Annotated in this window: 49 protein-coding genes and 2 pseudogenes (2 of these 51 running past the window's edge); 12 read left to right on the forward strand and 39 right to left on the reverse strand. The window is 41.3% G+C overall.

What is annotated here, in order from left to right:
* The 6 genes from INP51_RS10535 to INP51_RS10560 all read right to left on the reverse strand — a co-directional run.
* Window positions 1-2,520, reverse strand: partial view of a family 78 glycoside hydrolase catalytic domain gene (locus tag INP51_RS10535; RefSeq protein ID WP_193734812.1) — the 5' portion only. 111 nt of this gene lie to the left of the window's left edge; the window shows 2,520 of its 2,631 coding nt (coding positions 1-2,520); the start codon lies at window positions 2,518-2,520; the stop codon falls past the left edge of the window.
* Window positions 2,521-2,568: 48 nt separating this feature from the next.
* A complete protein-coding gene (locus INP51_RS10540) occupies window positions 2,569-3,480 on the reverse strand; it encodes a carbohydrate ABC transporter permease (protein ID WP_193734813.1) in 912 nt (303 codons plus the stop codon).
* A gap of 16 nt (window positions 3,481-3,496) precedes the next feature.
* Window positions 3,497-4,423: an ABC transporter permease gene (locus INP51_RS10545; RefSeq protein ID WP_230406768.1), complete on the reverse strand. Its 927-nt coding sequence runs from the start codon at window positions 4,421-4,423 to the stop codon at window positions 3,497-3,499.
* Window positions 4,424-4,494: 71 nt separating this feature from the next.
* A complete protein-coding gene (locus tag INP51_RS10550; protein ID WP_193734815.1) occupies window positions 4,495-6,081 on the reverse strand; it encodes a type 2 periplasmic-binding domain-containing protein in 1,587 nt (528 codons plus the stop codon).
* A gap of 286 nt (window positions 6,082-6,367) precedes the next feature.
* Window positions 6,368-8,620 carry a helix-turn-helix domain-containing protein gene (locus INP51_RS10555; RefSeq protein ID WP_193734816.1) on the reverse strand — a complete coding sequence of 751 codons (2,253 nt, stop codon included), beginning with the start codon at window positions 8,618-8,620 and terminating at the stop codon, window positions 6,368-6,370.
* A gap of 5 nt (window positions 8,621-8,625) precedes the next feature.
* Entirely contained in the window at window positions 8,626-9,747 is a 1,122-nt protein-coding gene (locus tag INP51_RS10560; protein WP_193734817.1) for a glycoside hydrolase family 88 protein, read from the reverse strand.
* A 310-nt stretch (window positions 9,748-10,057) separates the two neighbouring features.
* On the opposite strand from INP51_RS10560, the gene INP51_RS10565 reads away from it, so the two are divergent.
* Window positions 10,058-10,780, forward strand: coding sequence for a GntR family transcriptional regulator (locus INP51_RS10565; protein ID WP_193734818.1), 723 nt, complete (start codon window positions 10,058-10,060; stop codon window positions 10,778-10,780).
* Between the two features lie 81 nt (window positions 10,781-10,861).
* On the opposite strand, the gene INP51_RS10570 is transcribed toward INP51_RS10565, so the two are convergent.
* The 3 genes from INP51_RS10570 to INP51_RS10580 form a co-directional block, all read right to left on the reverse strand.
* On the reverse strand, window positions 10,862-11,083 hold the full coding sequence (locus INP51_RS10570; RefSeq protein ID WP_193734819.1) for an acyl-ACP--UDP-N- acetylglucosamine O-acyltransferase: 222 nt from the start codon (window positions 11,081-11,083) through the stop codon (window positions 10,862-10,864).
* Window positions 11,084-11,218: 135 nt separating this feature from the next.
* Window positions 11,219-12,034 (reverse strand): polysaccharide deacetylase family protein, encoded by an 816-nt coding sequence (locus INP51_RS10575; protein ID WP_193734820.1) that lies wholly within the window; start codon window positions 12,032-12,034, stop codon window positions 11,219-11,221.
* Window positions 12,031-12,894, reverse strand: a complete 864-nt coding sequence (locus INP51_RS10580; RefSeq protein ID WP_193734821.1) for a polysaccharide deacetylase family protein — start codon at window positions 12,892-12,894, stop codon at window positions 12,031-12,033. The genes INP51_RS10575 and INP51_RS10580 overlap by 4 nt, the downstream gene beginning before the upstream one ends.
* Window positions 12,895-13,217: 323 nt before the next feature.
* On the opposite strand from INP51_RS10580, the gene INP51_RS10585 reads away from it, so the two are divergent.
* The 3 genes from INP51_RS10585 to INP51_RS10595 are packed head-to-tail and all read left to right on the forward strand — an operon-like array spanning window position 13,218 to window position 15,473.
* Window positions 13,218-14,075, forward strand: a complete 858-nt coding sequence (locus tag INP51_RS10585; protein WP_193734822.1) for a transporter substrate-binding domain-containing protein — start codon at window positions 13,218-13,220, stop codon at window positions 14,073-14,075.
* Between the two features lie 23 nt (window positions 14,076-14,098).
* On the forward strand, window positions 14,099-14,767 hold the full coding sequence (locus INP51_RS10590) for an amino acid ABC transporter permease (RefSeq protein ID WP_193734823.1): 669 nt from the start codon (window positions 14,099-14,101) through the stop codon (window positions 14,765-14,767).
* Complete coding sequence (locus tag INP51_RS10595; RefSeq protein ID WP_193734824.1) at window positions 14,751-15,473, forward strand: amino acid ABC transporter ATP-binding protein; 723 nt, start codon at window positions 14,751-14,753, stop codon at window positions 15,471-15,473. Before INP51_RS10590 ends, INP51_RS10595 begins: the two co-directional genes overlap by 17 nt.
* 82 nt (window positions 15,474-15,555) lie before the next feature.
* Here the strand turns inward: INP51_RS10595 and INP51_RS10600 are convergent, their stop codons facing one another.
* The 14 genes and pseudogenes from INP51_RS10600 to INP51_RS10660 form a co-directional block, all read right to left on the reverse strand.
* Entirely contained in the window at window positions 15,556-16,725 is a 1,170-nt protein-coding gene (locus INP51_RS10600) for a M20 metallopeptidase family protein (RefSeq protein WP_193734825.1), read from the reverse strand.
* 64 nt (window positions 16,726-16,789) lie between these two features.
* Entirely contained in the window at window positions 16,790-18,205 is a 1,416-nt protein-coding gene (locus INP51_RS10605; protein WP_193734826.1) for a YfcC family protein, read from the reverse strand.
* A gap of 367 nt (window positions 18,206-18,572) precedes the next feature.
* Window positions 18,573-19,106 (reverse strand): annotated as a pseudogene (gene rbr / locus INP51_RS10610) (rubrerythrin); the annotation flags it as partial.
* A gap of 60 nt (window positions 19,107-19,166) precedes the next feature.
* A pseudogene (locus tag INP51_RS16515) lies at window positions 19,167-19,250 on the reverse strand (rubredoxin-like domain-containing protein); the annotation flags it as partial.
* A gap of 131 nt (window positions 19,251-19,381) precedes the next feature.
* Window positions 19,382-19,780, reverse strand: coding sequence for a Fur family transcriptional regulator (locus INP51_RS10615; RefSeq protein WP_193734828.1), 399 nt, complete (start codon window positions 19,778-19,780; stop codon window positions 19,382-19,384).
* Window positions 19,781-19,862: 82 nt separating this feature from the next.
* Complete coding sequence (locus INP51_RS10620) at window positions 19,863-21,428, reverse strand: extracellular solute-binding protein (RefSeq protein ID WP_193734829.1); 1,566 nt, start codon at window positions 21,426-21,428, stop codon at window positions 19,863-19,865.
* Between the two features lie 31 nt (window positions 21,429-21,459).
* A complete protein-coding gene (locus tag INP51_RS10625) occupies window positions 21,460-22,860 on the reverse strand; it encodes an alpha-glucosidase/alpha-galactosidase (protein WP_193734830.1) in 1,401 nt (466 codons plus the stop codon).
* 66 nt (window positions 22,861-22,926) lie between these two features.
* Window positions 22,927-24,993, reverse strand: coding sequence for a glycoside hydrolase family 65 protein (locus INP51_RS10630; RefSeq protein ID WP_193734831.1), 2,067 nt, complete (start codon window positions 24,991-24,993; stop codon window positions 22,927-22,929).
* Between the two features lie 161 nt (window positions 24,994-25,154).
* Window positions 25,155-25,856 (reverse strand): helix-turn-helix domain-containing protein, encoded by a 702-nt coding sequence (locus INP51_RS10635; protein ID WP_230406769.1) that lies wholly within the window; start codon window positions 25,854-25,856, stop codon window positions 25,155-25,157.
* A gap of 161 nt (window positions 25,857-26,017) precedes the next feature.
* A complete protein-coding gene (locus INP51_RS10640) occupies window positions 26,018-26,890 on the reverse strand; it encodes a glycoside hydrolase family 43 protein (RefSeq protein ID WP_193734832.1) in 873 nt (290 codons plus the stop codon).
* Window positions 26,887-27,702 carry a nickel pincer cofactor biosynthesis protein LarC gene (gene larC / locus INP51_RS10645; RefSeq protein ID WP_207736876.1) on the reverse strand — a complete coding sequence of 272 codons (816 nt, stop codon included), beginning with the start codon at window positions 27,700-27,702 and terminating at the stop codon, window positions 26,887-26,889. The genes INP51_RS10640 and larC overlap by 4 nt, the downstream gene beginning before the upstream one ends.
* Entirely contained in the window at window positions 27,699-28,457 is a 759-nt protein-coding gene (gene larB, locus INP51_RS10650) for a nickel pincer cofactor biosynthesis protein LarB (protein ID WP_193734833.1), read from the reverse strand. Before larB ends, larC begins: the two co-directional genes overlap by 4 nt.
* 180 nt (window positions 28,458-28,637) lie before the next feature.
* The gene (locus tag INP51_RS10655) at window positions 28,638-29,981 is read right to left on the reverse strand and encodes an MATE family efflux transporter (protein ID WP_193734834.1); all 1,344 of its coding nucleotides are present in this window, start codon (window positions 29,979-29,981) and stop codon (window positions 28,638-28,640) included.
* Window positions 29,971-30,336: an ArsR/SmtB family transcription factor gene (locus tag INP51_RS10660; RefSeq protein ID WP_193734835.1), complete on the reverse strand. Its 366-nt coding sequence runs from the start codon at window positions 30,334-30,336 to the stop codon at window positions 29,971-29,973. The genes INP51_RS10655 and INP51_RS10660 overlap by 11 nt, the downstream gene beginning before the upstream one ends.
* Before the next feature lie 240 nt (window positions 30,337-30,576).
* Here INP51_RS10660 and INP51_RS10665 point away from each other — a divergent pair, with 240 nt between their 5' ends.
* A complete protein-coding gene (locus INP51_RS10665; protein ID WP_193734836.1) occupies window positions 30,577-31,944 on the forward strand; it encodes an LVIVD repeat-containing protein in 1,368 nt (455 codons plus the stop codon).
* A 287-nt stretch (window positions 31,945-32,231) separates the two neighbouring features.
* Here INP51_RS10665 and INP51_RS10670 read toward each other — a convergent pair whose 3' ends face one another.
* Window positions 32,232-32,789, reverse strand: a complete 558-nt coding sequence (locus INP51_RS10670; RefSeq protein ID WP_193734837.1) for a Uma2 family endonuclease — start codon at window positions 32,787-32,789, stop codon at window positions 32,232-32,234.
* 199 nt (window positions 32,790-32,988) lie between these two features.
* Here INP51_RS10670 and INP51_RS10675 point away from each other — a divergent pair, with 199 nt between their 5' ends.
* Genes INP51_RS10675 through INP51_RS10685 form a run of 3 tightly spaced genes read left to right on the forward strand, consistent with a single transcriptional unit; the run spans window position 32,989 to window position 35,822 of the window.
* Window positions 32,989-34,368 (forward strand): amidohydrolase, encoded by a 1,380-nt coding sequence (locus tag INP51_RS10675; RefSeq protein ID WP_193734838.1) that lies wholly within the window; start codon window positions 32,989-32,991, stop codon window positions 34,366-34,368.
* 30 nt (window positions 34,369-34,398) lie between these two features.
* On the forward strand, window positions 34,399-35,034 hold the full coding sequence (locus INP51_RS10680) for a YczE/YyaS/YitT family protein (RefSeq protein WP_193734839.1): 636 nt from the start codon (window positions 34,399-34,401) through the stop codon (window positions 35,032-35,034).
* 32 nt (window positions 35,035-35,066) lie between these two features.
* Window positions 35,067-35,822, forward strand: coding sequence for a MerR family transcriptional regulator (locus INP51_RS10685; RefSeq protein ID WP_193734840.1), 756 nt, complete (start codon window positions 35,067-35,069; stop codon window positions 35,820-35,822).
* A 48-nt stretch (window positions 35,823-35,870) separates the two neighbouring features.
* On the opposite strand, the gene INP51_RS10690 is transcribed toward INP51_RS10685, so the two are convergent.
* The 7 genes from INP51_RS10690 to INP51_RS10720 all read right to left on the reverse strand — a co-directional run bounded on the left by INP51_RS10690 (window position 35,871) and on the right by INP51_RS10720 (window position 43,531).
* Complete coding sequence (locus tag INP51_RS10690; RefSeq protein WP_193734841.1) at window positions 35,871-36,926, reverse strand: LCP family protein; 1,056 nt, start codon at window positions 36,924-36,926, stop codon at window positions 35,871-35,873.
* A 237-nt stretch (window positions 36,927-37,163) separates the two neighbouring features.
* The gene (locus tag INP51_RS10695) at window positions 37,164-38,078 is read right to left on the reverse strand and encodes an aldo/keto reductase (RefSeq protein ID WP_193734842.1); all 915 of its coding nucleotides are present in this window, start codon (window positions 38,076-38,078) and stop codon (window positions 37,164-37,166) included.
* Window positions 38,065-39,462, reverse strand: a complete 1,398-nt coding sequence (locus INP51_RS10700) for a Sapep family Mn(2+)-dependent dipeptidase (protein ID WP_230406770.1) — start codon at window positions 39,460-39,462, stop codon at window positions 38,065-38,067. The genes INP51_RS10695 and INP51_RS10700 overlap by 14 nt, the downstream gene beginning before the upstream one ends.
* Window positions 39,463-39,523: 61 nt before the next feature.
* Complete coding sequence (locus tag INP51_RS10705; protein ID WP_193734843.1) at window positions 39,524-40,363, reverse strand: carbohydrate ABC transporter permease; 840 nt, start codon at window positions 40,361-40,363, stop codon at window positions 39,524-39,526.
* On the reverse strand, window positions 40,363-41,262 hold the full coding sequence (locus INP51_RS10710; RefSeq protein ID WP_193734844.1) for a carbohydrate ABC transporter permease: 900 nt from the start codon (window positions 41,260-41,262) through the stop codon (window positions 40,363-40,365). Before INP51_RS10710 ends, INP51_RS10705 begins: the two co-directional genes overlap by 1 nt.
* A gap of 15 nt (window positions 41,263-41,277) precedes the next feature.
* Window positions 41,278-42,546 (reverse strand): ABC transporter substrate-binding protein, encoded by a 1,269-nt coding sequence (locus INP51_RS10715; RefSeq protein WP_230406771.1) that lies wholly within the window; start codon window positions 42,544-42,546, stop codon window positions 41,278-41,280.
* A gap of 37 nt (window positions 42,547-42,583) precedes the next feature.
* Window positions 42,584-43,531 (reverse strand): uroporphyrinogen decarboxylase family protein, encoded by a 948-nt coding sequence (locus INP51_RS10720; protein ID WP_193734845.1) that lies wholly within the window; start codon window positions 43,529-43,531, stop codon window positions 42,584-42,586.
* Window positions 43,532-43,796: 265 nt separating this feature from the next.
* On the opposite strand from INP51_RS10720, the gene INP51_RS10725 reads away from it, so the two are divergent.
* Window positions 43,797-44,720 carry a ketopantoate reductase family protein gene (locus INP51_RS10725; RefSeq protein WP_193734846.1) on the forward strand — a complete coding sequence of 308 codons (924 nt, stop codon included), beginning with the start codon at window positions 43,797-43,799 and terminating at the stop codon, window positions 44,718-44,720.
* 161 nt (window positions 44,721-44,881) lie between these two features.
* Here INP51_RS10725 and INP51_RS10730 read toward each other — a convergent pair whose 3' ends face one another.
* The 8 genes from INP51_RS10730 to INP51_RS10765 all read right to left on the reverse strand — a co-directional run bounded on the left by INP51_RS10730 (window position 44,882) and on the right by INP51_RS10765 (window position 54,437).
* Entirely contained in the window at window positions 44,882-45,658 is a 777-nt protein-coding gene (locus INP51_RS10730; RefSeq protein WP_193734847.1) for an SDR family NAD(P)-dependent oxidoreductase, read from the reverse strand.
* Window positions 45,659-45,755: 97 nt separating this feature from the next.
* Window positions 45,756-46,019 carry a hypothetical protein gene (locus INP51_RS10735; RefSeq protein ID WP_193734848.1) on the reverse strand — a complete coding sequence of 88 codons (264 nt, stop codon included), beginning with the start codon at window positions 46,017-46,019 and terminating at the stop codon, window positions 45,756-45,758.
* 68 nt (window positions 46,020-46,087) lie between these two features.
* Entirely contained in the window at window positions 46,088-47,158 is a 1,071-nt protein-coding gene (locus tag INP51_RS10740) for a galactose/methyl galactoside ABC transporter permease MglC (protein ID WP_193734849.1), read from the reverse strand.
* Between the two features lie 22 nt (window positions 47,159-47,180).
* Window positions 47,181-48,680, reverse strand: coding sequence for a sugar ABC transporter ATP-binding protein (locus INP51_RS10745; protein WP_193734850.1), 1,500 nt, complete (start codon window positions 48,678-48,680; stop codon window positions 47,181-47,183).
* Between the two features lie 97 nt (window positions 48,681-48,777).
* Window positions 48,778-49,968 (reverse strand): galactose ABC transporter substrate-binding protein, encoded by a 1,191-nt coding sequence (locus tag INP51_RS10750; protein WP_331463447.1) that lies wholly within the window; start codon window positions 49,966-49,968, stop codon window positions 48,778-48,780.
* 156 nt (window positions 49,969-50,124) lie between these two features.
* Window positions 50,125-51,135, reverse strand: a complete 1,011-nt coding sequence (locus INP51_RS10755; RefSeq protein ID WP_193734851.1) for a substrate-binding domain-containing protein — start codon at window positions 51,133-51,135, stop codon at window positions 50,125-50,127.
* Window positions 51,122-52,834, reverse strand: a complete 1,713-nt coding sequence (locus INP51_RS10760; RefSeq protein WP_193734852.1) for a sensor histidine kinase — start codon at window positions 52,832-52,834, stop codon at window positions 51,122-51,124. Before INP51_RS10760 ends, INP51_RS10755 begins: the two co-directional genes overlap by 14 nt.
* Window positions 52,821-54,437, reverse strand: a complete 1,617-nt coding sequence (locus INP51_RS10765; protein ID WP_230406772.1) for a response regulator — start codon at window positions 54,435-54,437, stop codon at window positions 52,821-52,823. Before INP51_RS10765 ends, INP51_RS10760 begins: the two co-directional genes overlap by 14 nt.
* A 145-nt stretch (window positions 54,438-54,582) precedes the next feature.
* On the opposite strand from INP51_RS10765, the gene INP51_RS10770 reads away from it, so the two are divergent.
* The 3 genes from INP51_RS10770 to INP51_RS10780 form a co-directional block, all read left to right on the forward strand.
* Complete coding sequence (locus INP51_RS10770; protein WP_193734853.1) at window positions 54,583-55,509, forward strand: NTP transferase domain-containing protein; 927 nt, start codon at window positions 54,583-54,585, stop codon at window positions 55,507-55,509.
* A gap of 125 nt (window positions 55,510-55,634) precedes the next feature.
* Window positions 55,635-56,258 (forward strand): nucleotidyltransferase family protein, encoded by a 624-nt coding sequence (locus INP51_RS10775; protein WP_193734854.1) that lies wholly within the window; start codon window positions 55,635-55,637, stop codon window positions 56,256-56,258.
* 15 nt (window positions 56,259-56,273) lie between these two features.
* Window positions 56,274-57,671, forward strand: partial view of a xanthine dehydrogenase family protein molybdopterin-binding subunit gene (locus INP51_RS10780; RefSeq protein WP_193734855.1) — the 5' portion only. The gene runs 729 nt beyond the window's last position; 1,398 of the gene's 2,127 nt are visible here — the first part of the coding sequence; the start codon lies at window positions 56,274-56,276; its stop codon lies beyond the right edge, outside the window.

Below are 57,671 nucleotides of genomic sequence, written 5' to 3' on the forward strand. Positions count from 1 at the left end.
AAGAACAAATTTTGCCTGTGAATCAAAAGGGACTGACACATGATAGGTAGTTTTCCCCTGTTCTATCTTCCAGCTGATTTTATAAAGTCCTGCTGCCGACAGATATTCACATTCCACCCAGCCAAGACGATCATCAGTCTGAGGTTTTATTACAACTTCCTTAAATCCAGGATGAGATTCCACAGGATTCAGCCCGCACATGTAACGATACATCCATTCCACAATCGAGCCATAAGAATAGTGATTCATACTGTTCATACCGGTATCACTGACATAACCATTCGGCAGAACGGAATTCCAGCGTTCCCAGATCGTGGTTGCTCCCATGTTCACCTCATACAGCCAGCTTGGGAAGTCTTCATTCAATAACAGTGTGTAAGCGTAGTCATTCAGCCCGTTCTTCGACAGAGTCGGACACAGATAGGGTGTCCCAACAAAACCAGTGTCCAGATGACACTTCTTATCATCCAGCTTTTTCTTCAGTCTTTCTATCACTTGAGTTTTCTGATTTTCGGGCACAAAACCCATGTAAAGAGACATCACCAGAGCAGTCTGTGTGTCTTCGATGATGTTTCCATCCGAAAAATATTTCTGTTGGATAGCTGTTTTAACCTCTTCAGTCAGCCTTTCATAATACTTCTGTTCCCCTGCAAATCCCAGAACCTCTGCCGCTTTTGCGGTAAGTGAAGCAGAATAATAATAATATCCGGATGCTACATAATACGGATTTGTTCCGCCAAAACTGCTTTTCTTATCCGGATTATCGAGTGCCAGCCAGTCAGCAAAGTGAAATCCATGTTCCCAGAGTCTTTTTCCTCCACAGTATGTTTCATCCTGAGTCTTGATATAATCCACCCAGGCTTTCATATTTTTAAACTGTTCCGCCAACAGTTCCTTATCTCCATAGAAAAGATACTCTGTCCACGGAATTACACAGGCTGCATCACCCCAGGCACAAGATCCATGAGCATCATTTTCCTGTCCTTGAATTTTTGCAATCTGTCCCAAAACATCCGGAACCACATGTGGAACAGAACCATTCTGATTTTTTTGCTCCAGATACATTTCATACAGAAACTTTTTATAAAATGCAGGTGTATACATGTTAAAACTTGCTGTAGCACAGAATACCTGAGCATCACCCGTCCAACCCATTCTCTCATCTCTCTGGGGACAATCAGTGGGTACATCCAGAAAATTACCGCGCTGGCTCCACATAGCATTTTCAAATAAACGATTGATTTTCTGATTTGATGTCCTGATATTTCCCGTCTGCTCAAGATCTGAGTGGATGACACAGGCAGTAAAGTCATCCAGCTTGATATCTTCGACTCCCTCTACTTTCACAAACCGAAATCCATAAAAAGTAAAATGCGGTCGAACATGAGCTAATTCTCCATTCGAGCGGTAGGTATACTCTGCTTTTGCTGTTCTTAAGTTTTCATTATAAAAATTATCGTCCTGGAGAAGTTCTGCGTAACTTAATTTAACTTTTGCACCTTTGCGCAGATGACAATCAAACTCAACCCACCCGGTAACCTCCTGTCCAAAGTCAAGGACTTTTTCACCCGCCAAAGTGTCCAGAAGCTGTATGGGATTTATGCGCTTAGTTATCACAAGCGGAGGACTTAACCGTTCTTTTAAAGCCCCGCATTGCGGTGTTAACACACAAGCGTTTTCAAAACCTTCGGTATCAGCCTGTACCGCAGACCAGTCTTTCACTTCCTGCAGAGCATCATATATTTCTCCATCGTAGATGCTGCTGCTCACAATTGGCGACGGATGGCACTGCCATGTTTCATCAGACCCAATACTTATATGCTCCCCGGTTTCCAGAACGATATCCAGTTCACAGATAAAAGCGAACGAGTTCCCATAAAGCTGATCCATCTTATCTACAAATCCAAACCTGCCTTTATACCATCCATTTCCCAAAAGAGCTCCGACAACATTCTTACCCTCCCACAGGCATTCAGTCACATCCAATGTCTGGTATTGAACCCATTCATTATAATCATTATAAAAGGGGGCCAGATACTCATCGCCGCATTTCTCTCCATTAATTTCCAATTCATAGAGACCAAGGCCTGAGACATATGCTCTGGCGGATTTGATCTTTCCCGGAATATGAAACTCATTTCTGATATAAGGATGAAGATGTCCATCATAGGGAGTACCGATCCATTTTGCGTTCCATTCTTCTTCCATCTTTCCCGTTTCAAACCAGGCAGTATCGCTGATTCCATGATCATCCGCATCATCCCATACCTGAACTCTCCAATAATATCTAGTATGTGGTTTCAGCCGAATATCTGCCTTGTAGCCCAGCGAACTAATCTCTTCTGAATTCGAACTGTCAAAGACAATGTTTTCAAAACTGTTATCCAATGCAATTTGTATCTGCGCTGACTTTTGAAAACTTCCCTTTGCATTAGATGTCACCCATGTAAACAACGGCTGATCCATCTGATATCCCATCGGATTTGTGAGATGATTAACTCTAAGATTTGTAACCTTCATAAGCATTTTCCTCCATAAGAATAAATTTGCATTTTCATGCTGCACCGTTTACCCTTTCACTGATCCTATCATAACACCTTTTACAAAGTATTTCTGTATAAACGGATATATACAAAGTACTGGAACGGTAGAAACTATGATTGCGCTGTATTTCAACGTCTGAGCCAGCTGCATCTTTGCTTCCGCCTGGGCTGCATCCATGCCCTGCATATTACCCATTCCCATCTGATTCGTCATCAAAAGATCTCTTAAGAAAGACTGAAGCGGCATCAGGTTCTTATCATTGATATATAGCAGTGCTGAGAAGAAATCATTCCAGTGTCCTACCGCATAATATAGCCCAATCACAGCCAGAATGGGTTTGGACAACGGCAATACAACTTTTATCAGATACTGAAATGTGTTTGCCCCGTCAAGTTCGGCTGCTTCCTGAAGCGTGGAAGGAATACTGTTCATAAAATAAGTTCTCATTACAATAACATTATAAATAGCAATTGCACTTGGAATTATCATCGCCCAGGGTGTATTTATCATATTCAGTTTATTCACAACAAGATAGGTTGGAATCATTCCTCCACTAAAAAACATCGTAAACATAAAGAAAAACATCAGTACATTTCTGGGCATAAAATCTTTTCTTGACAAAGGATAGGCCGTACAAATCGTCAGTACAAGATTGATTGCTGTACCAACTACCGTATAGAAAATCGTGTTTCGGTATCCGATCCATATTGCTTTATATTTGATTGTCTCCTTGTACGCCATTAATGTAAAACCTTTTGGTAATAAAAACACATTTCCCAGCCAGACTTCTTTTGGATCAGAGAATGACGCGATAACGGTAAACCACAGCGGCCATGCAAAAATAAAGAAGAGAATGACCATTGCAATCACGTTGACAACATCAAACACCTGATCTGAGCTCGATTTTCTGATCGTCTTTGTCTTCGTTCCTAACATTAATAAGCCCCTCCTTCTAAAACAGACTCTCATCCGCTACTTTTTTGCATATCTGATTTGCTGCTACAATTAAGATCAAATTAATGACCGAATTAAACAAATCAATTGCCGTTGAATATCCATAATCATTGTTCATAAGTCCAACTTCATATACGTAAGTCGATATCACAGATGCAGACTGTTTATTTAACGTGTTTTGCAAGAGGAAAACCTTTTCAAAACCAACGCTCATCAACGATCCCATCTGTAAGATCAGAAGCATGACAATCGTAGGCTTGATCGAAGGCAGATCCACATGCCACATTCGCTTCACTTTACTGGCACCATCCACAATCGCAGCTTCGTGTAACTGATAATCCACCCCAGAAAGTGCAGATATATATATAATTGAACTCCATCCCATCCCCTGCCAGACACCTGTCCAGACATAAATAGATTTAAACATCTTCGGATTAGACAGAAAATTCACAGATTTTAATCCAAAAAGATTTCTAAGTGCATTCACAACTCCGGTATCGGGGTCTAAGAAAATGGCAATCATACCACACATGACTACAGTTGAGATAAAATAAGGAGCATAGGAAACCATTTGAACTGATTTTTGTAAATATTTATTCTTTATGTAATTGAGCATAAGAGCAAAAATAATTGGAATTGGAAATCCCACGAGAAGACTATATAGGCTTATTCCTATTGTATTTTTAATTAGAAGTCCAAAATTGTAGCTTTTGAAGAAACGTTTAAAATGATCCAATCCCACCCATGGGCTTCCCCAAATTCCGCTTTTCACTCTGTAGTTTTTAAAGGCAAGTTGTATCCCATACATTGGTGCATAGGCAAATACAAGATAATAAATTACAGGCGGAAGAATCATCACATAGAGAATCCAGTTTTTTCTCATATTCTTTGCAAGCCTTGACCAAAATCCACCTTTCGTTTTCATGTAAGCACACTCCTTTCTGTTCAAAGAGGCTGCTAAGCACTCCATACAGCAGCCTCTTTTGGCTTCATAAATCACTTTTCTTTTGCTTCATCGTATGCTTTCTGGTAAATCTCAGTCAACTGACCTGCACCCATATTGTCAAGAGTTTTCTTATAGTCATCCCAGCTTTTATCCAAGTTTAGAGCTCCGGTTGCCACCTGTGCTAAATATTGATCAATATAGGAATCAATATCTGTTTTTAATGTTGCAATCGTCATCGCATCCTCATCACTGTACTGCATAACAGGAAGCGCAACTTTTCCTTTTTCCGAAATTCTTAGTCTCTCACTATTTAGATATACTTCATTCGGATCAACTTCGGGAGACATATGATCATACCAAAAATCCGGCCAAATGGATGGATGGTTTGCAGCTCCTTGGATTGTAGAAGATGCACGAACTGCCGCAATATCATCACCATATCCCTTTCCCACAATCCATTCCCAGTCACCATCATCTCGTTTTTGCCAGGTTTTTCCTTCTATTCCCAGAATAGCACTGATTCCACCTTCCTCTGTGTAAAACTGATCAGCCCACGCAATAATTACTTCTGGATCTTTACATTTATCTGTCAAGACTAACGATCCTGGATTGAATCCTGAACTCAAAGGATATGTACCAGCCTTAAATGGCGTCAACGCCTGATAATCCCGATCTCTTTCTCGTCCCACTGTCAAAAATGCCCCTGCATCAAAGAAAGATCCCAGAATATCCCCCGATTGGCCAACAGCACCCTGCTGTTCATGTTTTTGTGTAAATGCATTTTTATCAAGAATTCCCTCCTGGTAAAGTTTCGTGACAAACTCGATGAATTTTTTGTACACATCTGAAGTTGGCAAGTACGTCAACTTATCGTTAATGACAGCCGTTTTCGTTTCCCCGTCATATCCAACGTCAAAATAGGGAAGAAGCAGATCAAGTTTCACTCCATCCGTAGCAGTGATCGGTATCTCATCATTCGGATCTCCATTCCCATTTGCATCTTCTTCTTTAAATTTCTTCAGAACTTCGTAGAGTTCATCCAAATTTGTTGGTTCTTTTAGCCCCAGATTGTCCATCCATTTTTTATTAATCCAATAAGGAGTAACTGCACCAAATTGCCTGTTAATCTCAGGCAAAGAGTATATGTGTCCATCTCCCGATGTAAGATATTTCCACCCATCCAATTCATCTAATTTTTTCGTGAGATTGGGGGCATACTCCTTGATCATATCCTCCAATGGAAGAAAGATTCCTTGTTTTCCATATTTATTTAAATCAGGCATCCAGAAGTTCGATTTAAAGAAAACGTCTGGATATTCCCCTGAACTTAATACTAAATTTCTTTTCTCTGAAAAATCACTGCCCATAACAGCCTGATAGTCAAATTCAATATTCGCTTCATCCAATAAAGTTTGCATTGTCACATTATCTTGTAGCTCATATTCACCATTCATCTGATAGAAAACACTATACTTCTTTTTATCCTTTAAGGGGAAAGTAACCTTTTCTCCGGATCCTGCTGTCTCTTCTGCCTTATTATTTTCCTTTTTCTTTGTGTCGGAACTTCCGCCACAAGCTGCAAGTGAAGTGATCATTATTACACTTAATCCTAATGCCAAAACTGATTTTGCTTTCATAGAAACCTCCCAATAATAATTATATTTTCTCAAGAATGAGGCGCCTCTCACTTAAGATTTATGTTTGATTATAAATTTGCAGTATTTAAAAAACAAGAACCACTTATAATTACAGGTATTAAAATATTGTACGTACCGTAAAATAATAGTCTGTATCTAATCTTCTTTTTTGTAGATCCTTACACACTTACACACTTTTACCCGTGTGTAGATGAATCTAATTGCGGGGATGAAAAGAGTACATTATTTCCCTGTATGAATGAAATAATGTACTCTTTAAAAATTCTTATTTACTTTTTTCTTTTGTTTTTCTATACTGCGATGGTGTCTGCCCCGTCTCCTGCTTGAACCTACGCCGAAAACTGGAAGTATTGAGATAACCGACAGCTATACTGATCTCATTAATATTTGTGTTTGTCATACTGAGCATTTCTTTCGCCTTATTCATCCTGAGCTCCCAAAGATAATCGATAAAATTCACTTTGTAGTTCTTTTTGAACAGGTAGCTCATGTAGGCGATGCTGACGTTAAAATGATCAGCTAGACTCGAAATTGAAAAATCTGGGGACGTATAATTTTCCTGTAGAATCTTTTCTATCTGGTCAACTTGAATAGCAGCGTTCTCATATTCCGCTTCATAGGTATCAATCAGTGTATGAATAGATTCGGATATTCCACCCCGCTCTTCTGCATACGCAGTGCTGCGGCACAGATACAATGCGTTAAAATACAGCTCACTATAACTTGAGAATTTTATATTCAGACGGTTCATACTGTTTACAATGCCTGACAAAATGTCAATTAAAACACACCGGATGAAGAAATCAGGCATCAGGCTGCTGCTGTCCATAGACTTATCCAGCAAAGACAGCAACTCGTCTACAATAACTTTCGCCTGTTCAAACTGCAAAGATGCCAGACTGTGCCCCAATTGATCCAGCTGCTCGTAGGGATAAGCGAGATTACTCCTCTCTGATCTCCGATTAGAAATATCATCATAGGATATAACCGGATGACGAGTCCAATATTTACTGGCAATCATAGCATTTTCATACAAATGAGGAATCTCAAGGGGGGATAAAGTACTGTTACTGATGGATATTTTATATCCTGTTGCGTCATATAAGTCTGACATCAAAAGGTGTAATACTTCTCCTTTATCGTTCTCCGTCCCGGCATAATGAACTAAAAAAACCATGTACTCTTCCGCATTTTCCAATAATGTACCCGGCGTGTTCCCCGGAAGCGAATCGTCAATCAATTGTTTGATATCTCTGGCAGACATTGTCTTTTTTTCCGGCGTTGCAATTTTGACAATAAAAATTGTACTATCTTTATCTAAACTAAACAGGGCATCTATATCTACATTATTTTCAAGACTGATCTCACTATTACGGTTCACGATAGAATCAAGAATTGATTTCTGCATGGAAAGTCGATAGGAATCAACCTTTTCCTGAAGTTCCTGATTCTCAGACGACATACTAGTAAATGCAAGGTCTAACTGCTCCACATAGCCCTGATTCGCCCGATAGGATGGAATCAGTTTCTCAGTAAGTCGATGAAGCGGCCAGTACGTAAGCCTCATAGAGAAAAGTATCACAATTAGTCCTACCCCAAACAAGACTAGAAGTATTATATACGTATTCTGAAACGCCTTACCTACCATATCAACAATATCTTTATTCGACAAAACTGCTGCAATCGAATAGTTACTCGGGAGATTGCTTTCAATGTATAGGGTCTCATCCTCGGCATTCGCAGATTTATGTACATCTTTTGTCTTCTTAACACAAGAATTCAGCATTGTTGTGTTGGAACCCGCAATTATATCTTTTTTCTCATTAAGGATTCCCACTGACGTAATACCTGGCGAAATAACAGAATCCATAAGATTCTTTATTTCTCTCAAATCGAGGATATAAAACACCTGAAAACTTTGAAAACGGTTATTATAAGGAAGATAAACAAGCAGCCTGGATTCTTTTGTCTGTAATGATATTAACTGATTTTTCATTGTATTGGAATACTCGTCCAAGGGGAATTTAATATAGTTTTTCCCATCATATATTTCATAAACATCATTGATAAGCCGGATATGTCTGCCAGAGGATAATATCGTATGATTTTTTAAATCAATATAGCAAATCGAATCAATAATATTATTTCCTGTGCTGTAACTATCCAGCTTTTTAGCCGCCTGATAGTGATACCAGTCATCATTGATATATCGTGTCATGATAATATCCATGTCTTTAATCAGTAGAGAATTTACCTGATCCACAGAAATTAAGTCTCTGGACAGGTCTTCCTGCGCATCTTCGAGCCTTTTCTTAGCCTGTCCATTTAAATTTTTTGTATATATGTTTGATAATTGAAATCGTACTGCCAGAAAAAATCCAAAGAGCAGGAGACTTAGAAGAATGAAATACGAAAAAAAATATTTCAGTTTTGTGCTGCTGTTCCTGTAATCTTTTTGTCTCCACTTCTGTATTCGCATCCTATCCCCTGCCCCTGTAAATAATTTAATCCCCAGCATCTCCATTACCAGATGAAAATGTCCTGCTCAGTCAATTTCCATATAGCTTCAATAAAGTAATAATCCCCGTATATAATCGAGTACTCATGTTTCTCGTCATGGAATGCTCCCGTGCATTTCTCCAGAATATTATCGCAGTCATTATCCCAACTGCACCGTTTTTCGTCCAAAACCCGAAGCAGTTTTATCGCTGCCTGATGGTAGACATGTTTTTCATTCTGAGGAACATACTTTTCGATTTCGAGCATTCCACATGCTGCAATTGCCGATGCGGTGGAGTCCTCAAGTTTACACTCCTCAGGCTGTCTGAAATCCACTGGTATAAGAGCATCAGGTCCCATATTCGCAATAAAATAATTCGCCACGCGTTTTGCGGTATTTAGATAGGATTCATTCTTCGTATGTATATAGCTCAACACAAAACCATAAAGTGCCCATCCCTGTCCTCTCGTCCAGGAAGAACCTTCTGCATAACCCTGTCCGCCAAAGGTCTTGACAAAATCTCCTGTTACTGGGTCAAACGCAACGATATGATTTGCGGATCCATCCGGCCGTATAAAATACTTTTCCGCCATATTCGCGTGTGCAGTTGCTATATGGATAAAACGTGGGTCTTTTGTTTCGTCATAGGCCCAGTACAGCAGCGGAAGATTCATCATACAGTCTATAATTGCCCATCCGGCTTTACTCGCATCACCGCTATCATTCCAGGCACGGATAAAAGAACCGGCAGAATTGAAACGTCCGGCAAGATCATTGGCAGCCAAAAGTCCTCTGTTTTTTGATGCCGGATCTTTAGTAATTCGATAATCACAGACCGCTGTCGGCAGCCACCTGAAACCACTGTCATGATCCATTCCCTGTGCATTCATCAGATTACGGTCCAATTCCTTCTCGTTATATTGTGCGATATCGAAATACATCTTCTCACCGGTGGCATGGTACATCTGCCACATAATTCCACCCCAGAATCCATTCGTCCACCAACATATCTGATCTTTTGATTTGTCATCAAAAACACCCTCATCTGTTGTGTAAGGAATCTTATGCGCATTCCTTTTCGCTGTAATCTCAAGCTTTTTCTTAATTTTCTCCGATACTGACTCTGCCCACTGTAATTCGTCCATATGACTGCTCCTCCAATTTGATAGTTCTTTGTATAGGTTTATAGTTCTAATTTAAATAGTACAATGCTTATGGGTAAAAATCAACCAAAACAAATGAATTCTTACGCACTTTGTATTCTCCCATCTTTGTTTCGTTTCGGTGGAAATCAAATAATATATATTATTCCTGCTTGAAATAAGACAAAAACTAGCCTAAAATAGATTGTATGATACCAGGGTCAAAAGAGTAATCCGTGTATCATAGGGGTCAAATTACTTTTGACCTCAACCTCATTGTATACAATTATAATAAAAACTGGAGGTTTTTTTCTTGTACCAAAAAGAACAATTATCGGATAAATACACGAACATTATCCTTGAGGATATTAAGAATGGAATTTATTCAAATGCTGATATTCTGCCTGCGGAGAGTTCCATAGCAGAGCATTACGGTATCAGCAGAACAATGTTGAGAGACTGTTTGTCAACATTGGAAAGGGAGGGGTTTATCACCAGAAAGCATGGTCTGGGTACTTTTATAAACAAACCGGTCATGGATGTAAAGGTTCGTATGGATATTGAAACTGAATTTTTAGACATGGTGAAAAAGGCCGGATACAAACCAGGCGCAAAAAACATCTCTTCTGAAATGATTCAGTCAGATGAGATAAATAAAAAACTCAGACTGCGTGACAAACAAATTCTTAAAGTCGTCCGGACGATAACAGCTGATGGACATCCGGCTATTTATTGCGAAGACTATATACCCGAAGACATGATTGAGAACAGCGATTATGATCCAAAGACATTTGAAAAGACGATTTTTTATTTCATGGAAAAGTATTGTAATACGCGTGTAAATTTGGATCTTACGGAAGTTTCAGCAATAAAAGCAGATGAATTCATATCCGAAAAACTGGAGATCCAATACGGAAATGCAATTTTATATTTAGATGAGATTGGTTATAATCTGGTAGGACAGCCAGTACTTTACTCAAAAGAATATTATGCAAATGAATATTTTCATCATATGATTTTGAGGAAAAACATCTGAACACCATGTTCGTTTGGGCCAAGGGTTATGCGTTTCGTACCAACACGAAAGAACATAACCTCTGGCTTTGCTTAAAAATAATTAACTTATAGGGGAAAACGTATAATTCTCTTTCTGCCCATTTGTCATTACCGTATAGAGCACCGAATCGTCATCTCTTTCGTCTTTTTCATAGGTTGCAGCTTTACTTATCCGTCCTTTCAGATACTCATCAAGATTATCTGTCTCAATCTCTTCAATTCTGGAATCCGGACGTCCGTTGCACAGATCATAAACTTCGTGGATCAATTCATATTTCTTCATATAATATTACCCCCTTGAGTATAGTGCCGCTATCATTCCTGCCTTAACCGATTCTATTGTCTACGCGGCTATTAATTTGTTTACTTACATTATACCGCAATGTGTTCAACAAGTCACGATTATATGAGATATAGTTCAGAATGTTTTATGATCGAGCACATACTGTGCCACATCACGATTTGTATCAATCCACGCACCATTAGACAACATGTATCCAATTAAATCGCTCAGCATGTTGACGCGGCTTACACGGCCGACAAACTGAGGATGTAAGACAAAATTAATCATTCGGTTTTCTACAGCCAGAGAATCGAATTCATCCTTCCAGATTTCAAACATTTCGCCGGGGGATTTCAGTTCATAACGCTCCGGTGCTGAATCCGTATAAAAGTCGTAGGCAGTATCGTCAAAAATAGAATCCTTTGGCAGCTCCACGAGCGGAATTTCCTTCCCGTCAATCTTATGTATGAATGGTCCATCGCTGTCCCGCCAATTCGAACTGTAGATATATCCGTGTTCCAGAAGCAGTTTCAGACTATAATCATGAATAACGCCCCCGGGACCCCGATGGCCGACAATTTTCTGTCCTGTCAGATCATATATAATCTTTTCACAACGGCTCATCGTCGCATCTTCCTCTTCATAAGTTGTGTCGGGAAATTCTTCATGAAGGTACCCGTGAAAGCCGATCTCATGCCCTCTCCTGCCTATTTCGCGAACTACGTCAGGATATCTCTCTGCAATAACACCCGGTATGAAAAATGTAGCTCTAACACCGTGAGTATCCAGCATATCAAGGATTCTGGGCACTCCTTGTTTCGGTCCATATGCACCGCGAGAAAGATCCGTAATGTGACCTCGGCTTCCTTCTCCATGTGTCGTCCACATCGTCTCCGCATCCAGATCAAATGCCATCATAACAGCGATTCTTTTCTTATTTGGCCAAATCATGACACAAAACCTCCTTTCACATATCTCGCCACTTCCTCACATGTGGTAATCCATGCACCATGGCTTTTCATATACGCAATAAATCTCCCCAGCGCCGATATACGACTGGCTCTTCCGATCATCTGTGGATGGAGTTTTAAGATAAATATCTTATTGCCTTCCTCTGTAAGACCATCAAATTCGGCTTTCCAGTTTCCAAACACCTCTCGGTTTGTATACATAGAGCGAACAGCCGGGTCGCTGAAAGTAAAATAAAAATACGTAAAATCGTCCATAGTGATATCACAAGGCAGTTCCACAAGCGGCAGGCTTTTGCCCTCCTTTTCCCATAGATAGGCCCAATCACAGTCTTTCATGGAAGAACTGTATAGATATCCTCTTTCCAGGAGCAGTTCTGGTGTAAAAGCATGAATAACGCTCTGAGGCCCGCGATGTCCCACCGGGTGCTTTCCCGTGATGCTCATGAGTGCTGTTTCACTTTTTTCGAGTATCTCTGTCTCCTCCTCTTTGGTAATGTCTTTTTTTGACTCATGCATGTACCCATGGCATGCAATCTCATGCCCATGTTCACAGATAGATTCAACCTGACGGCCATAACGCTCCGCCACAATTCCCGGAACAAAGAAAGTTGATTTGACATTGTGTAGTTCCAGAATATCCAGACATCTTTTTAAACCTTCATGAGGGCCGTACTGTCCTCTGGAATAATCTGAGAATCCTATCGTTGTTCCCTTTGAGACTGCCCGGGATATTCGAAGAAACTCCGCATCAAAATCAAAAGTGATCATCACCGCAATCCGGCTGTTACCCGGCCACGTAATAAAGGGACCATTCGTTCTCCCGTCTATCTTATATGACATATAGATTCTCCTTTTCGAACTCATTTCATGACATTTTTCGAGATTTATTATAACATTTATAAACTTGAAGTCAACAACAGTACCGGGAAAGACAAATATCTATAAGATGATTTTCTCTGAAAATCGAGTTTTAAGCTATTTTTCTTTCAGATGTCACAATTTCTAAAGCAAAGCTTACTGGGGAGCAAATTTAATCTTGATATTATTGTATACTTATGCTATTATAATGCATAAATTTACAATACGTTCTACGCTTTCATCATTCTATGAGGATCGAGCCATCATACACGGAAGGCCTTTAAAACGAGAGGAGATATCTTATCATGAAAAAAATCGCATTATTATTATGCACCATACTGGCCGTTGGATCTTTTGCGGCATGTTCAGGAAACTCTGCAGACAACACGTCAAACGCAAAAACGAAACAGGAATCGGACACCGCAGGAAGTTCGGCAGATAAAAAGGCTGCTGAAGATGTTAAAGATAATCCGCTGAAGGGAAAAACAATCAAGGTCGGATGTTCGGCAACATTTGTCCCGTTTGAATCCATTGAAATGAAACCAGACGGAACGAAGGACTATGTTGGGATGAACATTGATCTCATCAATGCCATTGTTGAAAAAAACGGGGGAAAAGTGGAGTATACCGATATGCCATTTAAAAGTCTGATGGCTGCAATTCAGGCAAATCAAATTGATATGGCAAGCGGCGGAATGGCTCCCACCGAAGAGAGAGAAAAAACACTCGATTTCAGTGAAATCTTTTTCTATCCCAGAAATGCTATTATATACCGTGAGGATGACAACTATCCGGATCTGAATTCATTAAAGAACAAAAAAGTCGCTTACGTTTTCGGAACTAATTATCAACAAGTCGCTGAGAGTATTGACGGGGCCGAAACTGTTGGTATTCAGGGAAGCCCTGCCACCATAGAAGAAGTCAAAAGCAAACGTGCAGATGCATGTATTGTAGATGGTGCCGGTGCAACAGAATTTCTGAAGACAAATCAGGGACTTAAGATGAGTCTTCTTGACAAAACGGATGACTGCTTTGCCTTCGGATTCCCAAAGAATTCTCCGTATTATGAAACCATAAACGGCACTTTGAAGGAAATGATGAGTAATGGAGAGCTGGATAAAATTATCGCTGATCATCTAAGCGAGGAATTCATCCTGAAATAACACAGAAAAGAGGCTTCAAGCATATGAAATTGGATTTTTCCAGTGTATGGCAGTACTGGCCATTCCTTTACCATGGGGCACTGCTCACCTTGAAAATAACACTTATCTGCACTGTGCTCGGTTTTATACTAGGCACACTGCTTTCGCTTTTGAAATTAACAAAATGTAAACCACTCGTGTGGATTGCGAATTTTTATACTTCCATTTTTCGCGGAACGCCACTGTTGGTTCAGCTCTGTATTATCCACTTTGGTATTCCGCAGCTGATTGGAATAACATTTACAACGACACAATCTGGTATTTTAACATTCTCATTAAACTCAGCGGCATATGTGTCTGAGATTTTAAGAGGCGGTATCGTTGGTGTCGACAAAGGCCAGTATGAGGCATCCATGTCCCTTGGTGTCGGTTATAAAGACATGATGAAAGATATCATCTTCCCACAGGCAATTCGAAGCATCTTGCCCGGACTTGTGAATGAGGGGATATCACTCTTAAAAGAGTCTTCAATTCTTTCCTATATCGGTGCTGTAGAGCTGCTGCGCGCGGCTGACCAGATCACGGTTCTTACCTTCCGGTTCTTCGAACCCTATCTGGTAATTGCACTAATATATTATGTGATGGTAATGATATTGACGTTGTTTGCAAATCGTCTGGAAAGGTGGCTGAACAGAAGTGATCGAGTTTCATAAAGTATATAAGAATTTTGGAAAACTTGAAGTATTAAAGGGAATTGATTTGAATATAGAAAAGGGACAGGTTGTCACATTGATCGGACCTTCCGGTTCTGGAAAATCAACAATTCTTCGCTGTATGAATCTTCTCGAAAGGCCAACAAGCGGAACAGTCATCATTGATGGTCAGGATATCACCAAACCCAAAGTTGATATTCAGGACGTGAGAAAGAACATCGGAATGGTATTCCAGCATTTTAACCTTTTCCCACATAAAACTGTCATGGAGAATATGACTTATGCTCCAATTAAGGTAAACAAACTATCAAAGGCGGATGCAGAAACCAAAGCCCTTGAGCTTTTAAAACGCGTGGGGCTGGTAGAAAAAACAGATGTGTATCCGGGAAAACTCTCAGGCGGACAAAAACAACGGATCGCCATAGCACGCGCCCTTGCCATGGAGCCGCAGATTATGCTTTTTGATGAACCAACCAGTGCACTGGATCCCGAGATGGTAAAGGAAGTTCTTAAAGTCATTCAGGACTTATCCCATACAGGAATCACCATGGTCTTAGTTACCCATGAAATGGGATTCGCCAGAGAAGTTTCAGACAGAATCTGTTTCATCGATGATGGTCAGATATTGGAAGATGCATCCCCTGATGAATTCTTTCAACATCCGAAGACTGAGCGTGCTCAGGCTTTTTTGGAAAAAGTCTTATAATGGATATAATAGAAAAAGCTAAATCCTTGAATTCTCAGGTTTTAGCTTTTTCTTACTCTATATTTCTGTATTTCCTCTTTTTTTATTCTTCTTCCTGATACTCCAACACATATTGAACAAAATACTCAACCCCTAATTTGAGTACACTTTCATTGATATCAAAGTATGGACTGTGCTGTGGATATTGCCGGCTTTCTTTGGGCCACCCTCCTCCCAGTAACAGCAGGCACTTAGGGTTTTCGTATTTTGCAAAATCTTCGCCTCCCATCTGAAGCTCGTGTTCAATAAGATGATCTTTTCCGAATACTTTTTCACCGGATTTTCTTCCGGTATCGACACATTCATCGGAATTAATCATCGGCGGCGGACCCATATGGTAATCTACCTCTATACTCGTACGCGTAGATTTTGCAACACCTTGTGCTACTCTCTTCAACATTTGTGGATAGGCATTTCTCAGATCATCGTCAAAGGTTCTGGCCGTTCCCATAAGATGAGCGGTTCCCGGAATCACATTTGAAGTTGTTCCGGAATTGAATGACGTGATACTGATCACTGCCGGTTCCAGAGCACTGATTTCTCTGCTGACAAGTCTCTGAATTGCTTCAACAAGTTCACATCCGGCTGTGATCGGATCGATGGTCTGATAAGGCAGTGCACCATGACCGCCTTTCCCTTTGATATGGATATCAAATGTGTCGGCAGCAGACATAACCGGGCCGTACCGCAAAGATGCGTAACCTGCCTCTATCTTACTCCATATGTGCAGTGCAATTAGTCTGTCGCATTCCAGCACTTCAGCTTCATTTTTCATATAGGCAGCTCCGCTGTCTTCAATAAACTCCTCCGCCGGCTGGAAAATCAGTTTTACGGTTACGGTAAGTTCATCTTTGATTTTTGCGAGAATTTTGGCAGTTCCCAGTAATATTGTGATATGGGTATCATGCCCACATGCATGCATACAGCCTTTGTTCTTCGACTGGAACTTGACCCCTGACAGTTCTTGGACTGGAAGGGCATCTATATCCGCCCGGATTCCAATGGTCTTATCACTGGATTGCTTTCCTTTTATTGTCGCGATAACCCCTGTCTTTACAGCTTTTATATAGGGCACACCGATTTGATCCAGACACCTCATAATCTCTTTTTGCGTATTATATTCATCCCATGACACTTCCGGATACATATGAAAATGCCTTCTCATCGAAACCAGTTCGTCTTCTAATTCGAGCGTCATATCTTTTATATTCATGGTCACTTCACTCCTCTTTCAAAAGCCATCATACGAAGGTCAAAAGTAATTTGACCCCATATAATCAGAATGGTCCATAGTTAATCTTTGTCGCAATAATAAGTGAAATCACTGATACAATTGTCAGAATGCCAATCAGCGGCATGATAAATTTCCACCATTTCTTAAGTGGTACTCCCGCAATCGTCAAGAAGATCAGAAGCGTTCCACTTGTAAACCATACAGGATTCGTAAGTCCATCTCCGAACTGGAATGCAAGAACCATTGTCTGTCTTGTGATTCCAACGATGTCGGCAAGCGGTACCAGAATCGGCATTAATGCCATCGCCGTTGCCGATCCTGAAGTCACAAGTCCATTGAAGAATGTTATTGCTATCATGACTGCAATCGGGGTTACATATGGCGGAAGGCCCGTCAATGGTTTCGAGATTGCATTGATAATTGGATCAATCACACCAGAACTTGTCAAAATCCACTGAATTCCTCTTGCAAGTCCGATGACAAGTGCCGGTTTCAAGCCGTCTTTCGCACCTTCAATAAAGTAATCAATAATTGATGAAGCATTTAACTGATTCACAATTCCAGCCACAACTGCAGTAAACAAGAAACAAGCCGACAAATCGTTCATACTCCAGCCGAGTTTTGACACACCAATGATGGATACGACAAATGTAATCAGGAATACAATCAGAGAGAGTGTCTGCCTTTTTGAGAGTGGTACTTCCATCAATTTGTCATAATCAACATGGAACTTACTGTCATCAATATCGGCTGTCAAGGAATAGCTTTTGTCAGCCTTCACTTTTTTCGCATAACGCAATACGTAACAAATGATAATTGCATCAAAAATTATCAGCAATACAAAGCGGAATAGAAATCCTGAAAACATGGGAAGTTCCGCAATCTCATGGGAAATGCCGACTGTATAGACGCTGGTCGGCGACACGGCGAAACTGATCATATCAATCATAGCCGAACATGCAAGTCCCGTCATCAAATCGTACCCCAATGCTATACATAGCGAAAGTATAATTGGAATAAATGGAACAATCTGTTCGTTCCAACCAAGAAATCCGCCGAGTGCCCCGAATATAATCATGATAATCACAAGGATCATATTAGAACCAATTTTATCTGCCTTTGTAAGAATCTTTGCAACACCTTTATCTAAAGTTCCGGTCCTCTTATAGACTTCGATACATCCGGCTACAAACATAACCAGAAACATCATTTCTGCTGATGAAACTAATCCGTTCGGAATCGCCTGAAAAATAGCCCATGGCTTTAGGTAAATCTTCGGAACAGAATGGAAAGAATCCGGGACTACAATCGTCCTTCCGTCCACCACCTGGCGTTCAAATTCTCCCGGACTAATAAAAAACGAAAGAATATAGCAGAATATTATCATCCCAAATACAATGACAAATGCATCTATCCCACCACTCTTTTTCTTTTTTCGTCTGCTCAATTCCTGATCCATACTTCTCCCTCCAAATTTATATTTTGAACTCATGATACTACAGTTTTCTTTTTATTTCAATAAATACTCTGCAAATTACAGATTTATTCTTACAATTTTTCTTTGCTCCGTGAAAAACAATCTGGCAATGAATTTTCCAGTGAATTTCATGTTTTTGTCCATTGACTGCTACAAGTAAATTATATAGAATATGCTTATAATTCACATCATATTGAATTGAATTCTTGTGTAATATCATTCCAGTCATATCTCATAACTCCTGCAAATATAGTGAAAAAGAGGGACTGATTCAAAATCGAAACAGTCCCTCTTAATATTGGTATCGATCAGCTTAAAATATCAGATGATTCATGATACGAGCGAATCATTAATAATTCTCTGTCATACGCTCAAAGAAAGCCTTTGGATGAGCACATACCGGGCAGATTTCCGGTGCTTCTTCACCCTCATATATGTATCCACAGTTGCGGCATTTCCATCCCTTAGGAGCATCACCCTTGAATGTTTTGTCATCCAAATAGGATTTCAAAAGTTTATTATAGCGTTTTTCATGACGAGCTTCAACTTTTGCAACGCCTTCGAATTTTTCTGCTAACTCATCAAATCCTTCTTCACGGGCATCTTTAGCCATCTGAACATACATATCAGTCCATTCATAATTCTCACCGGCAGCGGCATCTTTTAAGTTCTCTTCAATGTCACCAATTCCATGGAATTCTTTGAACCACATCTTAGCATGTTCCTTTTCCTGATCTGCTGTCTCAAGAAAAATTGCGGCCATCTGCTCATATCCTGCTTTTTTTGCAGCGGAAGCATAGAATGTGTATTTGTTGCGTGCCTGAGACTCACCGGCAAAAGCATCCTGTAAATTCTTCTCGGTCTTTGTTCCTGCATATTTTGATTTTGATCCATCAGAATCATTCTTTTCTGCGTTATCTTCCTGTAATGAGAACTCTGATGCAGGTGCTTTACAGACTGGACATTGTTCCGGGGGCTGCGCTCCCTCATAAACATAACCACATACACCACAAACCCATTTTTTCATCTTAAAGTACTTCCTTTCATTTTTATTTACAAATACTGTTATTGCAATCTGAGACGGAATAAATAGTCGGACTATTAAGGAATCAAAAAGCAATATCAGTAATTGTTACTATGTTTATATGATACTACAATTTATTCATTTGTCAAGTCCCTTTTGCAGGAAGGACAGAGTCCATAGAAATTAACTGAATAATTGTCGATCTCCCCCTTGAAATCTTTTGAAGCAATATCCTTGATATAACTGATATCCTCCATCTCAAGATCCATAACCGCCTTACATCTCTTACAAATAAAATGATTATGCAAAGATGTATCTGCATCATAACGATCTACACCGTCACCTGCAGAAACCTTCTGTATATCACCTAAATCCGTTAACAGGGCGAGATTACGATAAACCGTACCCAGACTAATATTGGGATAGCTTTTCCGAAGTTCTGTATAGACGATATCAGCAGTCGGATGATCTTTTCGTCCAGCCAAAAAATTCTTGATCGATTCACGCTGCCTGCTGTACTTTAATGCCTGCATGATGTCATCCTTTCCAATTTAATATGAATTGTTACTATACAAAGTATAGCCCAATAAAAAAAGGATGTCAAATCATAAAATATCACTTATTTAATGCATTTAATGAATCTACTATAGTTTTTGACCAGTCTGCTCCGCCTTCTTTTTCAAATCTATCATATCCCTCTTCGACAGAAACTCCCTGTGTAATAACGTCTGCCACAATTGAGTTCTTAAGTGTTGTCAAATCGCCATTATACTGTCCCATCTCATCGGTCGATATAAATTTTGGTGCCAACTTAGAATTGGAATTAAACAATTGTTGTGACTCCTTTGCCTCAGAAGCAATCTGATTAGCACCTGGATCTTCTTCTTTATAATCACCGATCGACAACATAGGATCAATATTATTCTTGGTATATTGTGTTCCAGGTTTCTCCATACTTTCAAGCATATGAAACTCACCTTCCTGGTAAGTATTCCCACATACAGTTTCCGCTTTTGTCGACCAGTGAGTACCTTCTACTCCATAGGTCCATAAAGTCTGCATGTCACCGCCGTCAAGCATACTCTCCAAAAGATATTTATAAACACCTTCAGGATTCTTACACGCCGCCGTAATAGCAAATCCTCCACCAGAACGCTCCAAATATTTTCCTGCTTCCTTAATAGGCGGAATAGCAATGAGCTCAGAATCACGACCATTTGCTTCGAGATTAGTTTTTAGATTCGTAGCCCAAGTACCTGCCCAATACGTAAATACTCCAAATTTGTCCTCATAAAATTTATTTCTACAGTCGTTGGTTCCGTTAGTCAATGTTTCTTTGTCAATATATCCAGCATCGTAAGCATCTTTGAGTCTTTCAATTGCTCTCTTCATGGAATCCTCTGTAAAACCATCCACCCAGGTTCCATCTTCTTTCTGGTAGAAAGAAGGATATGCTCCTTGATAAAACTCAGGCAAATATGTAACATATGGAATTTCATCTCCTATAAATCCTGCTGTTGATAAAGCCATGGTGTCACCATTAATTCCATTTCCATCGGGATCCCCTTCTGAAAATGCTTTGAGCACATTGATAAATTCTTCATAATTTGTAGGAACGGAAAGATTACAATTGTCAAGCCACTTTTTCTTAATATATGTAACACAGCCTCCACCGCGTTGTGTGGAAAAATTATACAATTTTCCATCGCTCTGATAATTAAATTCAATTAATTCTTCATTATTGATTCGCCCCGAAGCCTTTAGTTCTGAATGTTCCCAGGCATCAGCCATATCCCATAGTGCTCCTTCAGCAGCATACCCTGCAGTATGTGTAGAATCCAAGATCACCGCATCTGGCCAGTTATCTGGTCCACTCGCAAATGTCTGTCCTAGAACATCATAATAAGCATCATGATCCGGTTGAATAATTTCCAGTTTTATCCCCGTAAGTTCTTCCCAGCGTTCAATAAATTTGTCTTGCCCATTTTCCTTTGTAAACACAACACCAGGAACCATAAGTTTTATTTTATCTGGTTTTTTGACATTACCTTCAGACTCGTCGTTTGCCTGACTATCCGATTTTATATCTGATTCCTTTGTACTTTGACCATTTCCACATCCTACAAAGAGCGAAACCGCCATCATTCCTGCCAGTGCAATACTCAGAATTTTCTTTTTCATAAACTTCTCCTTCATGTTGATAATATATAATCTATTTCCATCCATCCGGAAGATATTTTATCGTCCCGGCAATCATGTCATCCACAAGTTTCGATATCTCTTCTTTTTTGCAATGTTTTCCTTTCACTAGCGGATCGTTCATAAACGCATCGACAACCAGCTTTTTATCACAGGTGAGTGCTGCCGCAAGCGTTGTCTCATGGTTTTCCACATGCGGCATAATAAGCTTTCTGACATCTTCTGGCAGTGTTCCCGCTGCAATCGGACGTATCGCATCTCTTTCAAATACAGCATTCGTCTCTACAATCGCATCTGCCGGCAGATTTGTAATCTGCTTTGCTGTATTGGGAATATTGACATTGCTTACCGTCCGTTCAAGTCCGCAAAGCGATTTGATCAGAAGGATTCCTTCTTCCCCGGTCGGCTTTAACTCTACTTCTTCATCACCACATGCCAGCCTATGACTCTTCTCCAGGCGCTTCTTAAGATCTTCTTTTCTCCAGTCAACCGTTGTAAGCCCAAATTTCCAGTTTTTAACTGTCGCCGGATCTTTCAGATACTCATCTCCTGGCATAAACTCCGCAAGATGCCGGTCTCCCGCCGCTGCAATCATCCCATAGCGTTTGAAAAGATCGAACTTCACCCTGTGAGCACAGGTAAATGTGCTGTTTGCCCAGTTTTTATCTCCTTCACTATAACCTTCTTCAAAATTCTCATTGATATAGTCCTTATAGATTGGAAAGAGATCGTACCCTTTATAAGATGCATAGTCAAACCACGTAAAGTGGTTGATTCCAAGCACATTGATATGAATATCTCTCCGATCGATTTCTTCAATTCCCAGAGACTCCTGTGCAATTCCTTTCAGTACCTTCTGTGTTCCAAACACCTCATGGCAGCATCCAAACGCTTTAATCCCCGGAAAAACACGATATAATGTCTTCACACACAGACTCATGGGATTCGTATAATTGATGACCCAGGCATCTGGAGCATAAGCTTTGATCGCCTCAGCAAACTCGACAAACATGGGAATCGTACGAAGTGCACGTATGATTCCGCCCGGACCGGCTGTATCACCGACAGACTGGTACACCCCTAAACGTTCCGGCATATGTACATCCACTGCCATCTCATCAAATGTTCCGGGAAGAATGGAGATCACAACAAAATCCACACCAGTAAGAGCTCTTTGAATATCTGTAAACGTCTCATACTTCCACTTTCCGACCGCTTCCCCTCTGTCAGAGATATGATTGCCGATCGTTTCATTTGCCTTAGCTGCCTCTTCATCAATATCGTATAGTCGGATGGTACCGCTCATATTCGGTTCCAATGCAAGATCCGTCATGAATGTCCATGCCCATCCTCTGGAACCTCCGCCTATATATGCAATCTGTACATCTGATACTTTTCCATTCTTGTAAAACATCTCAAAGCCTCACTTTCTTACTTAATAGTTTGTTGCAAACGCTTGACACTATTAATTCCGGCATCATTAATATGGAAAGGGATGGATATTCTCGTATTCCAAATCCCAAGTTCCGTCTTTAGGAAATCCAGGGCAGTTTTCGTTGTCTGCATATCCTGCAGTCATCATAGCCAGTGCCCATAAAAGGCCTCCATTTCCCGGAAGATATAAAGGGAGATCCGGTCTTAATATTTGATAGTTATTTCCATTTGCCGCATAGTAATTCTTCTGTGTGTCCATAAGGAGAATATCAACGGCCGTTTCCGGTCTGTGCAGACGTACTGCCGTCATTGCAATCATTGCAAAATCCCATCCCCACATTGTGGGGTACTCCCAGCCTTCCAAAACTCGATCCAATGTCTTTCCCATAATTTCGGAATCTATTCGTTCTCCATCCAGTATGCCGTAAGCCGCCAGCATAGAAGGATGATCGCGATTAAATCTGGTGAAAGTGTCAGGACAGGATTCACATGCAAGATACACTCCGTCTTTTATACTGCTTTCCCTCATGTTCCGTGATACCCTTGTCCATAAATTCTGTACCTCGCTTTCTCCCAGCCTTTCGGCCCATCTTGCGGCGATTGCCAGACCAAATCTCCAATATTCGAGTTCAAAGGTTGGGTTCTTTGTTGTCGAAGCGTTGTGAACTTCCTGTGCGGGGATCAATGGCGGAAGCAGTTCATATTCACCGCTTTCTTCATTATAAACGGCAAAGTCGCACATAAAATCAGCCGTCTCCTTCACCACAGCCCAATACTTGCAAAGCAAAGATTCATCGTGTACACACTGATAGACCATCTCCAACATATAAAGAATATGCGGCTGCTGCCAGATCAATAAAGTGGCCACCGGAGATGGACTGTCCACAGCATCAGCATCTACCATTTTGGGCCATCGCGCTCCATGGTATCCATTGCAGGCAGCATTCTCCCGTGCCTGATCCAGATGCTCCTTATACCAGTTAAGACTATCCATGACTAATTCGCTGTCATTCCAAAAAGGAGCCCATGCACAGTGCCAGACGTACATTTCCAGATGAGGTTTTCCGTACCAGCTGTTACAGGTAAGCCCTGTCTCCTGTGGCGGAATAGTCCCACAGCTTTGAATCCTGAGCAAATACAAGGACAAGATTTCCCGTCTCTCCAGTTCCCGGGCTCTTGGATCCTTTGCGTTTTCAAAATCAATGATACCGGTTGTATTCCAAAAGCAGCGATATTCCTCCCTTGAATTGTCGAGCACCTCGTCGAAAGTGACCGGTGTGTTACTTTCCTCTATTTCCGGGCAAAATCCAACTGTGAAGATGCACTCCCGCTGATTTAAAGGCAGATCAATCCCATGCTCAGAGAGATTATCAGAAACTATCTTAGCACATACTGCAGATATATTCACAAAATATTCATCCTGATCAAGCGAACATCTGACTCTCATACAGGTATTGTCTTTCGAGATCAGCTCCGTCTTATGCCAGTCTTTGTGCTTCCAGTCCGCACCCGTGATATCGGAAGCCCCATAAGGAAAAAGTATTTTGACAGATAACCCTGGAATCTCTTTTTCACATCTCACACAAAAACCTAAGATGTCGGCCTCCTGTGAGCAAACAGTCTCAACGTGAACCTTTGAACCTCTTAGTACAAAATCAGACCTCAAAACGCCTTCATAAAGATCCAGTTCCTGTGTTGTATCGGTTATTTCCTCAAGATCAATCTCTTTCTCATCCAGGAAGAATGCAATTCGTGCAAGACTCATCTTATGTGGATTCTCTCTAAGCCAGTGGTAAATCTCTTCATTTCCTTTCTGACACTTAAAGGCATAGGATACCTTTCTTCCGTTTTTTAAATCGAAGGACATCTTCTCAACGTCGCTTGGTTTATAATATGTATCCCTTCCTGCTCCCGCCGGTCTGGTGTGCCACCCCCACTGCGCCATCGTGCAAAGCGGCAGATTTGCTTTTTTCTGCTTTCCATAGAAAGTCTGCAGACCAGTGATATCTGCAGAAAATGCAAAATTTCCATTGCCAACACTTAATATCGCATTTTTATCATATTGCGTATATATAGGATTGTTTCGCCTCACTACTTTTTTTCTGTCAATCAAATCTTATCTCCCCTTATAGCTTTAGTTTAAACATATTGTATTCTATCCAATATAAATTTTCAACACACCACGACATATTAGACAATAGTTTGAAACATTAATGTTTTTTTTACTATATTGACTATAACTTCTTAACGTGAAAAAACAGGAGTTTCCAATCTTCATACTCCTGTTTTTTCTATCTTCATTATTCTTCTGTATTGCAATGGCGTCATTCCGGTTTGTCTTTTAAACACCTGGTCAAAATAGGAAATTCGTGTAAATCCAAGTATTTTTGAAACCTTTTCAATTGAATAATCATGCTCTATGAGAATGTCTTTTGCATGTTCAATTCTCTGAAAATTTATAAATTCATTGACTGTAAAATTTGCTACCTCTTTAAAAATCCTGCTTAGATAACTTTTATCAATATAAAATATCTGTGCAACATCATCTAACCCGTTAACCTCGGTATAATGCAGCATGATGTAATTAATTATTTCGCGAACCCTAACATATCGATCCATCTTTCCATGTGAAGTTTTCTCAGGCAAAACTGCCCTGCCCATTCCTCTCAGAGCATGAATCAAAATCGATAATAATTCATTTTTTATAAATGCATTCACAGAGTCTTTTTTTTCTTGTGAGAGAATTTCTATTTTTTTTATACCATCCTCTAAAAAGATTTGCTCTGTATCATATAGTTCAAATACGCCATGATGCACTTTGAAAAATCTCAAAAAATCCACCCCATATAGTTTTCCGGCAGCTTTCAGCCAGTTCTCCTCAAACTCTGCCAGGAAACGGTCATGGCTTTTTCCGCCGATTACATTTGTGAATGGTATTTGTTTTTTATCAACGAATGTCAACGTTCCCTTTTTCATCAAATAGCATGTTTCATTTAAATAAAAATAGCGTTCGCCCTCAAATATATAATACATCTGATATTGATTCTTATAAAAACTTACAGCATCAGCCATATCGCAGTCTCTCGTGATATGGCTGATGCCCACCCCATTACAATCCAGTGCAGATATGATTTTCTTCACTTTATCTCTATACTTCCATTCCTTTCTTCAATCTCATAAAAGACCGGTCTTTCCATCAACGTCTCGTTTGGAACATGTAATGTTAAAAATGTTTTTCCATTCAAATCTTTAAAAATCATACCATGACCACCATCTCTGGTAAATAACAATTTGCTGTCATGCCTCCATGTCCCAGTAAGTTCTCCATTGTCCGAATAAGAAATTGCCTCCGCATACCCCTCTTCTCCAAAACTCGACCATATCATGATAAGTCTGCCGTTTTCAGTTCTATATAGAAATGGTCCATCTGTCACATAATGCAATCCGCTTTTATGACGATTTGAAATTGGCTTGACCCAGGGTGTAGCTTCTGATGCATGAAAAAGTAAAAAAGGTTCAGATACAGATTTTTTCAAGTCTTTGCTGAGCTCCATGGCGCAAATAGATCCATCTGAAATTTGTGTCCACTCGTGCACAAATACAATATAAGGAATATTATCGGCACTCAAGAAAAAGGTTCCATCTATACATTCCCAGTCAAGAGGCGTCACCTGACATTCACTATGTTCCTCAAATGGTCCCAACGGGCTGTCCGATCGCAGAATAGCGGTACCGCCATGTTTTTTACTGTCTTTGAATGTTGCAAACATATAAAAATAGCCTTGATACTCATGTACCTCAGGCGCCCAGCAATTTTTATCAGCCCAAAAGTCATCAGGTTTGTGAAATACTTCATAAGGGCCATCCCATTCTTTTAAATCGTTGCTTACATAGCAATCAAATCCCGTTGCAGCGCCCCAGCAAGTTGCGGCCCTTGTACCATAAAGATAGTATTTATCCTGAAATACCAGTACAAAAGGATCTCTGATATTAATATCTGTAATGTTCATCTGTCTCCCTCTTTTCCAAGAAAGCTTCGCACACAATTTGCCGCCTCAAACTTCTTCTTGCCTATTCCATATCCAATTTTATTATATGACATTTTCGGCATTGGACCAAAATTATCTGCAAAATATGTGAGGAGCGCTGCACCTGTCGGAGTACATAATTCGCCCCGTATTCCGTTACTATAGATCGGAATACCTTTTAAGAGCTCTGCCGTCGCAGGTGCCGGAACCGGCATAGTCCCATGCGCACAGCGTACCTGCCCACTGCCGACATTGACCGGAGAGCAGATGACAACATCAGGGTTTATCTCTGCTATAGCCAGGCAGACACCGATAACGTCCGCGATTGCATCCAAAGTCCCAACCTCATGAAAATGGATCTGGTCAACCGGCATACCATGCACGGCAGCTTCTGCATTCCTGAGCTTCTCATACACAGAAATCGCATCTGATATAACCTTCTGATCTATGGGCAAATGGCTGATAAAATCACTGACTTGATGAAATCCATGATGTGCATGGTTATGTTTCTTTTCATGTGAATGCTCATGATTGCTCTCACTCCTATGCCCATCAATATCCACAACATCAATATCGACACTTTCTTCCTCTTCGCCATGAATGTCAACGCACATTCTGGTGCCCACGATATTGCATGTTTTTCCCTTGATGGGTTTATAAGATACACCCGGGATAGAAAGATCCGAAAGTTTCTGTGTAAAGCTCTCTTGATCATCCATGAGTTCGTATAACGATGCCAGAAGCATATCTCCGGCAGCCCCCATATTCGTCTCTATATACAGTATCTTCTTCACTTCAGACCCTCCATCTGATTAATTCGGCTTGCAAGATATCCCGCACCGAATCCATTGTCGATATTCACTACGGAAACTCCTGAGGCACATGAATTCAACATGGATAATAATGCTGATACCCCTTCAAAGCTTGCTCCATACCCGACACTCGTAGGGACTCCAATTACCGGGCAGTCCACCAGACCGCCAACAACACTGGCAAGTGCTCCTTCCATACCTGCAACCGCTATTACGACTCTGGCCGACATCAAAGGTTCCAGATTCGAAAGCAGACGATGAATTCCGGCAACTCCTACATCATAGAGCCTTGTGACATGGTTTCCAAGTACTTCTGCAGTGACAGCTGCCTCTTCTGCGACATTCATATCGCTCGTTCCGCCAGTGGCAACTACAATATTTCCCAGAGAAGTTGTCTCCTTCGGATATGCTATCGCAAGATGAGCATTCCGTCTGTAGTCCAGATCTATCTCTTTTTCAAGATAATCAATTTTATCGTTGGAGATTCTGGTGATAAGTATATTTTGACTGCCTTTAGCATGCATCGACTTCACAATGCCTTGGATCTGCTGAGCTGTTTTCCCCTGTCCGAAGATCACCTCCGATGAACCCTGACGCACAGACCTGTGGTAATCAACTTTTGCATAACCTAAATCTTCAAAAGGAGCTATTTTCAAGTCAAGCAATGCATCTTCTGGTGTGATCTCACCATTTTTTACCTGCTCCAGCAACTGTAAAATATCATATTTATGATCCATTAAAGTCTCCCTTCACTTGTAGTCAGAGTCAGAATACCTTTTGACTCAACATCACATGTTTTAGTCTATCATATTAAAAACATCTTGTACACAATGAAGCATCTTCAAAAATCCGGTTTGTCTATTCTAATGAATAGTAACCGGATTTCATGCTAATTATTAATTTCTCGAATTACGTGATCATGCTTTCGCCGTATGAATATTCTTCCACTTTCCTGTACGATACTCCGCGTAGGAAATAATTCCATTTACAAGCCATCCGATCGGAACTGCCATCCAAATCATTGATATACCGATCTTTGGCGCAAAAATCATGGATAAAGTCACTCGGATAAACAGGTTCACCAGATTTCCAATCGTGAACATCTTCATATCACCGGCTCCCCGAAGAAGGCCTCCCACAGCCATCTTAAGCCCAAGCAGAACGAAAAGCCATCCCATGAACGCAAGATAACTTGTCCCTGTACTCAATGCAGTGGCTGTCTGATCGCTCCCCAGAAAAGCAGATATAATCTGGGTATTAAACAATTCAAGAATCACACAAATTACGGCTGCGAACATAAGTACCATCCAGTTTGCTGAACGATAGCCTTTTACAACACGTTCCTTTTTCTCTGCCCCAATATTCTGAGCAGTAAAAGACGAAATAGCAGCCCCGATACCATTCATGGGAACCACACAGATCGCCTCGATTCTCATTGCAGCAGAAAAACCGGCCAGAGCCTGAGAGCCAAAGCTGTTTACAACTGACTGCACCAGCATCATTCCGATGGAAACCGTAGACTGCTGAAGAATCGAAGGCAGTGCAACTCTTGTCATATCAAGCATTTCCGATTTGTCAAAAACCTTTGTCTGCCCGCTCTCGAATTTTTTCATCTCCCGGATAAATACTATAAATGACATTACAGCAGAAATCCCCTGAGCGATCAATGTCGCCCACGCAACGCCTGCAACTCCCATGTCAAAACTAGTCACAAGTACGTAATCCAGCCAGACATTAAAGACAGACGAAAAGATCAGAAAATAAAGAGGAATTCTCGATTTCCCCAGTGCATTGAACATCTGGGACAAGATATTATACATAAACAAAAACGGCAGACCCAGAAAATAAATATTTAAGTATAGAACCGCCATATCCAGAACATCTGCAGGTGTATTCAAAAGGATCATAATTTTCTTGCTAAACAGAAGTCCAAAGCTGCCGAGAAGAAGACTGATCACAAAAAATGACACCAGGGAGGTATTGACTGCCGTCTTCATCTGTGTATAATCTTTTGCGCCAAAATACTGACTCACAATTACAGACGCTCCGATTCCGCCTCCCATCGCAATGCAGATAAAAATATTCGTCAGGGAATTTGAAGCCCCGACAGCAGCCAGTGCACCCTCACTTACATATCTCCCGACAATGGCGGAATCAGCCATTGTGTAGCCCTGCTGAAAAAAATTTCCTATGATGATAGGTAGTGCAAAGATAAACAAAGCATTAAAAGGTTTCTTTTTTATCAGGTAATCATTTTCCATATCCTTGTCTCTCCAATATTTTAGAATCTCTTCTGAAACAATCCTCTATAAAATCACACGAACAATCTTCGGTTAATTCAACTTCCCTGGGGTATCTGGCCAAAGTATCGAGCATTTCCTGAAAAAGGCTGGAAACCAATTCTCTGTCCACGCGATAATGCATCTGATAACCTATTTTCACACCATATACAATCCGATATTTTTTCAGTATCCTCATATGCTGTGAGACCGCTGAATCCGAAATATGTAGTTTTCCGGATAAGGCATGTACACAATACTGATGCTCATATAAAAGTTGAAGCAATCGAAATCTTGTAGGTTCCGTAATAACATGAATCACTTCGATTGAATCCAAAACAAACTCCTTTCCAGTTCTTGTTTTGATTAAGTAATCACTTAATTAGATTAACAGAAATATAGAAATTTGTCAACAAGTCATGCACCCATAAGAGCAAGGGATATTGAAAGTTTCTCATCGTTCAAGGTTTTATCATTTTTTCTTATTAATACCCTTGATATTCATTCTTGAAATTGGCTATCGTATGCTTGACCCATTGTTCTTTTTTGCGTACAATGGTAAAAGGAGGTAACTGATATGGCAATTAGTAAGAATAGACGAACTGGTTTTTTAACCAAAAATATTGATATCGTCGGATTCGACGATTTAAATGGAAAACCCGGATTTCAGATGGCAATGCAGAAAGCCAATGGCCATTATTATCTATATGCCACTTCCTTTCGCTGGAATGGCATCAATATCTTAGATGTAACGGATCCTGCTCATCCGAAAAAGATCAAATGGATGGAGGGTTTCTGGGCAGATGATTCCATCCATGACGGACAATCTACCCCGAAGATGCAGCTCGCAGATGGAATTCTCGTACTTGCTCATGGCGGTACTATGGATGTTCTTCACGGAACACCAAAGGGTAATACGCTTCCATTCTGGGGCGGAATCTCTATCTGGGATGTCAAAACGGATCCTGAAAATCCGAAACTGCTTTCAAAATTCCATTGTGGAGGCGGACCTGGTGTTCACCGTTTCTTCTATAATGGCGGCAGATATATCTATGTCACAGGTTCCTGTGAGGGATATGCATTCTTCATCCTGCGGATCATAGACATCAAGGATCCCACGCATCCGGTAGAAGTCGGACGCTGGTGGGCAGATGAGCAATATCTGAACAACGCTCCGGGAGGAAAGCTTCCTCCATTCGGCTCTAAGGAGTTTTTAAATACCCCCCAGCTTCACGCATGCAGTTATCGTGATGACATTGTATACATGGCATACCAGAATGTCGGTCTGGTACTTGTGGATGTAAAAGACAGATCGAATCCTACTCTGATCGGAAAAGTCGGGCTTAACCCGCCATTCGGAGGCGGCTCCGGCGGTGCACGTGTCCACACCGTGCTTCCTCTGGGAGATCTTCCTTACGTTCTGGTCTCCACGGAAGCCGAGAGATGCTATTATTTCAATGGAAAAGAAGACGGCGGAATGTTCGGAAGGCTCACGACACAGCCGATGAATATGCTGGGAATTGTTGAAATTACTGATCCCAAAAACCCAAGTCTGATTTCTGTATTCCCATATCCGGAAGTTCCGGAAGGATACACACACGGAAAGAACTTCAACCTTGTCGATGGCCTGAGAGTTCCCTTCGGCCCTCACAACTCTTTCGATGCTTTCGGACCGGATGTATACCAGAAATACAACAACCGTATTTATACGGCCTATTTCCATGCCGGGCTGCGTGTATACGATACAACAGATGTATTCAACCCGAAGGAGATTGCATACTGCATCACTCCGGATCCCGAAAAACCAGCCTTCGACAATGAAGACGGAACTCTGATGCCGGGACCACTTGTAGGCATCGCAGAAGACGTACTTGTAGATGACAGAGGTTATATCTACTTCGATACAGCTAATGATGGTCTCTACATCGCAAAATGCACAGTTTAACTTTAAAACTATCATAGAATTCGTAGTATGTTAAATTGATTATTCAAAAAGAGCTGTCCTTCATTTTTGGAGAACAGCTCTTTTTCTGTAAACTTATCCCATGTGTCGTAAAACCTCTTGCTTTAGCTATGGGGATATAAGACACTTCCATCGAATTTACGCAAGTAATTGAAGATGGAACAAATGTACTTCTTGTGGACACCGTGTAAGACGTTGCAATACCGTATGGTTTTGCCAATGCAGTAGTGGTTGAAACAAGAATCCCCCTGCTTTAGCTGTGGGGAGTGTCAAAAATCTATTCGACTGGAAATATCCGAAAAATCAATATATAAATCATCATAAATATTCACTTTAACAACAGAATCAAAAGTATAAGGAATACTTAAAAGATCTCCCTCGAAGTAGTAGACTGTGATATTTTTTCGTTTTGGATCTACAATCCAATATTCTCTTACACCATATTTCTTATAATAGTACAATTTCCGAATATAATCGTCAGAGGAATTTCCAGGTGAAACAATTTCTATGATAAAATCCGGAGCACCGTTACAGCGTTTTCCGTCCAGTTTATCTTTGTCACATACAACTAGGATGTCTGGCTGCACAATCGTCAAAGGCTGATCAGATAATTTCACATCAAAAGGCGCAGGAAACATAGAACAGTTTCCTTTCTTTTTCCTGATATAACCGCTGATTGAGATGAGCAATTCAGTCAGAATAGCCTGATGTACCTGAGAGGGACTGGCCATATAATGAATCTGTCCTTCAAAAACTTCTGCGCGTGTATCTTCCGGCAAAGACTCATACTCCTCTATTGTAATTATATTCTGTTTTGGCGACAACATTGTGAATACACATCCTTTCTATACTGAAGATTTTATGTTAACGGACTTTTAATATCATCTTATAGTTTTAGAATATCATTATTTCATTACTTTCTCAATACCATATTTTTTATTATTTTTCTCTTGACTCTATACTAGCTATAGTCTTTATACTCAAGTTATAGATTTTAATCACCTACACAGAAAGGAATAAAGGATTATGAAGAAACTTATCAAAAATGCTCAGGCTATTGTAACTTGCGATGAAAAGGATACGGTTTACCGTGATGCCGACATCTTAATTGACGGACAGGAAATTATAGAAATAGGCAAGAATCTGTCCCCCGATGGTGCTGATGAAGTCATTGATGCCAAAAACAAATTTGTCTATCCGGGCCTTGTCAACACCCACCACCACTTCTTCCAGACATTTGTCCGAAACACAGTAAAAGTAGATTATCCAAACATGACAGTTCCGCAATGGCTGGATCATATCTATCCGGTTTTTAAGCTGATCAATCAGGATGTCATCTACTATTCTTCACTTACAGCTATGGCAGATCTCCTGAAACATGGCTGTACAACGGCCTTTGACCATCAATACTGTTACACTACAAATTCCGGAAAAGAAACCGTAGACCGGCAGATGGAGGCAGCAGAACTTTTGGGCATTCGTTATACAGCAGGCCGTGGAACCAATACTCTTCCAAGAAGTGAGGGAAGTACCATGCCGGAGGAAATGCTCGAAACTACGGATGAATTTATCAAGGACTGTCAGCGGATCATTGAAACATATCACGACCCAAAAAAATTCTCGAAAAGACAAATTGTGGTCGCTCCTTGTCAGCCGATGAACTGTTACAAAGATACCTTTGTTGAATCCATAAAACTTGCCAGAAGTGAGAATGTTCATCTACATACCCATCTGGGAGAAGGCGAAAACGAAGTGATACAACAGCGCTGGGGCATAAGAAGTCTTGACTGGTGCGAAAAGATTGATTTTGTCGGCGAAGATGTCTGGATTGCTCATGGATGGGAATTACAAGATGATGAACTGGATCGCCTTGCAGGGTATAAAACCGGCATTTCCCACTGTCCGGCTCCTGCCGTTCTCGGTGGATTTCCGATCTTAAATTTTAACAAGCTGCTTGACAAAGGCGTCCTTGTAAGCCTCGGATGCGATGGCTCTGCGACAAATGATAGTTCTAATCTTTTGGATTCGCTTCGGATGGCTTATCTAATGCAGGCCTTTTACAGCAAAGAACGTGGCGGTTGTGTCCAGCCATATGAACTACTGAAGATGGCAACCATCAACGGTGCAAAAACTCTTGGAAGAACTGATATCGGTTCTCTGGAAAAGGGAAAAGCGGCTGATCTGTTCATGATCGATACAAGCAATCTTGAGTTTACCGGCATGTGGCATGACCCTGCAAACCTTCTCGCCAGAGGCGGTGTGACCGGGCCAACCTGGATGACGATGGTTGGTGGCGACGTTGTCTCAAAAGAAGGACATCTGGTAGGCATTGACGAGGAAAAGCTCGCATACGAAGGGGAAAAAGTATGTACGAATGTCCTCAGAAACCATTGTGATGCATTTTAGTCGGGAAGCGAGAATGAGATGGAAAACACCATGAATATAAATAAGGAAAACAGTAAAACATTTTTAATAAACACGTTACGAATATGTCTTGGCCTATTTATCACAGGAATTGGCACTGCTATGATGTATCTCGTGAACTGGGGAAGTGCACCTGCCGCAACCATTGGCGACGGTGTCCATGTTGCATTTCATATGAGTTATGGTACTGCGGGCATACTGGTCAATATACTATTTCTTATTGTGCTTGTATTTCTTGACCGATCACTGATCAGTATTGGAACAATACTGGCAACGTTCTTCCTGGGAATTTTTATTGATGTCGGTGTGTTTCTGATACAGCCTTTTTATACCGACACTTTTTCTGTCCCTGCAAAAGCAGCCATTCTTGTGCTGGGCGGTATCATCACCGCTATAGGGCTCGGATCTTATGTAGGAGTAAACTTTGGAATCGGAGCCATTGATGGAATGTCCGTGGCATTAAACAAAAAATTCAACATCCCATTTACTGTATGCCGCTGGGGTGTGGATATTTTAATTACGCTTGTAGGAATAGCCCTTGGCGGGGCATGGGGAGCCGGAACTGTTGTCTCTGTCATCATCACTGGCCCAATTATGCAAGTTGTGATAAAATATTCGCAGGAGTTCCGTAAGAAACATTTGAAATAACAGAGAACTATCATAATTAGATGGAGTTTTGTATGGAAGATAAAATCTATAGTATTGGAGAGATGAGTAAGCTTTTCAACTTGAGTGTTCAAACTCTTCGCTATTACGATAAAATCAATTTATTCGTGCCAGAATACAGAGACTCAAATGGATATCGGAAATATCGGTTTGAACAGATCTATAAGCTGGCCGCAATCTGTCATATGAAAAAGATTGGGTATCCCTTAAAGCGAATTGCTGAAATCATGAACAGCCGGAATGTAGATACCTCTCAAAGCGAAATGAAAAACCGGCTTCATTATGTAGCGCAAGAAATTAAATATTTACAGAATACGGAAGAAGTACTCAACAGAAAAATTGCGTTTATCGACAGAGAGGTGCCGAATAGTAACTCCCAATTGGGCGATTCCATACAAGACTATCAAACCCGTTATTATATCCCAATCGGAACTGAAGAAACATTATACAAAGATAAATCCTTTTATCTCAATCCCACGATTGTTTTTTATAATGATAAGGGAGATCGAAAGTTTGGAGCTTATCTTGGGACAGCAAAAGAATTAAAATCCAAAGACGAGAGTCTAAACAGTATTCGGTCGGGGAAATATCTGTGTGTATGGCACAAGGGCGGATATGACACCATCTGGCAGCACGTGCTGGAAATACGCAGGAAATATAGAAATCTTAAACTTGAAAACTGGTCTGTCCATTTTAATATAGTAGACCAGTTTATAGAGAAAAACCCGGATCATTATCTTACAAAACTTCAAATTCCGATAAAAAAATAAAAACCACTGAGTGCAGTACATTTGCAGCTGCGCTCAGTGGTTTTTATTTTAATACAGTTTTTCCTGAAGATATGATCTGCAGTTTTCAAGATCCGGCACAAGTACCTGCATCTTTCGAATGATAGCCGGACTGAATGCGCCATCCTGAGGAATTCGATAACTTTCCACATTATTTACACCCATCGTGAGAACAGCCATCGCATATCCCATAATATCTCCATGTGACAGATCTGTTGTCAGAAGTGGAAAACCTTTATCAATCAACTTTAAGATTGTGTTTACATCCGATTTCTTCGCCTTATCAAACGCTGCCATCAATACTTCTCTCTGCCGGTTTGTTCTTTCATAATCAGAGTTTCCGATCGAACGGTTTCTCGCATGAACAAGGGCCTGCTCTCCGTTCATATGATTCATGCCCTCACTCAGATCCCAATCCTCCCGTCTCGGCTGAGGATATAAAACATTTTGATCTTTTCCCGTTATATAGTCCGCTTCCTTTTGTGAGAGTTCCAGATCAATGCCGCCAAGCAGATCAATGCAAGACTGAAATCCCTCGAAATCCACTTCTATATTCCCATCAATATGAACACCGAAATTCTTCTCTACCACCTGATCCAGAAGTTCCATTCCACCAAACTGATACGCTGCATTCATACGATTGTCGCTGTAACCGGGAATCTGAACATATAAATCACGCATAAAAGAAGTAACCTGTATTGTATTCTTCTTCTTATTGATTGTGGCCATCATCATAGAATCAGAGCGCTGTCTTCCCTGCCCTTCTCTCCTATCCTGCCCGATCAGCATGATATTTACGACATCTTTATCCTTCATAATGTCCTCTGTAAGATCCGGCCACGTTACATCCTCAGGTGCAATCTCCTGCAGTTCACTATTGGCTTCATTTGCCATATCCTCATCCGTTTCAAATGTCTCCTTGGAAGGATCAATCTTTTGGTTGTCCTCCGCGGTCACCTTATTAATCTTGCCGAGTGTATGCTGCGCATAGGCATAACCAGCCCCAATAACAATTACAACAACCAAAAGCACTGCAATCAGAATTTTGACACCCAAAGGCATCTTCTTTTTTTTCTTTCGTTTCATCTTAATCTCCTCATATGTCTTTCAGGAATGTTGTGATACGAGCGTCCAAAACAAACCGTACATATCACGCCACAGCAGACAATCGCTGCCGTGATGTCAACATTATACACCATTTCGGAGAAATATGGGATATTATTTTCATATTGAACATTACACATGAAATAAAGACTGAATCAACAGCTTTATGCGCTGGCTCCAGAAACAAAAGGTTGTGTAATGCCAGGTGCCCATGCTCAATTATGGAAGAATCTTTCCGGCTGACAGATAAAGTTCATACCACTCTTCTCTTGTCAATTCCACACCTGGAGCTTTACAAATTCCTCTGATATGCTCAAGCCCCGTTGTACCGACAATGACCTGTATCCCTGCCGGATGGCGCAGCAGCCACGCAACCGCGACTGCGTTTTCCGTGACATCATATTTCTTAGCTAACCTGGTCAAAGTTTCATTTAGTTTTGGATACTTATCACTGCCTATAAACACTCCTTCAAACATCCCATACTGAAACGGGGACCACGCCTGAAGTGTGATTCTTTTCAATCTCGAATATTCGAGAATTCCACCGTCCCTGTCACATCCTGCATCACTGTGTATATTTACATTTATTCCCGCATCAATGGTCGGGCAATGAGCGACGCTCATCTGAATCTGATCAATTTTAATTCGGTTATCACAATAGCTGTTCAACAGCTCCATCTGCATTGGATTCTGGTTGCTGACACCAAAAGTGTTCACTTTTCCAGCCTTCGTAAGCTCATCAAATGCCTCTGCAACTTCTTCCGGTTCCATCAGTGCATCAGGTCTGTGAAGTAACAAGCTGTCCACATGATCCGTGCCCAGTCTTTTTAGACTCCCATCTACTGATTCGATAATATGTTTCTTCGAAAAATCGAAACTAATTCCAGGTCTGATTCCACATTTTGTCTGAATATACATCTTACCTCTTAAACTGGGTGTTAGGGCTTTTCCAAACACCTCTTCCGACTTCCCCCCGCCATATATATCCGCATGATCAAAGAAGTTAATCCCGTTCTCTAATGCCGTCTCTATGATTGCATGAACCCTATCAGACGATAAACTGTCAATTCTCATACAACCCAGTCCAACACGCGATACTTCCTGTAAGTCCTTACTTAGATTAAATGTTTTCATTGTTCACCATTCCCTTTCCTACCCACTGATCCAGCTTAACCAGGGCATTCACATAAATTTTAACAGCTTTTTGAATATTGTCGACTGACTCCGCCTCATCGGCACTGTGACAATTTCCGTGTCCTTCTGATAATCCCAAAACAGAGAAATCTCTGTCCTGCCCGGGACCAAATCCAATCGCATTAGGGATTTTTCTTGCATAAGTTCCTCCTCCCATGACGAAAGGTTCATCATTCTGCCCGGTCTCTTCTTTCCAGGCACTCATCAAAGTCTGGACAAAAGGGCTTTTTTCATTCATATAATAGGGAGGATCATCTTCTTCCTTGATGATGTCAAATCCTGATTTATCGGCTTCTGAATAAAGTTGCTTTTTTATTGAAGCGCCAGAGACGGTAATTGGGTATCTTATATCCAGAGACAGAATAGTCTTTCCCTGTTCCAATTTCAGAATCCCTGCATTACAGGTCAATTTTCCGGAGAGTTCATCCTCACAGGCAATACCAAGTTTCCTGCCATATCCGTCCGAAGCAGTTCGATATAAAAATTCTAATAAATCTAGGTAGTTTTTATCTCTGCCGATTACTTTTTTTAATTTCGCAGCAAGCATGCCAATTGCATTCTTTGATCCCGGTGGAAACGCAGCATGTCCACCAATACCACGACATTGATACGTCTTTTCCCCCTGTTCTGTGACAAGGACCGCCGTGGCCTCATCCGGAATCATATTCGCCGCAGTTCCGGCTGACAGTTCTTTAAATCTGGAAAAGTAATTTCTAGACTTAAATGTCACATTATAATGACCTTTTTCTCCGCAGCACACCGGAAATCCGCAATCTGCGACAAAAGAATAGTTTGGGGCTTTTTCATTTTCCAGGTAATGCTTCACGTCCCGCATACCACTTTCTTCCTGGCAGCCCAGAATTTGCCGCACTCTTATGTTTTTAATAAGATCTTGCTGAAGACAGTATTTCATCGCATAGTGCACTGCCATTGCAGGGCCTTTATTATCCTGCACTCCTCTTCCAATAACATAACCATCTTTTATCGTACATTTAAGCGGTGGATAAGTCCATCCGGATCCCACGGGAACTACATCCAGGTGATTCCATATCCCTATTTCAGGTTTTGTCTTATTGCTTGAGCCAATAATTGCCGAAGCACAGTATCCATCGTGATTATAGCTCTCCATTTTGTCTCGCCTGGAAATATACAGAAACTGATCCAGTGCTTTCTTGCATTCACTTCCAAAAGGCTCATCCGAGGTTGGATCTTCCTCCTGTGCCACACTCTCAATTTTGACCAGGGATGTAATATCGCAGAGCAGATTCTCTCGCTCTTCATCTAGCCATATGTCCAACTTACTGCTTTTCTTCGATTCATTCACATCTTGCAAGTGTATAAGTATCCCCTTTCCCATCTGTATTCGCACATTTTTCTGGACGCACTTAGCCTTTCACTGATCCGGCTGTCAGACCCTTCACAATATATTTTTGTCCTAAACAGTAGATAATCAGCATTGGGAGCATTGCGAGCAGATATGCGGTAAATGCCATTGTATAGTTAAACGAGTATTCCGTCTTAAAATTATACTGAAACAACGGTAATGTCCATATGCTTTGTGAACGATTCAATATCAGAAGAGGAAGCATAAAATCATTCCAGATCCAGAGTGCATCCATGATCAGAAGCGTCGACATCATCGGTTTTACCAGTGGCAGGACAATTCTCATATAGGTCTGAAATACACTACAGCCGTCCAGCTGAGCGGACTCTTCAATTTCATAGGGTAGTCCCCTGATGTAATTGACAAAAAGAAACACTCCTTGAGTCAGACTAAATGCTGCATATAATATAATCAATCCCTGTGGATTCAGAAGATTAATCTTTGTCATCATTTTCGTTACCGGAAGCATAATCACCTGTGAAGGGATAAATAACCCCATCAGCAAATAATAATACACCCCTTTGTAGTATGCCTTGTCAAAATTTCTGGCAATCGAGTAGGATACCGATGGAACGAATATCATAATCAGCACCATGGATAAGACCGTAATCAAAAGAGAATTCTTCAAAAAAACCCAATAATTACTGTCTGTAAACAGTTGTTTAAAATTCGTAAGATTCAGGCTCGAGGGTAATGCAAAGAAATTCTTTCCCGCTTCCTCCAATGTTTTAAACGAATTAATGATGACCAGATACAGAGGAAATAAGATCAAGATCAATCCAACTATCAGGATGAGATCACGAAGAATCCGCCATCCCAGTCCGGCTTTTTTTATCTTCATCAGTCATTTCCTCCTTTGCTGGTAAGTTTCAGCTGCGTCAGTGAAAATATTGCCACGACAATAAATAACAGGCAGGCTTCGGCATTTGCCAGTGAGAACCTCATATTTTTAAATGCATCGTTATATATAAGGATTCCAACCAACTCTGTTGATCTCACCGGACCGCCTCCGGTAAGTGCAAAGGGAAAATCAAAGGATGTAAATCCCTGTTTGATCGTCAACACAAGATTTACAGTGACTGTTGGAAGAAGATACGGCATCGTAATATAACGAAACCTCTGAAAAGAAGTCGCCCCGTCTATCATTGCCGATTCGTACTGCTCTTCCGGAATCTGCTGAAGTCCTGCGATAAATATAACCGTTGGTATTGCAACTGCCTGCCAGGTCTGAACAAATACCACGGCTGGAAGTGCTGTCTTCTGGGTCATCAGAAGACTTTTTGACAGCCACCCGATATTAAGTGCCTTTCCAATTACAGGTACTACCCGATAGAATAGTTGATCCCAGATGAGTGCAATTGTAACGCCTCCGATCATTGCCGGAACAAAATAGACAGACTTGATCAGGGTTTTAAACCTCTTTATGGAATTGAGCGAAATGGCCAAAATTAGAGAAATGATGATAACTCCGGCAACCAGCAATACCGTGTAGATGACTGTATTTTTCACTGAATTCCAGAAATTTTTATCCCGAAACAACAGAGAATAATTTTTAAGTCCGATAAATTTATAATCAGCTGACATTCCGTCCCAATTTGTAAAACTGTATTTCACCCCATTGATTACAGAGATAACATAAAAAACAGTATACAAAATAACTGGGATGATCGTGAAAGCAAAGAACGTCAACCTTGCGTTTGTTATTTTTTTCTTCTTTGTTCCAGATCTCTTATAACCCATCAGGAGTCCTCCTTCTTACTGCGCCGATGTAATGGATATTGAATCATCCATATTTTTGAGAACAGCTTTGACATCCTGATCAGACCAGAATCCTTGTACGACATTGTACAGATCTGTGACCACATTGTTGCTGACCGTAGAAGCCATCCAGTCATGGGTTTGGCCTGCATCAATCATATCCGTCATAGGTGCAACTCCATCTTCATTGACTTTGACTCCTGTTATCGCGGAAGGTGCTCCGTCATTGTCACAGAAAATCTGTGCATTTTCAGGTTTTGCAAGAAAACTTAAGAATTTATACGCCGCCTCTTTTTGCTTATCCGTTGCTTTTGCTGAAACACAGATTGCAGCGTCAATGCCGGAAAGCGTCGCTGTTGTCTCCTTTGTGTCATTTGGAAGTGGAAACACACCAAGTTTTACATCCTTGTTTAGTGACTGGAGTGTTCCCCTCGCATAAGAACCGGTGATACACATCGCATATTGGCCGTTCATAAAGTTTTCATAGCAGGCTGTATCAGAAAGCGCAAGCGCATCTTCATTCGAATAGGACAGTAACGTCTTCATCTTCTCAAAAACTTTCGCGAGGTCCGTATTTCCCTCTAGTTTTTCCTTTCCAGCCACGGCTTCCTCGATTGCCTCCACTCCTTTGGGATCCCATGCTACCAGACTGGCCTGGAATGTATGTCCGACACGTCCGGGATCTTTTCCGTGAAGTCCCATAGGGGTGATCCCTGCATCCTGTAGTGTCTTGCAGACATCGATAAATTCATCCCACGTTGTTGGGACTTCCAGATTGTTTTTCTGAAAAATATCTTCATTGTAATACACGCCCATATAGTTTCGGCTGTAAGGCAATGCATAATACTTTCCATCTTCCTGCTTTGTCATCTCCAGAGAGGACTGGTCCACATTTTTCAGGAAATCCTGATCACTCAGATCCTGAACGTATCCATTCTTCACTTTTTTCTTAAACTGTTCCTGTGTGGGATAATCAGAAAAAATAACCGGAATATCCCCCGAAGAAATACGAGATGTCAGTACAGTTCCCGCATCCGGCACCGTGTTCATCTCAATTTTGATATCGGAATTCTGCTCATTGAACTTCTTTATGATCTCTTTATATCCCTTTTGCGGCCCTTCTTCTCCTTTTTGCTGAAAGAATTCTATCTTCTCTGCTCCGCTTGCATCTTTTGAATCATCACCTTTATCGGTTGTATTTCCACATCCCCCCATCAAAGCCAAAACCGCTGATAATCCAAGAATAATCCCTGTTTTTCTATTCATATGTGTGCCTCCTGCTTATTCAGACAAATCTTCTGTATTATTTTTTATAGTTGTGTGCCGCATCTACAGCCGTCTTAATGTAGTCTAACCGAATATTCTCTCCCTGAACCGTACAATCTGCACCAATCATAATTCCCAGTGACCCAAAAGCATCCAGAATTCCATGAACTTCGTCTGCAATGCTTTCTTTCGGTCCTTTGGCTATGTTACCTTTATTGTCCATCCCTCCAAGTATTGCTTTTTGAAATACAGCACGTCCTTTCTTCAATGGGTATCCATTGTCTTTTACAGACCAATTTACGATATCAGCAGGATAATCGGTAAACCAGTCAATGGATGTGTGGAACTCATACTCCGGTTCTCCGCATATATGAAGAATATTATAACGATCCGACATTGTATCTGCTACATTCAGAATCATAAGATCAAAGGGTTTCACCAGATCTTCCCATTGCTCTTTTGTAAATCTTCCATTCTCTGAAAATTGTGCGGAATAGTAAATTCCATCAGCACCATCCTCCAGGAATGCCCTCGCCCATTTCTGTAATCCTTCAGCAAGGATTTCGAGACCCGCTTTCACTGCTTTTGGGGATTCTTTCGCATATTTCATCAGCACATCATCACCAAACGCAATTGAGGCTGCTTTTGTCGGCCCATACATCGTCTGAAAAATCAGCACATCGTTCCCGGCCTCTTTTCTAATTCCATGGATCACATCTGACATTTTTTTGAACTCTTCAGATGAAGTGTCTTTCACAGAAATATGATACCAGTCATCTGCACAGGTAATATTTCCTTCCACCGGATACATATAATCCTGCATAATCTTAATGAGATCCATTCCTGTTTCCCGATACAGTTTCAGGTGTTCATCAATGGTCTCCTGTACTGTATCATCTGCATTATAGTGAAACCAAAACCCAGCGGGAACATAATCGACCTTCTTATTATGAAATACAGCCAATACTCTTTCTTTTTTCGTCATTATCCGTCCATCCTTTCCTAGACAAGTATATTTTTATAATAAATCATACTTTCATTCAAATCAAGACTTTTTGTTTAATTTAATATCTACATATAAAATATCCGACAGCTATTGTAAAGCATGGTGTGAATCTAATATAGATTTTCAATAATCCTAATATAATCTGAAAATAATATTGTTTTCTTATTGGGCTGATTTTTATCTTGCGGTTTTCTGCTAAATCACTTATGATATTTGTTAACAGATTTCAATGAGGAGGATGATTATGATGAAAATTCAGAATATATCAATTATCGGGTTGGGTGCCCTTGGTGTTCTATTCGGAAATTTCTTCGCAGATAAACTTGGTCATGACAGGGTATCATTTATTGCCGACAAAGATCGAATTAGAAGGTATGAAGAACAGGGTGTGATCTGCAATGGTCAAAAATGTAATTTTAAATTTTCCGATAAAGACAATACAAACCAAACCGCAGACTTGCTGATATTCGCTGTTAAGGCAAGCTCCCTGTCAAGTGCCATCTCATCCGCGAAAAATTATGTGGGTAATCATACTATCATTTTATCCCTTTTAAATGGCATTACCAGCGAGGATATTATTGGAAAAGCACTGGGAACTAATCATATGCTATATTGCGTGGCTCAAGGAATGGATGCAGTCAAGCTTGGAAATCAGCTGACCTATTCTCATATGGGCGAACTGTGTATCGGTATCCCCGAAGATGAATCAGAAAAACAGCCGATGCTTCACGCTGTTATTGATTTATTTGATCATATAGATCTTCCCTATGTCTGTGAGAAGGATATCATTCACCGCTTATGGAGTAAGTGGATGCTGAATGTCGGTGTCAATCAAGTTGTTATGGTCACTCAAGGAAATTATGGAACTGTTCAGCAAGAGGGAAAGGCGCGTGAAACCATGAAAGCAGCTATGCGGGAAGTTATAGCACTGGCAAAAAAAGAACACGTTTCTGTAACCGAAGAAGACCTGGAATACTATGTAGATATGACAGATACTTTAAATCCTGATGGAATGCCTTCCATGCGGCAAGATGGTGTTTCCGGGAAATATTCAGAGGTCGAACTGTTCTCAGGTACAGTGATCAACAAAGCAAAAATATATAATCTAGATGTGCCAGTCAATCGAATGCTTTATCAGGAAGTCAAAAGATTGGAAAGAAACTATTGAAAGGCTATTTGAAGGAAGAGTGTGGTGTCACACTATGGTACACCATGGTATGACACCACCTTTTTTTCGTTCATATCCTATTAAAACTTTCTTACCGCAGAAAGTCAAACCATATTTTTGTATATAAAAAAATATTTAACTTACAAGCTCAGATTTGATGATTAAACGATAGCACTTCCTCCATCAACGATGACAAACTGTCCCTGCACATAACTGGATGCATCACTGGAAAAATAAAGTATTGTACCGTTTAGTTCTCCGCGCTTTCCCGGACGTCCTGCAGGATTTGTATTATTGTATAATTTCAGAAATTCATCGGACTTAAAAAGTGTGCCGCTCGTCATCTCACTTTCAAAAAGTCCTGGTCCAACAGCGTTTACTGTGATTCCATATCTTGCATATGATGCTGCCATACCTTTTGTCAGCCCCAAAACTGCAGATTTAGATGCATTGTAGGAATGTCTGATAAACATATCACCTTTGTCAGCGATCACCGCATTAATGGATGCAATGTTTACAATTTTTCCATAGCTCTGCGCCTTCATGTGCGGGACAACATATTTGCTGACAAGAAAGATCCCTTTGACATTCGTGTCAAAAGATTTATCCCAATCCTCAACAGACATGGAATCGACTCCTCCGCCAACTGCAATTCCGGCATTATTTAACAGGATATCAATATGTCCAAAAGCATCAACTACTTGTCCGATCGCTGCTTTCACCTTATTCTCATCTGACACATCACATCCCACAGCAATTGCTTTCCTGCCTGTCTTTTCAATCTCAGATTTAACATTCTCAAGCTTTTCCACTCTTCTGGCAAGCAAAGCTACATCTGCCCCTGCCTGGGCGTATGCCAGTGCCGCATCTGCGCCAAGGCCTGAACTTGCACCTGTAATCACCGCTACTTTACCACTTAAATCAAATAAATTAGTCATGTTCTCCATTAGCCTCCATAGATCGATATTTTTTCTCATTTTAACCCATATATGATATAATGTCCACAGTAAGCTCAAAACTATATTTATTTATATATTAACTCTCTTCCTTTTCTCCCTGTGTTTCCCTCATTTTTTTTCTATTCTTATATCCGCTGACAATTCCAAAAAACACCATCCCGAATCCAATTACAGTGAACAGAATCGTAAAGACAATCATCAATAGCTGCTCATTTCCGTGACTGGAGGAAATTGCCCTGAACATGTTGTATGACAGCGACAGCAGATATACCCCGGCCATCGCGTAAATCGCGACTCTTACATTGTCCTTCCATCCTTCTTGCGGCCTTTTCTCTTTCATACAAGTTCCTCCACTTTTTCAGATAATGCTATCTTTTTACTTTTTATCAATGGACAGTCATACTTTGATTACTTTCTCACCAGATATTTTCTCATATCCACTGCACAGGCAACCAGAATAATAAGACCTTTAATTACATACTGCAGGTTCTGATTGATTGACAGGAAATTCAGTGCTACAAAGATGATTCGCAGGATAAATACTCCCATCACAACGCCGCTGATCTTACCAGTTCCACCTACGAATGATACACCACCAATGACACAGGCGGCGATCGCATCCGCCTCGTAGTTAAGTCCTGTATTTGCCTGGTTGGAACCGATGCGTGCAGATTCTATAAACCCTGTGATACCATACATGCAGCCTGCCAGTGTATGCACCTGAATGGTGGTTCTCATAACGTTAACACCTGATACATTAGCAGCTTCCGGGTTGGAACCTACAGCGAACATATTTTTTCCGAAAGTAGTTTTGTTCCACATAAACCACATAAATGCAATTACAATACATGCATACCAGACATAATTCGGTATCGGAACTTTTCCTACTTTGATAATACTGCCTGTGACAAAATCCTTGAAGGATTTATCAAGTCCTGATAACGGCTGCCCATTGTTTCCATTTATCATGATGTACATCAACAGAATTCCATAGACAATCAGCTGAGTCGCTAAAGTTACAATAAACGGATGCAGGTGAAATTTGGCGACAAAGAAGCCATTTACCCATCCGATAATTCCGCCCACGATAATCACAATCAGTATAACCAGTGGAATTGGCAAAACCGGAAGACTTGGAAATATCTTTGTCGCATAGGTTGTCGACTGCAAAAGAGACGCCGAGATACATGCCGTCAGCCCAACCACACGTCCGGCTGAAAGATCGGTGCCCGTGAGCACAATCGTGCCGGCAATTCCGCAGGCAATTGGAATATTCGCAGCGGAAAGTGATATGATGTTGACGATCGAAGATGTGCTCAGAAATCTGGGATTCTTCGTATACGTGTAAATAACAGCAATGATAATCATAATGTAAAGAGCATTGTTGATCAGTCCCTCTTTCCATGCCCGCACTTTGCCTCTCCGGTCCAGAGCACGGTAATCCTGATAACGTGTTTTTATGTTTGTGATTGCTTTCATCCGTAAAGCCTCCTGTATAATTTCATACATATTTTGCAGCATAAGTCATAATCTTCTCCTGCGTCGCCTCTTCCGCCGACAGCTCTCCCGCAAGATGTCCTCCTGACATAACAAGAATTCTATCGCAGATTCCCATCAGCTCCGGCATCTCTGAGGATACCACGATCACAACTTTTCCTTTACTTGCCAGATCAATGATCAGTTGATAGATCTCATACTTCGCACCGACATCGATCCCTCTGGTTGGCTCATCCAAAAGCAAAACTTCCGGATCAGTGAGCATCCATCTTCCGAGAATCACTTTCTGCTGATTTCCACCCGAAAGAGCACGGATCTTTGTCTCCTGACCGGGCGTTTTGATACTCAGTGCATCGATATATCTTTGTGTATCTTCCCGCATAGATTTTTCACTGAGATAAACTCCATATCTTTTATGCCTGTTGAGACTTGAAATGACGCTGTTTTCTCTGATATTTAGGATATTAAAAACACCCGTTGCACGCCGTTCCTCGGTAAGAAGAGCGAATCCATTCTTGATGGAATCCTCAGAGCTAGTATTCCTGGCTAGTTTTTTGTTCAGGCGAATCGTTCCGGATTTTCTCGTCGAGATTCCAAATATCGTCTCCAAAAGCTCGGTTCTTCCGCTTCCGTCCAGTCCCGCAACACCCAGAATCTCGCCTTTTCTCGCTTGGAATGTCACATCCTCAAGCAGTGAATACATCCCGGACAGATGATCTACTTCCAGAATAAAGTCTCCCGGGGTATTCGTCTTTGGGGGAAATTGCTTTGTGAGCGGACGTCCAACCATCAGTCGTATAATCTCATCCATCTCAAGATTGCCTGCATCTTCCGTCGCAATCCATGTACCATCACGCATGATTGTAATTTCATCCGAGATCTTCTTAATTTCTGCCATCTTATGGGATATGTATATAATCCCGCATCCCCTTTTCTTCAGCATCCGTATGATATCGAACAAATGCTCCACTTCCTCCTCCGTCAGAGAGGAAGTCGGTTCATCAAAGACAATGACCTTTGCATTAACCGACACGGCCTTTGCGATCTCTACCATCTGTCTTTGGGATACTGGCATCGTACTCATAATCCTTCTCGGATCTACATCGATCTTTAACTCATCAAAGATTTTCTTCGTGTCATGATAAATCTTTTTTTCATTTACCATGACTTTGCCGATCTTCGGATAACGGCCAAGCCACAGATTATCCATGACACTCCGTTTCAGAGCCTGATTCAGTTCCTGATGTACCATCGCTACTCCGTTTTCGAGAGCTTCTTTTGAACTCTTAAAGTTAATCTCTTTTCCTTCCAGTTCGATCTTTCCACTGTCCTTTTCATAGATTCCGAACAGACATTTCATCAGTGTGGATTTGCCGGCACCATTTTCACCCATTAAGGCATGTACAGTGCCTGCTTTCACCGTCAAAGACACATGATCCAGTGCTTTTACACCTGGAAATTCTTTGCAGATATCCGTCATCTGCAGTAAAACATCCTGTTTCATATCTGCCTCCCGTCTTCAGTCGTCCAGTCATCTCATCAGGGAAGGCGACGGCCAACCGACTGGCCGCCGCCTTCTCCTTTATCAGCGATGCTGCATATTATTCTTCCCCGGTGTACTCTCCATATGGGATATAAATCTTGTTGCTGACTTTATCGGATATATTATAGGAATCCGTTCCATCCATGACTTCTTTGCTATTAGCCACGTTCTGCATAAGTTTTGCAATACATTCGGCCATACCATCTGCATCCTGTTTGATCGTTCCGGTCATCTTGCCGTCACCAATCAGCTGCTTTGCTGCGTCTGTCGCATCCACACCAAATACCGGGATCGTCTTGCCATCTTTTCCACTTCCCAGATTGTATCCCTTGTCATTCAACGCTGAGATTGCACCTTCTGCCATACCATCGTTATTGCAGATAACAAGTTCAATCATGTTGTTATTTTCCTCATTATACTGGGAAAGATTTGTATTCATATAATTATTGGACGCCGTAGCACTCCAGTTACCATCCTGGTCTACCTGGTATTTATCTGAATTTGACGGATCAAAGTATTCCAGCTCCGGTTTTCCGGCTTCTTTTAAGACTTTGTTCGCATCCTCTACTGCGTACTGTGTACGATAGATTGCTTCAGCATTGCCAAGCTGTCCCATAAACATTGCATAGGAAATCTTGCCGTCACCGTTCAGATCAGCAGCATCATAGTTCTCTGAGAGATATTTTCCAATCATCTCTCCTTGCATATGTCCTGCTTCTGGAGCATCTGTTCCTACGAATGCACACTGATCGTAGCTTCCGAGAACATCTCCTTCTGTCTTATCATCTTCTACTGCCCGGTTGAAGAATACAACTGGGATTCCAGCTGCTTTCGCTTTATCCACAATCTGGCTGGAAGCATCTACAGATCCTGAAGTAACAATATTCACCACCAGCATGGTTGCCCCTGTCTGAATTGCAGTGTCAATCTGTTCATTCTGTGTTGTCTGGTTGCTGTTTCCATCATAATCTTGATATTCGAGTCCCATCTCATCCAGTTTCTTGTCCAAAAGCGTACGTACGGAAGCGATATAGGTATCTGAATATGTGTAATAGAACACTGCTACATTCGCATCCGAGTCTGATTTTTTATCGTCCGTTTTGTCACTTGTCTTTTCACTGGAAGTACTTGCTGTACTTTTCCCGCCGTCTGTTCCCTTACTCTTGTCATCAGAGCTTCCACAACCTGCAAACATTCCCATCGCCATTGTTGCTGTGAGCATAACAGCCAGTAATTTTTTCTTCATCATTCATCCTCCTTTTTGTTGACACTATCTGTCTTCTTATAGAAGAATACCATGAGAGAAACTATGAGTACATGTGTTATACTATTTACTTTTTGTATTATTCTACAGTACCTCTGTAAAATCTTACTGGCTGAAACCCTACACTTTTATACAACTCTCTTAGTCAAAGGAGAAGAGAGCACGCTGACTTTTTTCGTCATACATATTATCCCTGGTCACCAGAATACTGGACGTCTCAATTTCTTTTGATTTTACTTCCTGCCCGTTAATCAGGGCATAAGCATTCTCGACGCCCAGATATCCGATTGCATAAGGATTCTGGACAATCAGTGCATCGACATCTCCGTTTTCAAGCATACTCACAGACTTTACATTGCTGTCGAAGGCAATCACCTGAGTGTCTTTGCCTCGTTTCAGACTTTCAACTCCATATCCAACTCCCAGACTGGTCCATTCGTTGAAAGTCACGATGACATTAATCTCGGGATGACTTTTCAACATCTGAATCGTCCCCTGTTTTGCATCTTTAACTGTTGATTTGACGTTAATGGATGATATAATTTCCGATCGATCATCTTTCATTACGGTGTTGCGAAACCCATTCTCCCTCATCTGACCATTCTGCGTGTTTTTATCAAAGTTCACGATTCCGATCTTCAAGCTTTTGGCTTGATTGGACAGTGCCTCTTTCCCTGCCATACATCCGGCCTCATAATTATTCGTCCCGATATAGCATTTCACTTTAGAACTGTCCACCGGGCTGTCTACGACCACAATTTTGATCCCTTTTTGGGCAGCCCGGTTCACGGCATCTGCATTCGCCTCGAAATCAATTGCTGATAATATGATCGCATCTGCACGATCTTTTACCGCCTCATCAATCATCTGGTTCTGCATCTCGTATTTCTCTTCACTGTCCGGTCCTTCACAGATAAGATCAAGATTATACTCTGCACTTGCTGCATTCGCCCCTGCGTATGCGGACTGCCAGAATGCCGAATTCGTAGATTTTGTAATAAATACGACTTTATCTTTGTCGAGGGCATCACTGCCGTCCTCATTATTTCCCAAAATCCACAGATTGCCGCGGAAGGCAATGGCGAAGATGGAGATCAGCAGTGCTGCTCCGGCCCCGATCGAAAGTATGATCCTCCACTTACTTTTGTCCATAATCTGTATCCTCCTCAATCTTTGGGATGCGGATGGTGACACAGGTGCCTTCATCCGGTTCACTTTTAATAAAAAGGCCATAATTCTCACCAAAGTAAATTTGGATTCGATCATTGACATTCTTGATGCCGATTCCTACCCTGTCGCTCGCCTCCTGATGCAGGATTTCACTGCACTGTTCCTCAGTCATTCCAATCCCATTATCCTCAATCTGAAAAACAATATCCTGCTGATCCATAAAGATACGAATCTGAATCTCGCCTTCGTCAACCATCTGATTGACACCATGATAGATTGCGTTTTCAATAATAGGCTGCAGCGTAATCTTATTGCAGTAATATAAAAGACACCTCTCCTCAACATCGAACGAGTATATAAATTGATTCTTATAACGGAAGTTTTCTATCTTTAGATAACTCTTAGCATGTTCAACTTCCTTTGCAATTGGAATAAGTTCATGCCCTTTACTAATGCTGATTCTAAAAAGCCGTGCAAGAGCATTCACCATCTCCTCTGCCTCTTCATTTCTGCCATCCTCGCACATCCAGGCAATCGCATCGAGCGTATTATAAAGAAAATGCGGATTAATCTGTGCCTGGAGTGCTTTCAACTCTGTTTTTCGCAGGCTAATCTCCTCTTGTCTGACCTGTTCCATCAGTTTCTGTATTCGCACCACTAGGTGAGCAAAGGAACTTGAAAGCGTCGTGATCTCTGTCGTTCCTCTTACTGGTATAAAAACAAAGTTTTCCGTGTTCTTTTCAAATCCACGCATCGCATGCGCGAGTTTCTTTACCGGTGCCGAGAAAAGTTCAGAAAATGCCAGCCCCAGAAGAAATACAGCAACTAGAATTCCGCATAACATAATCAGAAGGATTTTCACAGCATTTTTAACCTTTGCAGTGATCATCTCATCCACAAAACAGACACCTACAATCTTCCAGTCACAGTTACTCAGATTGTGTACGGTATAAATAGCGTCAGATTCCTTATGTGTGCCTTCTTTTAGATGTGTGCCTTTTTCTTTCTTCAGCTCGGAATAGATCAGCTGCTGCTGTGGATGATAGATCAGATTGCCGTCCAAATCAGCGATATACACATATCCATGCTGTCCGATTCCAACATTATCAATATAGTTCGCAATATCTGAAAAACGAATATCCATATTGACCTGAATATCGGCTCCATCCGGTGCCGATATTTTCTGATAAAGAGTAACAACCCATGGGTAATATTCCACAAACAAGGATTCCACATGTGGTTTCGAAATATTTAGACGTCCGTCATCACTTCCGTCATCCGTATAGACGGCATGATCTGCACTTTTTCTTTTAAGCTCCTGTCCATTATTCCAGCAGTCGAGTAGGTTTCCATCTTTATCATAAGTCGTGACAGCAACGATGTCAGAACGAATCTCAACCATATTCTGGATAAATGCGAGATCTTCCAGAGACCCCTTTCTCATATGTAATACGATCTGCTGCATGACATTTTGCATTTCATTTGTATAGTTTTCCACCGTGTTCAGAACCTGACCACTGATCTGTGTTCCGCTTGTGACAGCACTTTGCTCCATGGCATTTTTATAGATCTGGACGAAAATCAGCATCGCGGCGATAGTAGAAATAATCACAATCGTCATAACCATGGCAATAAAGATGCCTGATATTGAGATATTCCGTTTTTTATCACTTTTGTTCATGTTCCCTCCTGAATGCATTTGGAGATAACCCTGTGTTTTTCTTAAAACAATGGCTGAAATAATACTGGTCTTTATAGCCGCATTTTTCCGTGATTTCCCCGATCTTAAAAGAAGTACTGACGAGAAGTTCCTTGGCCCTGCAAACTCTTCTGTCTGTAATCAATTCTACTAATGTCTTTCCGGTATTCTTCTTAATTAAGCTGCTTAGATAATTAGGTGACACCCCCATCTCCTGACTGATGGAAAGCACAGAGATATCCTGGTTAGTATACTCTTTGTCGATCATCTTTACTGCCTGCTCACAAATCACTTCACTGCTTTTCTTTCTTTTTTCAACCAAAATTTTCTTGGCACATACACATAATTGTTTCATATATTCTAGATTCTCGGCTGTTCTCTCCAATTCCTGCAGTTGGTTTATGGGGCAGGCTTCCTGCAGCTTTTGAATCCCTTGATCCCCGGCAACGGAATATACAACTTTATAGACAGATGCCGATATCTGTGAGATCAGGATAAAAAGCCCCATCAGAGAATTCTTTCCGGCACGCATCTTATGTTCCAGCTTATAAAGGTAATCCTGCATCTCTTCCTTCGTTCCACCACGTAAAAGCGAGTCAATCTTATCGGTAATAGCATTGAAATCTTCCTGCTCCAGACTCTTGTTCTGTTCCTCGTCCGCAATAAAAAACACACTGGTTTGTCCCGGCTTTGAGTAACTGAGTGCATTCATGGCCTCCAGATATCCTTCCCGGCAGCCGACAAGTGTCCCCATGCTTCGGCTTACACCGATCCGGCATCTCACTTGCATCATCCGTTCCACGCTCTCAACAATCTCTTCCACGATAATGTGCAGATATTTCTTCATCCCCTGCTTCGTTGCCGCCAGAACGGATACTACTCTTCCTTTCATGTAGCAGCTCGCATATCGGATATATTTTTTCAAAATCGTATCGACCGCACGGACACTATTTCTACTTGTCATATCCTCTCCTGATTCATCTTCCATTCCGACCACCAGCACAACATATTCCATAGTCTCAGGTTTTGGATTCCTGAGGAGTCCGCAGGATATGGCATTTTCCTCCAGTTTCTCTTCCGTCTCCACGCTCTGCTGAAAGCTGTCGAGAAGGAGCGGAAGGAGAAATTCCGACTTTTTCATCTCGTATTTTTCCTGACTGTTTTGTGTAAACAGTGCAAACTTCTTGTCCATATCGGCTTTGATTTTTTTCAGTTCCTCCTCTATTTCACCAGAAGATATAGGTTTGAGCATATAGCTTACAATATTATACTGAATTGCCTGCTGGGCATACGAAAAATCATCGTATCCACTTAAGAATGCAATCTGAACCGTGGGACGCACTTCACGGATCTCCCTGGCGAGCTCAATTCCGGATAAAAAAGGCATCCGGATATCCGTGATCAGCAGATCCGGTTCCAGCTTGTCCACAAGTTCCAATGCATCAGCTCCATTTTCAGCTTCTCCGATCACTTTAAAGCCGACTTTTTCCCAGTTTACTTTTCTCACAATTCCTCTTCGAATCTCTTCCTCATCATCCGCCACGATCACGGTATAAATCTGATTCGGTTTGGTCACTTCACCCATATGTTTCCTTCCTTATTTTTTCACAAGAATAACGCTGTCATTTTGAATAGATAAATGATATAATTATCTTTATTAAAAGCAAATATATACAAATCATATCACAGACAAATGCATTTTACAATTAAGATTCAGGAGGTGCATATGCATGAAAATTAGCCGTATTGGCGGCGTAATTGCTGCCGCCAGTCAAAAAGCTGCAGAGCCTTTGCTTCAGATTGGAAGTATTTCGATCATCAAACGAATTGTCATTACGTTTCAGCAGGCTGGGATTTTTCCGATTGTAGTAGTGACAGGGACCGAGGAAGATGAAGTAAAATATCAGCTGTCGAGCTATGGCGTGATTTTTGTTCATAATCAAAACTGTGAACAGCCGGAACTGATTGATTCCGTCAAAATCGGCCTTAACTACCTATCGGGAAAATGTGACCGGATCGTATTTACTCCAGTCAATGTACCCATGTTCACCCCGGATACTCTAATTCACCTGATTACAGCCAGGGGAGACATCATAACCCCTTCCTATAAAAACAAATGTGGACACCCGATTGTTTTCTCTGAAATGGCAGCACCGCAGATTATCGCCTACTCAGGAACAGGCGGACTTAGAAATGCCATCTCTGATATGGCAGATCAGCGGACTTTCGTCTCTGTAGACGACCCGGGTATTCTCTTCAGTGTCCGTGACAGCAGCCAGTTGGAAAATTACCTTTCTGTACACAACCGCTCTCTGTTACATCCGACGGTGGATCTGAGTCTTCAAAAAGAGTCCATCTTTTTCAATACGAGAACAAAGCTTCTGCTATATCTGATTTATGATACGCACTCTGTCAGAAAGTCCTGTAACCTCATGGCTTTATCCTATGGAAAAGCCTGGGATATGTTGAATGACCTTGAGGAGGAAACTGGTTATCCGGTTGTAGCGCGTCGTCATGGAGGAAGCCGAGGCGGAAAAACCACTTTAACATCAAGGGGACTGCAGTTTCTGAAAAACTGGCAGCTTTTAGAAGATGACATCTTCCGTTTTTCGCAGAAAGAATTCACCAGCTTATTTCGGAAAACCGGTCTGTTCTGATAAGTCTCAAACAATAACCCGTACTACAAAAGCATGTACTTCCAAGGAAGAACTTGAATTACCCTTCCACCCTTTTTATAATAGCATTATAGACAAAAATACTGCTGTGAAAGGGGTGGTTTTATATGTATGACACAAAGCCTGTCTGTGGCCTGATCCTTGCTGCAGGGTTATCCCGCCGCATGGGCGATTTTAAACCCTTGATGCCATTTAAGGGAAAAACACTGATCGAATGTACCGTTGACAGCATGCTGCAGGCCGGCGTAAAACAAGTTGTGATTGTCTTAGGGTATCGAGGCAATGAAATACAGTCTGTTCTTTCTTTACATTATGGAAGTGAGATCATCTTTACATACAACCCAAATTACGCCACAACAGATATGCTGACTTCTATTAAGTACGGACTTAGGGTCATGCCCCCGTGTGAAGCATTTTTCCTGCTTCCCGGAGATATGCCGGTCGTTAAAAAAAGTACATTCTTAAAGTTATTAAAAGCACACCCTGCCAATCAGGCTTCAGTCATCTTTCCCACTTTAGAAGGATATCGGAAACACCCGCCTTTAATAGATTTCACTTTTCTGAATATTATATTGAATTATCAAGGAGATGGCGGGCTCAGACAGATATGGAGACTGTATGAAGATTTCGTGATCCACGTCCCTGTAGATGATGAAGGAGTATGGGTCGATTTGGATACCAAAAAAGACTATGAACTATGTATCAGGAAATTCTGCACTGCCCAAATGTAAAGGAGGTAAAAGAAAATGCAAAACATCAGTCAGCCCGTAGTTAAGAAAGACCATGAATCCAAGATAACAGGTAGGGCCATCTATGTAAGTGATTATCATGATGACAATATTTTAACAGGAAAATTTTTACGTTCAACACTTGCACATGCAAAACTTGTATCGGTTGATGTCCCACCGCTTCCGGATGGATATTGCTATGTTGACAAGACAGATGTCCCCGGAGACAATAACGTAAATATCGTAAAAGACGACACACCTGTCTTTGCCCGGGATACCGTGGAATATATCGGCGAGCCCATAGGAATGATTGTTGGACCAGAGGAATCCGAGGTCGACCACATATTGTCCAAGATCAAGGTTTCCTATGAAGAGCTGGAGCCAGTTCTCGATATCCGCAAAGCAGATACCGTATTCTTTGATTATGAATTCGGCAAAGGTGATATGGAAAAAGCTTTCGCAGAAGCCGACAAGATTTATGAAGAAGAATTTACAACCGGATATCAGGAGCAGGCCTATATGGAAGCACAGGGAATGATCGCCGAACCCGAAAAAGATGGGAAGATGCTTATCCATGGCTCTCTTCAATGTCCTTATTATATTCACGGTGCCATCATGCGTGCCCTCGCCTGCGGACCGGATCAGATACACATCAAACAGGATGCAACTGGCGGGGCCTTCGGCGGGAAAGAAGACTTTCCTTCAATTCTCGGATGTCAGGTAGCCGTCGCCGCAAAAAAAGCCAATGCCCCTGTGCGCTGCATCTTCGGACGCCGCGAAGACATGGAGTTCACCACAAAACGTCATCCATCTCTCTGTACATACAAAGTGGCGGTCAAGGACGGCCATGTGACAGCCATGGATATAGATGTAAAATTCAACGGTGGTGCTTACACAACCTTGTCTGCTGTAGTATTGCAACGTGGGATTATATGTGCTGACGGAATCTATAATATTGAAAATCTTCATGTCAGAGGAAAGGCATTAAAGACAAATACCGCACCGACGGGAGCATACCGTGGTTTCGGTGCTCCGCAGACATTCTTCGCCGTTGAAATGATGATGGACCATATTGCCATGGATCTTGGCATTGACAGTCTAAAATTCAAAGAACTACACATGGTGAAACAGGGAGATGCCACATCCACATCAGGAAAATACCATTTTCCGGTTCCGGTTCCCGCTATGCTCGACGAAGTAGATCGAGTCTGTGATTTACGAAGAAAACATGAAGAATATGCAAAGCCACAGACGGGACGTTACCGCAGAGGCATGGGCATCTCGATGCATTTTCATGGCGCCGGATTTACCGGATCCGGTGAACGAGATATCATCAAAGCTGTATGCAGGCTTCATAAATATCCGGATGGAAAAGTAGAGATTCTGGCTTCCAACGGGGAAATCGGTCAAGGACTG

This window comes from Blautia liquoris, from assembly GCF_015159595.1.
Classification (GTDB): Bacteria; Bacillota; Clostridia; order Lachnospirales; family Lachnospiraceae; genus Novisyntrophococcus; species Novisyntrophococcus liquoris.

Bases quoted from the DNA above. Each gene is read 5' to 3' on its own strand.
- INP51_RS10540 (WP_193734813.1), bottom strand. From the start codon at position 3,480: ATGTTAGGAACGAAGACAAAGACGATCAGAAAATCGAGCTCAGATCAG.
- INP51_RS10545 (WP_230406768.1), bottom strand. From the start codon at position 4,423: ATGAAAACGAAAGGTGGATTTTGGTCAAGGCTTGCAAAGAATATGAGA.
- INP51_RS10550 (WP_193734815.1), bottom strand. From the start codon at position 6,081: ATGAAAGCAAAATCAGTTTTGGCATTAGGATTAAGTGTAATAATGATC.
- INP51_RS10555 (WP_193734816.1), bottom strand. From the start codon at position 8,620: ATGCTGGGGATTAAATTATTTACAGGGGCAGGGGATAGGATGCGAATA.
- INP51_RS10560 (WP_193734817.1), bottom strand. From the start codon at position 9,747: ATGGACGAATTACAGTGGGCAGAGTCAGTATCGGAGAAAATTAAGAAA.
- INP51_RS10570 (WP_193734819.1), bottom strand. From the start codon at position 11,083: ATGAAGAAATATGAATTGATCCACGAAGTTTATGATCTGTGCAACGGA.
- INP51_RS10575 (WP_193734820.1), bottom strand. From the start codon at position 12,034: ATGATTTGGCCAAATAAGAAAAGAATCGCTGTTATGATGGCATTTGAT.
- INP51_RS10580 (WP_193734821.1), bottom strand. From the start codon at position 12,894: ATGTCATATAAGATAGACGGGAGAACGAATGGTCCCTTTATTACGTGG.
- INP51_RS10585 (WP_193734822.1), top strand. From the start codon at position 13,218: ATGAAAAAAATCGCATTATTATTATGCACCATACTGGCCGTTGGATCT.
- INP51_RS10590 (WP_193734823.1), top strand. From the start codon at position 14,099: ATGAAATTGGATTTTTCCAGTGTATGGCAGTACTGGCCATTCCTTTAC.
- INP51_RS10600 (WP_193734825.1), bottom strand. From the start codon at position 16,725: ATGAATATAAAAGATATGACGCTCGAATTAGAAGACGAACTGGTTTCG.
- INP51_RS10605 (WP_193734826.1), bottom strand. From the start codon at position 18,205: ATGGATCAGGAATTGAGCAGACGAAAAAAGAAAAAGAGTGGTGGGATA.
- INP51_RS10615 (WP_193734828.1), bottom strand. From the start codon at position 19,780: ATGCAGGCATTAAAGTACAGCAGGCAGCGTGAATCGATCAAGAATTTT.
- INP51_RS10620 (WP_193734829.1), bottom strand. From the start codon at position 21,428: ATGAAAAAGAAAATTCTGAGTATTGCACTGGCAGGAATGATGGCGGTT.
- INP51_RS10625 (WP_193734830.1), bottom strand. From the start codon at position 22,860: ATGTTTTACAAGAATGGAAAAGTATCAGATGTACAGATTGCATATATA.
- INP51_RS10635 (WP_230406769.1), bottom strand. From the start codon at position 25,856: ATGAAAAAGGGAACGTTGACATTCGTTGATAAAAAACAAATACCATTC.
- INP51_RS10640 (WP_193734832.1), bottom strand. From the start codon at position 26,890: ATGAACATTACAGATATTAATATCAGAGATCCTTTTGTACTGGTATTT.
- larB (WP_193734833.1), bottom strand. From the start codon at position 28,457: ATGGATCATAAATATGATATTTTACAGTTGCTGGAGCAGGTAAAAAAT.
- INP51_RS10655 (WP_193734834.1), bottom strand. From the start codon at position 29,981: ATGGAAAATGATTACCTGATAAAAAAGAAACCTTTTAATGCTTTGTTT.
- INP51_RS10665 (WP_193734836.1), top strand. From the start codon at position 30,577: ATGGCAATTAGTAAGAATAGACGAACTGGTTTTTTAACCAAAAATATT.
- INP51_RS10670 (WP_193734837.1), bottom strand. From the start codon at position 32,789: ATGTTGTCGCCAAAACAGAATATAATTACAATAGAGGAGTATGAGTCT.
- INP51_RS10675 (WP_193734838.1), top strand. From the start codon at position 32,989: ATGAAGAAACTTATCAAAAATGCTCAGGCTATTGTAACTTGCGATGAA.
- INP51_RS10680 (WP_193734839.1), top strand. From the start codon at position 34,399: ATGAATATAAATAAGGAAAACAGTAAAACATTTTTAATAAACACGTTA.
- INP51_RS10685 (WP_193734840.1), top strand. From the start codon at position 35,067: ATGGAAGATAAAATCTATAGTATTGGAGAGATGAGTAAGCTTTTCAAC.
- INP51_RS10690 (WP_193734841.1), bottom strand. From the start codon at position 36,926: ATGAAACGAAAGAAAAAAAAGAAGATGCCTTTGGGTGTCAAAATTCTG.
- INP51_RS10695 (WP_193734842.1), bottom strand. From the start codon at position 38,078: ATGAAAACATTTAATCTAAGTAAGGACTTACAGGAAGTATCGCGTGTT.
- INP51_RS10705 (WP_193734843.1), bottom strand. From the start codon at position 40,363: ATGAAGATAAAAAAAGCCGGACTGGGATGGCGGATTCTTCGTGATCTC.
- INP51_RS10710 (WP_193734844.1), bottom strand. From the start codon at position 41,262: ATGGGTTATAAGAGATCTGGAACAAAGAAGAAAAAAATAACAAACGCA.
- INP51_RS10715 (WP_230406771.1), bottom strand. From the start codon at position 42,546: ATGAATAGAAAAACAGGGATTATTCTTGGATTATCAGCGGTTTTGGCT.
- INP51_RS10720 (WP_193734845.1), bottom strand. From the start codon at position 43,531: ATGACGAAAAAAGAAAGAGTATTGGCTGTATTTCATAATAAGAAGGTC.
- INP51_RS10725 (WP_193734846.1), top strand. From the start codon at position 43,797: ATGATGAAAATTCAGAATATATCAATTATCGGGTTGGGTGCCCTTGGT.
- INP51_RS10730 (WP_193734847.1), bottom strand. From the start codon at position 45,658: ATGACTAATTTATTTGATTTAAGTGGTAAAGTAGCGGTGATTACAGGT.
- INP51_RS10735 (WP_193734848.1), bottom strand. From the start codon at position 46,019: ATGAAAGAGAAAAGGCCGCAAGAAGGATGGAAGGACAATGTAAGAGTC.
- INP51_RS10740 (WP_193734849.1), bottom strand. From the start codon at position 47,158: ATGAAAGCAATCACAAACATAAAAACACGTTATCAGGATTACCGTGCT.
- INP51_RS10745 (WP_193734850.1), bottom strand. From the start codon at position 48,680: ATGAAACAGGATGTTTTACTGCAGATGACGGATATCTGCAAAGAATTT.
- INP51_RS10750 (WP_331463447.1), bottom strand. From the start codon at position 49,968: ATGATGAAGAAAAAATTACTGGCTGTTATGCTCACAGCAACAATGGCG.
- INP51_RS10755 (WP_193734851.1), bottom strand. From the start codon at position 51,135: ATGGACAAAAGTAAGTGGAGGATCATACTTTCGATCGGGGCCGGAGCA.
- INP51_RS10760 (WP_193734852.1), bottom strand. From the start codon at position 52,834: ATGAACAAAAGTGATAAAAAACGGAATATCTCAATATCAGGCATCTTT.
- INP51_RS10765 (WP_230406772.1), bottom strand. From the start codon at position 54,437: ATGGGTGAAGTGACCAAACCGAATCAGATTTATACCGTGATCGTGGCG.
- INP51_RS10770 (WP_193734853.1), top strand. From the start codon at position 54,583: ATGAAAATTAGCCGTATTGGCGGCGTAATTGCTGCCGCCAGTCAAAAA.
- INP51_RS10775 (WP_193734854.1), top strand. From the start codon at position 55,635: ATGTATGACACAAAGCCTGTCTGTGGCCTGATCCTTGCTGCAGGGTTA.